Source organism: Vogesella alkaliphila (genome assembly GCF_014652475.1).
GTDB lineage: Bacteria > Pseudomonadota > Gammaproteobacteria > Burkholderiales > Chromobacteriaceae > Vogesella > Vogesella alkaliphila.
The window spans coordinates 112704-167854 of record NZ_BMYW01000002.1 but is presented as its reverse complement, the minus strand read 5'-3'; the positions used below and the strand labels follow the sequence as shown (position 1 = coordinate 167854).

The 55151-nt window shown below is 66.5% G+C and carries 58 protein-coding genes (2 of these 58 cut by a window edge); 41 read left to right on the top strand and 17 right to left on the bottom strand.

All coding sequences use genetic code 11. The features are described 5' to 3' along the window. The 6 genes from hscA to iscR form a co-directional block, all read right to left on the bottom strand. A protein-coding gene (hscA, locus tag IE100_RS03965) for a Fe-S protein assembly chaperone HscA (protein ID WP_189372838.1) crosses the window boundary here: on the bottom strand, positions 1-285 show its 5' portion. It extends 1575 nt beyond the left edge of the window; only the first 285 of its 1860 coding nucleotides appear in the window; its start codon is at positions 283-285; its stop codon lies off the left edge, out of view. Positions 286-352: 67 nt separating this feature from the next. Further along, positions 353-898, bottom strand: coding sequence for a Fe-S protein assembly co-chaperone HscB (gene hscB / locus IE100_RS03960; RefSeq protein ID WP_189372837.1), 546 nt, complete (start codon positions 896-898; stop codon positions 353-355). Positions 899-984: 86 nt separating this feature from the next. After that, positions 985-1308, bottom strand: coding sequence for an iron-sulfur cluster assembly protein IscA (gene iscA / locus IE100_RS03955; RefSeq protein WP_047966865.1), 324 nt, complete (start codon positions 1306-1308; stop codon positions 985-987). Between the two features lie 47 nt (positions 1309-1355). Then, positions 1356-1739, bottom strand: a complete 384-nt coding sequence (gene iscU, locus IE100_RS03950) for a Fe-S cluster assembly scaffold IscU (RefSeq protein WP_047966864.1) — start codon at positions 1737-1739, stop codon at positions 1356-1358. A gap of 58 nt (positions 1740-1797) precedes the next feature. Continuing rightward, positions 1798-3015, bottom strand: coding sequence for an IscS subfamily cysteine desulfurase (locus tag IE100_RS03945; RefSeq protein ID WP_229800215.1), 1218 nt, complete (start codon positions 3013-3015; stop codon positions 1798-1800). A gap of 25 nt (positions 3016-3040) precedes the next feature. After that, a complete protein-coding gene (gene iscR / locus IE100_RS03940; protein WP_047966862.1) occupies positions 3041-3526 on the bottom strand; it encodes a Fe-S cluster assembly transcriptional regulator IscR in 486 nt (161 codons plus the stop codon). A 265-nt stretch (positions 3527-3791) separates the two neighbouring features. Here iscR and IE100_RS03935 point away from each other — a divergent pair, with 265 nt between their 5' ends. Beyond that, on the top strand, positions 3792-4913 hold the full coding sequence (locus IE100_RS03935; RefSeq protein WP_189372836.1) for a beta-ketoacyl-ACP synthase III: 1122 nt from the start codon (positions 3792-3794) through the stop codon (positions 4911-4913). A gap of 62 nt (positions 4914-4975) precedes the next feature. Here the strand turns inward: IE100_RS03935 and IE100_RS03930 are convergent, their stop codons facing one another. Further along, on the bottom strand, positions 4976-5899 hold the full coding sequence (locus tag IE100_RS03930; protein ID WP_189372835.1) for a LysR substrate-binding domain-containing protein: 924 nt from the start codon (positions 5897-5899) through the stop codon (positions 4976-4978). Between the two features lie 382 nt (positions 5900-6281). Between IE100_RS03930 and IE100_RS03925 the strand changes: the two genes are divergently transcribed. The 11 genes from IE100_RS03925 to IE100_RS03875 all read left to right on the top strand — a co-directional run bounded on the left by IE100_RS03925 (position 6282) and on the right by IE100_RS03875 (position 20047). Further along, positions 6282-7874: an ABC transporter substrate-binding protein gene (locus IE100_RS03925; protein WP_189372834.1), complete on the top strand. Its 1593-nt coding sequence runs from the start codon at positions 6282-6284 to the stop codon at positions 7872-7874. A gap of 334 nt (positions 7875-8208) precedes the next feature. Beyond that, positions 8209-9237, top strand: a complete 1029-nt coding sequence (locus IE100_RS03920) for an ABC transporter permease subunit (RefSeq protein ID WP_189372833.1) — start codon at positions 8209-8211, stop codon at positions 9235-9237. 10 nt (positions 9238-9247) lie between these two features. Then, positions 9248-10171, top strand: coding sequence for an ABC transporter permease subunit (locus tag IE100_RS03915; RefSeq protein WP_189372832.1), 924 nt, complete (start codon positions 9248-9250; stop codon positions 10169-10171). A gap of 9 nt (positions 10172-10180) precedes the next feature. Beyond that, positions 10181-11158, top strand: a complete 978-nt coding sequence (locus IE100_RS03910) for an ABC transporter ATP-binding protein (RefSeq protein ID WP_189372831.1) — start codon at positions 10181-10183, stop codon at positions 11156-11158. Next, positions 11155-12129 carry a peptide ABC transporter ATP-binding protein gene (locus tag IE100_RS03905; RefSeq protein ID WP_189352535.1) on the top strand — a complete coding sequence of 325 codons (975 nt, stop codon included), beginning with the start codon at positions 11155-11157 and terminating at the stop codon, positions 12127-12129. The genes IE100_RS03910 and IE100_RS03905 overlap by 4 nt, the downstream gene beginning before the upstream one ends. Positions 12130-12247: 118 nt before the next feature. Further along, positions 12248-12793, top strand: a complete 546-nt coding sequence (gene coaD, locus IE100_RS03900) for a pantetheine-phosphate adenylyltransferase (protein WP_189372830.1) — start codon at positions 12248-12250, stop codon at positions 12791-12793. An 85-nt stretch (positions 12794-12878) separates the two neighbouring features. After that, positions 12879-13826, top strand: a complete 948-nt coding sequence (locus IE100_RS03895; RefSeq protein WP_189372829.1) for a class I SAM-dependent methyltransferase — start codon at positions 12879-12881, stop codon at positions 13824-13826. Between the two features lie 131 nt (positions 13827-13957). After that, positions 13958-14323 carry a thioredoxin gene (trxA, locus tag IE100_RS03890; RefSeq protein WP_189372828.1) on the top strand — a complete coding sequence of 122 codons (366 nt, stop codon included), beginning with the start codon at positions 13958-13960 and terminating at the stop codon, positions 14321-14323. Between the two features lie 187 nt (positions 14324-14510). After that, positions 14511-15773, top strand: coding sequence for a murein transglycosylase A (gene mltA, locus IE100_RS03885; protein WP_189372827.1), 1263 nt, complete (start codon positions 14511-14513; stop codon positions 15771-15773). Between the two features lie 29 nt (positions 15774-15802). Next, on the top strand, positions 15803-16909 hold the full coding sequence (locus IE100_RS03880; RefSeq protein ID WP_189372826.1) for an efflux RND transporter periplasmic adaptor subunit: 1107 nt from the start codon (positions 15803-15805) through the stop codon (positions 16907-16909). A 15-nt stretch (positions 16910-16924) separates the two neighbouring features. Continuing rightward, positions 16925-20047 carry an efflux RND transporter permease subunit gene (locus IE100_RS03875; RefSeq protein ID WP_189372825.1) on the top strand — a complete coding sequence of 1041 codons (3123 nt, stop codon included), beginning with the start codon at positions 16925-16927 and terminating at the stop codon, positions 20045-20047. 81 nt (positions 20048-20128) lie between these two features. Here IE100_RS03875 and IE100_RS03870 read toward each other — a convergent pair whose 3' ends face one another. Next, positions 20129-20947, bottom strand: a complete 819-nt coding sequence (locus IE100_RS03870) for a mechanosensitive ion channel family protein (protein WP_189372824.1) — start codon at positions 20945-20947, stop codon at positions 20129-20131. 189 nt (positions 20948-21136) lie between these two features. Between IE100_RS03870 and hemE the strand changes: the two genes are divergently transcribed. The 7 genes from hemE (at position 21137) to IE100_RS03835 (ending at position 28432) form a co-directional block, all read left to right on the top strand. Further along, a complete protein-coding gene (gene hemE, locus IE100_RS03865; protein ID WP_189372823.1) occupies positions 21137-22201 on the top strand; it encodes a uroporphyrinogen decarboxylase in 1065 nt (354 codons plus the stop codon). A 358-nt stretch (positions 22202-22559) separates the two neighbouring features. Further along, positions 22560-24734 carry a primosomal protein N' gene (locus IE100_RS03860; RefSeq protein WP_229800213.1) on the top strand — a complete coding sequence of 725 codons (2175 nt, stop codon included), beginning with the start codon at positions 22560-22562 and terminating at the stop codon, positions 24732-24734. Next, the gene (gene dacB, locus IE100_RS03855; protein ID WP_229800212.1) at positions 24735-26114 is read left to right on the top strand and encodes a D-alanyl-D-alanine carboxypeptidase/D-alanyl-D-alanine endopeptidase; all 1380 of its coding nucleotides are present in this window, start codon (positions 24735-24737) and stop codon (positions 26112-26114) included. It begins immediately after the preceding gene. Between the two features lie 64 nt (positions 26115-26178). Continuing rightward, positions 26179-26436 carry a glutaredoxin 3 gene (gene grxC / locus IE100_RS03850; RefSeq protein ID WP_189372822.1) on the top strand — a complete coding sequence of 86 codons (258 nt, stop codon included), beginning with the start codon at positions 26179-26181 and terminating at the stop codon, positions 26434-26436. Positions 26437-26520: 84 nt separating this feature from the next. Continuing rightward, positions 26521-26973 (top strand): protein-export chaperone SecB, encoded by a 453-nt coding sequence (gene secB / locus IE100_RS03845; protein ID WP_047966843.1) that lies wholly within the window; start codon positions 26521-26523, stop codon positions 26971-26973. A 5-nt stretch (positions 26974-26978) separates the two neighbouring features. After that, complete coding sequence (locus tag IE100_RS03840; RefSeq protein ID WP_189372821.1) at positions 26979-27422, top strand: SH3 domain-containing protein; 444 nt, start codon at positions 26979-26981, stop codon at positions 27420-27422. Positions 27423-27430: 8 nt separating this feature from the next. Next, positions 27431-28432, top strand: coding sequence for an NAD(P)H-dependent glycerol-3-phosphate dehydrogenase (locus IE100_RS03835; protein WP_189372820.1), 1002 nt, complete (start codon positions 27431-27433; stop codon positions 28430-28432). 85 nt (positions 28433-28517) lie between these two features. Here the strand turns inward: IE100_RS03835 and IE100_RS03830 are convergent, their stop codons facing one another. The 6 genes from IE100_RS03830 to aroQ form a co-directional block, all read right to left on the bottom strand. Beyond that, positions 28518-29051: a redoxin family protein gene (locus IE100_RS03830; RefSeq protein ID WP_189372819.1), complete on the bottom strand. Its 534-nt coding sequence runs from the start codon at positions 29049-29051 to the stop codon at positions 28518-28520. 132 nt (positions 29052-29183) lie between these two features. After that, positions 29184-30377 carry a DUF3426 domain-containing protein gene (locus IE100_RS03825; protein ID WP_189372818.1) on the bottom strand — a complete coding sequence of 398 codons (1194 nt, stop codon included), beginning with the start codon at positions 30375-30377 and terminating at the stop codon, positions 29184-29186. Between the two features lie 4 nt (positions 30378-30381). Further along, entirely contained in the window at positions 30382-31272 is an 891-nt protein-coding gene (prmA, locus tag IE100_RS03820) for a 50S ribosomal protein L11 methyltransferase (protein WP_189372817.1), read from the bottom strand. A 4-nt stretch (positions 31273-31276) separates the two neighbouring features. After that, entirely contained in the window at positions 31277-32632 is a 1356-nt protein-coding gene (gene accC, locus IE100_RS03815; RefSeq protein ID WP_189372816.1) for an acetyl-CoA carboxylase biotin carboxylase subunit, read from the bottom strand. 150 nt (positions 32633-32782) lie between these two features. After that, complete coding sequence (accB, locus tag IE100_RS03810) at positions 32783-33244, bottom strand: acetyl-CoA carboxylase biotin carboxyl carrier protein (RefSeq protein ID WP_189372815.1); 462 nt, start codon at positions 33242-33244, stop codon at positions 32783-32785. Positions 33245-33272: 28 nt separating this feature from the next. Then, positions 33273-33722 (bottom strand): type II 3-dehydroquinate dehydratase, encoded by a 450-nt coding sequence (gene aroQ, locus IE100_RS03805; RefSeq protein WP_189372814.1) that lies wholly within the window; start codon positions 33720-33722, stop codon positions 33273-33275. 278 nt (positions 33723-34000) lie between these two features. On the opposite strand from aroQ, the gene queA reads away from it, so the two are divergent. The 8 genes from queA (at position 34001) to IE100_RS03765 (ending at position 39598) form a co-directional block, all read left to right on the top strand. Further along, positions 34001-35026 carry a tRNA preQ1(34) S-adenosylmethionine ribosyltransferase-isomerase QueA gene (gene queA / locus IE100_RS03800; RefSeq protein ID WP_189372813.1) on the top strand — a complete coding sequence of 342 codons (1026 nt, stop codon included), beginning with the start codon at positions 34001-34003 and terminating at the stop codon, positions 35024-35026. A gap of 4 nt (positions 35027-35030) precedes the next feature. Beyond that, positions 35031-35402, top strand: a complete 372-nt coding sequence (locus tag IE100_RS03795) for a gamma-butyrobetaine hydroxylase family protein (protein ID WP_189372812.1) — start codon at positions 35031-35033, stop codon at positions 35400-35402. Between the two features lie 2 nt (positions 35403-35404). Then, positions 35405-36139: a bifunctional demethylmenaquinone methyltransferase/2-methoxy-6-polyprenyl-1,4-benzoquinol methylase UbiE gene (ubiE, locus tag IE100_RS03790; RefSeq protein ID WP_189372811.1), complete on the top strand. Its 735-nt coding sequence runs from the start codon at positions 35405-35407 to the stop codon at positions 36137-36139. Then, positions 36139-36663 carry a M15 family metallopeptidase gene (locus IE100_RS03785; RefSeq protein ID WP_189372810.1) on the top strand — a complete coding sequence of 175 codons (525 nt, stop codon included), beginning with the start codon at positions 36139-36141 and terminating at the stop codon, positions 36661-36663. The genes ubiE and IE100_RS03785 overlap by 1 nt, the downstream gene beginning before the upstream one ends. Beyond that, positions 36660-36986: a DMT family transporter gene (locus IE100_RS03780; RefSeq protein WP_189372809.1), complete on the top strand. Its 327-nt coding sequence runs from the start codon at positions 36660-36662 to the stop codon at positions 36984-36986. The genes IE100_RS03785 and IE100_RS03780 overlap by 4 nt, the downstream gene beginning before the upstream one ends. Beyond that, positions 36986-37570 carry a ubiquinone biosynthesis accessory factor UbiJ gene (locus IE100_RS03775; RefSeq protein WP_229800211.1) on the top strand — a complete coding sequence of 195 codons (585 nt, stop codon included), beginning with the start codon at positions 36986-36988 and terminating at the stop codon, positions 37568-37570. The genes IE100_RS03780 and IE100_RS03775 overlap by 1 nt, the downstream gene beginning before the upstream one ends. An 11-nt stretch (positions 37571-37581) precedes the next feature. Next, entirely contained in the window at positions 37582-39108 is a 1527-nt protein-coding gene (gene ubiB, locus IE100_RS03770; protein ID WP_189372808.1) for a ubiquinone biosynthesis regulatory protein kinase UbiB, read from the top strand. 136 nt (positions 39109-39244) lie between these two features. Further along, complete coding sequence (locus IE100_RS03765) at positions 39245-39598, top strand: carboxymuconolactone decarboxylase family protein (RefSeq protein ID WP_189372807.1); 354 nt, start codon at positions 39245-39247, stop codon at positions 39596-39598. Between the two features lie 57 nt (positions 39599-39655). Here the strand turns inward: IE100_RS03765 and IE100_RS03760 are convergent, their stop codons facing one another. Both IE100_RS03760 and IE100_RS03755 read right to left on the bottom strand, forming a co-directional pair. Beyond that, positions 39656-39997 (bottom strand): GlpM family protein, encoded by a 342-nt coding sequence (locus IE100_RS03760; RefSeq protein ID WP_189372806.1) that lies wholly within the window; start codon positions 39995-39997, stop codon positions 39656-39658. After that, positions 39997-40365, bottom strand: coding sequence for an Mth938-like domain-containing protein (locus tag IE100_RS03755; RefSeq protein WP_189372805.1), 369 nt, complete (start codon positions 40363-40365; stop codon positions 39997-39999). Before IE100_RS03755 ends, IE100_RS03760 begins: the two co-directional genes overlap by 1 nt. A gap of 141 nt (positions 40366-40506) precedes the next feature. On the opposite strand from IE100_RS03755, the gene IE100_RS03750 reads away from it, so the two are divergent. The 9 genes from IE100_RS03750 (at position 40507) to IE100_RS03710 (ending at position 49166) form a co-directional block, all read left to right on the top strand. Next, on the top strand, positions 40507-41736 hold the full coding sequence (locus IE100_RS03750; protein ID WP_189372804.1) for a pyridoxal phosphate-dependent aminotransferase: 1230 nt from the start codon (positions 40507-40509) through the stop codon (positions 41734-41736). A gap of 128 nt (positions 41737-41864) precedes the next feature. After that, positions 41865-43175: a homoserine dehydrogenase gene (locus IE100_RS03745; protein WP_189352562.1), complete on the top strand. Its 1311-nt coding sequence runs from the start codon at positions 41865-41867 to the stop codon at positions 43173-43175. Next, positions 43168-43512 carry a hypothetical protein gene (locus IE100_RS03740; RefSeq protein ID WP_189372803.1) on the top strand — a complete coding sequence of 115 codons (345 nt, stop codon included), beginning with the start codon at positions 43168-43170 and terminating at the stop codon, positions 43510-43512. The genes IE100_RS03745 and IE100_RS03740 overlap by 8 nt, the downstream gene beginning before the upstream one ends. Positions 43513-43517: 5 nt before the next feature. Continuing rightward, positions 43518-44924 carry a threonine synthase gene (gene thrC / locus IE100_RS03735; RefSeq protein WP_189373100.1) on the top strand — a complete coding sequence of 469 codons (1407 nt, stop codon included), beginning with the start codon at positions 43518-43520 and terminating at the stop codon, positions 44922-44924. A 129-nt stretch (positions 44925-45053) separates the two neighbouring features. Next, a complete protein-coding gene (gene flgA / locus IE100_RS03730) occupies positions 45054-45734 on the top strand; it encodes a flagellar basal body P-ring formation chaperone FlgA (RefSeq protein ID WP_189372802.1) in 681 nt (226 codons plus the stop codon). 75 nt (positions 45735-45809) lie between these two features. Further along, positions 45810-46094 (top strand): flagellar biosynthesis anti-sigma factor FlgM, encoded by a 285-nt coding sequence (flgM, locus tag IE100_RS03725; protein ID WP_189372801.1) that lies wholly within the window; start codon positions 45810-45812, stop codon positions 46092-46094. Positions 46095-46100: 6 nt separating this feature from the next. Further along, a complete protein-coding gene (gene flgN / locus IE100_RS03720) occupies positions 46101-46568 on the top strand; it encodes a flagellar export chaperone FlgN (RefSeq protein WP_189372800.1) in 468 nt (155 codons plus the stop codon). Positions 46569-46631: 63 nt separating this feature from the next. Continuing rightward, positions 46632-47546 carry a CobD/CbiB family protein gene (locus tag IE100_RS03715; protein WP_189372799.1) on the top strand — a complete coding sequence of 305 codons (915 nt, stop codon included), beginning with the start codon at positions 46632-46634 and terminating at the stop codon, positions 47544-47546. Between the two features lie 108 nt (positions 47547-47654). Next, the gene (locus IE100_RS03710) at positions 47655-49166 is read left to right on the top strand and encodes a DEAD/DEAH box helicase (RefSeq protein ID WP_189372798.1); all 1512 of its coding nucleotides are present in this window, start codon (positions 47655-47657) and stop codon (positions 49164-49166) included. A gap of 61 nt (positions 49167-49227) precedes the next feature. On the opposite strand, the gene IE100_RS03705 is transcribed toward IE100_RS03710, so the two are convergent. Next, the gene (locus tag IE100_RS03705; RefSeq protein ID WP_189372797.1) at positions 49228-49938 is read right to left on the bottom strand and encodes an alanyl-tRNA editing protein; all 711 of its coding nucleotides are present in this window, start codon (positions 49936-49938) and stop codon (positions 49228-49230) included. Between the two features lie 118 nt (positions 49939-50056). Between IE100_RS03705 and IE100_RS03700 the strand changes: the two genes are divergently transcribed. The 5 genes from IE100_RS03700 to IE100_RS03680 all read left to right on the top strand — a co-directional run. Continuing rightward, on the top strand, positions 50057-50698 hold the full coding sequence (locus IE100_RS03700; RefSeq protein ID WP_229800210.1) for an RluA family pseudouridine synthase: 642 nt from the start codon (positions 50057-50059) through the stop codon (positions 50696-50698). Between the two features lie 36 nt (positions 50699-50734). Continuing rightward, positions 50735-51328 carry a 3'-5' exonuclease gene (locus tag IE100_RS03695; protein ID WP_189372795.1) on the top strand — a complete coding sequence of 198 codons (594 nt, stop codon included), beginning with the start codon at positions 50735-50737 and terminating at the stop codon, positions 51326-51328. 76 nt (positions 51329-51404) lie between these two features. Further along, positions 51405-52796: an exonuclease domain-containing protein gene (locus IE100_RS03690; protein WP_189372794.1), complete on the top strand. Its 1392-nt coding sequence runs from the start codon at positions 51405-51407 to the stop codon at positions 52794-52796. Between the two features lie 27 nt (positions 52797-52823). Continuing rightward, a complete protein-coding gene (locus IE100_RS03685) occupies positions 52824-53498 on the top strand; it encodes a TIGR01621 family pseudouridine synthase (RefSeq protein ID WP_189372793.1) in 675 nt (224 codons plus the stop codon). A gap of 291 nt (positions 53499-53789) precedes the next feature. Continuing rightward, positions 53790-55151, top strand: partial view of a transglycosylase domain-containing protein gene (locus IE100_RS03680; RefSeq protein ID WP_189372792.1) — the 5' portion only. 1758 nt of this gene lie beyond the right edge of the window; the window shows 1362 of its 3120 coding nt (coding positions 1-1362); it begins with the start codon at positions 53790-53792; the stop codon falls past the right edge of the window.

Sequence of the window (55151 nt, the reverse complement as noted above, 5' to 3'; positions counted from 1 at the left end):
GGCGAGACCGCGGCCCATGAAGCGCTTCACCGACACGATGGTGTTGTTCGGGTCGCGGCTCTGTTCCGCCTGCGCGTCGAAACCGACGATGGTGCGGCCGTCGTCGCGGTAGCGCACCACCGACGGCAGCAGGCTGCGGCCGTGCTCGTCCGGCAGCACGGTGGCGGCACCGCTTTTCACGGTGGCGACCAGCGAGTTGGTGGTGCCAAGGTCGATCCCGACCGCCAGACGGTGCTGGTGCGGGGCGGCGGACAAGCCGGGTTCGGCGATTTGCAGTAGGGCCATGGCTGCTAGCTACTCTTTATTCAATGATCCGGGCTGGCCGCGGTATTGCGGCCAACCTTGGGTATGCTCAAAACAGCAACGCCTCGATGGCGTCGCCGATTTCCTGATCCAGCTTTTCCAGAAAGCGCAGCTTGCGCACCAGGAGCGCGGCGCCGGCGTGGTCGTGCCGTTCGTCCAGCGCGGCGCCCAGTTCGTCTTCCATCGCGCGCACGTCCTGGCGCAGCTGGCGCGACAGGCGCTCCAGCGCGTCGACGTCATGGCCGTGGCGGGCGTCCTCGATCGCCTCGCGCCACTCCATCTGCGCCATCAGGAAGGCCGGCGGCATGCTGGTGTTGGTTTCCTCGGCGGTGTCGATACCGGCCAGCCGCAGCAGGTAGCGCGCACGCGCCAGCGGCGATTTCAGCGTCTGGTAGGCTTCGTTGACGCGGGTGGCGGCCATCAGCGCGACGCGCTTTTCGGTGTCGCCGGCGCTGGCGAAGCGGTCCGGATGCACCTGCGCGGCGGCGGTGCGCCACAGCGTGTCCAGCTCGGCGCCGTCCAGCGCGAAGCGGCGCGGCAGGCCGAACAGGGCAAAGTGGTCCTGCTGGAAGTCGGAGAACAGGTCGGCGGTCATGGAGGCTTTCTGCGGGCAACACCCGGGCGGGGCCGGGACGCGACAGCGGCCCCTGTCAGACAGGGGCCGTCGGCGCGGCAAGGGGATCAGACGTTGAAGCTCTCGCCACAACCGCACTCGTTTTTCACGTTCGGGTTGTTGAACTTGAAGCCTTCGTTGAGGCCTTCCTTGGTGTAGTCCAGCTCGGTGCCGTCAAGGTAGGCGAGGCTCTTGGCGTCGGTGAACACCTTGACGCCGAAGCTCTCGAACGCGATGTCGTCATCGCTGGCGACATCGACGAATTCCAGCTTGTAGGCCATGCCGGAACAGCCGGAAGTCTTGACGCCGAGGCGGACGCCCAGCCCCTTGCCGCGCTTGGCGATGAAGTTGCTGACGTGACGGGCGGCGTTTTCGGAAAGCGTGATAGCCATAGTGCGTTTGCCTTCAGGATTAGGAGGGCGGCCACGGCCGCCCGGAATCATTTAGCGTGCTTTTGCTTGTAGTCGGCGACGGCCGCCTTGATCGCGTCTTCGGCCAGGATCGAGCAGTGGATCTTGACCGGCGGCAGCGCCAGTTCTTCGGCGATCTCGGTGTTCTTCAGCGCCATCGCCTGGTCCAGCGTCTTGCCCTTGACCCATTCGGTCACCAGCGAGCTGGAGGCAATGGCGGAGCCACAGCCGTAGGTCTTGAACTTGGCGTCTTCGATCACGCCCTGTTCGTTGACCTTGATCTGCAGCTTCATCACGTCGCCACAGGCCGGCGCGCCGACCATGCCGGTGCCGACCGATTCGTCGCCCTTGTCGAAAGCCCCCACGTTACGCGGGTTCTCGTAGTGGTCCATTACCTTGTCGCTGTATGCCATGATTTTCTCCTTGTCGATGCGGCCGGCCGGTGCAGGGTTGGCCGCATCATGCCATCTGTTAGTGTGCAGCCCATTCGATGCTGTTGAGGTCGACGCCGTCCTTGAACATCTCCCACAGCGGGGACATCTCGCGCAGCTTGCCGATCTTTTCGTGCAGCAGCTTGATCGTGTAGTCGACATCGGCCTCGGTGGTGAAGCGGCCGATGGAGAAGCGGATCGAGCTGTGCGCCAGTTCGTCGTTGCGGCCCAGTGCGCGCAGCACGTAGGACGGTTCCAGCGAGGCCGAGGTACAGGCCGAGCCGGACGATACCGCCAGGTCCTTGATCGCCATGATCAGGCTCTCGCCTTCGACGAAGTTGAAGCTCACGTTCAGGTTGTGCGGTACGCGGGCGTCGATGTCGCCGTTGAGGTAGACCTCCTCGATGTCCTGCAGACCGGCCCACAGGCGGTCGCGCAGCATGCGGATGCGCTCGTTTTCGGCGTGCATGCTCTCGCGGGCGATGCGGTAGGCCTCACCCATGCCGGCGATCTGGTGCGTGGCCAGGGTGCCGGAGCGGAAGCCACGCTCGTGGCCGCCACCGTGCATTTGCGCCTCCAGGCGCACGCGCGGCTTGCGGCGGATGTACAGCGCGCCGATGCCTTTCGGGCCGTAGGTCTTGTGTGCGGAGAAGCTCATCAGGTCGACCTTGAGCTTGTCGAGGTCGATGTCGATCTTGCCGGTGGCCTGAGCCGAATCCACGTGCAGCAGGATGCCGCGGCTGCGCAGCAGCTCGCCGATGGCCGGGATGTCCTGGATCACGCCGATCTCGTTGTTCACGAACAGCACCGACACCAGGATGGTGTCCGGGCGCAGCGCCGCTTCCAGTGCCGCGAGGTCGAGCAGGCCGTTGTCCTGCACGTCGAGGTAGGTGACCTCGAAGCCCTGGCGTTCCAGCTCGCGCATGGTGTCCAGCGTGGCCTTGTGTTCGGTCTTCAGCGTGATCAGGTGCTTGCCCTTGCTCTTGTAGAACTGGGCGGCGCCCTTCAGCGCGAGGTTGATCGATTCGGTGGCGCCGGAGGTCCACACGATTTCCTTCGGATCGCAGTTCACCAGTGCGGCGACCTGGGCGCGGGCGTTTTCCACCGCTTCCTCGGCGGTCCAGCCGTAGACGTGGCTACGCGATGCCGGGTTGCCGAAGTTCTCGGTCAGGAACGGGATCATTACCTCCGCCACACGCGGGTCGACCGGCGTGGTCGCGGAGTAATCGAGGTAAATGGGGTGTTTCAGCTCGCTCATTACGGGTTCTCCACGAGGTCGACGGTCAGATGGTGCCGGCGAGAGGCTCGCTACAGGTGCCATTACGGCGTTGTGGGCGTTGATCTATTACTACGCAGGTTTCTTTGGCGCGCTGCGCGTCGACCAGGCTGGCCAGGCTGACCTTGGACAGGTAGTCGAAGATGGTCAGGTTCAGGTTGGTCCACAGGTCGTGAGTCATGCAGCGGTGGTTGTCGTGACAGTTCTCGCGGCCGCCGCACTGGGTGGCGTCCACCGATTCGTCGACCGCGACGATGATGTCGGCGACGGAGATTTCCTGCACGGTGCGCGCCAGCGTGTAGCCGCCACCGGGGCCGCGCACGCTGTCCACCAGCTGCGAACGGCGCAGCTTGCCGAATAATTGCTCGAGATACGACAGGGAAATGCCCTGGCGCTCGCTGATGCCGGCCAGCGTCACCGGACCGTTTGCTTCGCGCAGGGCGAGGTCCAGCATGGCTGTTACGGCAAAGCGGCCTTTGGTGGTCAAGCGCATGGTGAAAGGCTCCCTGAATAGTTGTGGCGATTATACCCTAAATCCGAGTAATTTAGTCAACTATTGCGGGTCTTGGTTCCACGGGGCTGTGGTATCGGGAGTGCCGTCCGGCGAAGGTTGGCCGCAAGGGCCGGGAAGGCTGGCGCGTGATTATAACGCGCTTTGCTGCGCGTGGCCGGGATTTTTCCGCGGCGACTGGTGTATGATTCGCACAAACAATTGTTTGAATTTTAGCTGCCCTAGCGCACACGCCGAAGGATTCTCTATGTACAAGGTTGTCATCAGCGGCACCGGCCTGTTTACCCCGCCCCACGCCGTCAGCAACGAGGCCCTGGTGGTGGCCTTCAACCAACACGTTGCCGACTTCAACGCCGCCCACGCGACGCAGATCGCCAGCGGCGAGATCGCGGCGCTGACCGAGTCCAGTGCCGAATTCATCGAGAAGGCCTCTGGCATCAAGCAGCGCTACCTGATGGATGCCGCCGGCGTGCTCGACAGCCGGCGCATGGCGCCATCGCTGCCGGAGCGCGACAACGACGCGCTGTCGGTGCAGGCGGAGATGGCGGTGGCGGCGGCGCGCGAGGCGCTGGTCCGCGCCGGGCGCACGGCGGCGGACATCGACATGGTGATCGTGGCCTGCTCCAATATGCCGCGGCCGTACCCGGCGCTGTCGATCGAGGTGCAGCAGGCACTGGGCATCAGCGGCTACGCCTTCGACATGAACGTCGCCTGCTCGTCGGCCACCTTCGGCATCCAGACCGCGGTTAATGCCATCGCCAGCGGCCAGGCGCGCGCGGTGCTGATGGTGAACCCGGAGATCTGCTCGGCGCACCTGAACTTCCGCGACCGCGACAGCCACTTCATCTTCGGCGACGCCTGCACCGCGGTGCTGCTGGAGCGCGCCGAGCTGGCCACGGCGGCACAGCGCTTCGAGGTGGTGGACTGCAAGCTGGCGACGCTGTTCTCCAACAATATCCGCAACAACTTCGGCTTCCTCAACCGTTGCGACGAGCGCGGCATCGGCGCACTGGACAAGCTGTTCGTGCAGCAGGGGCGCAAGGTATTTAAAGAGGTGTGTCCGATGGTGGGCGAACACATCGTCGCGCACCTGGCCAGCCAGGCCATCCAGCCTGGCGACGTGAAGCGCTTCTGGCTGCACCAGGCCAACCTGAGCATGAACCAGCTGATCGCCCGCCGCGTGCTGGGACGTGACGCCGAGGCCGCCGAGGCGCCGGTGATCCTCGACCGCTACGCCAATACCAGTTCTGCCGGTTCGGTGATCGCGCTGCACCTGCATCACGAGGACATGGCCGCCGGCGAGCTTGGTGTGCTGTCCTCGTTCGGCGCCGGCTACTCGGTGGGCAGCGTGATCCTACGCAAATGCTGAGCGACAAAATTTAAGTGTCACTAAAATGCCACAGTTTCCGGTGGCATTTTTTACGGCTTTTTTTACTGGATGGCGGCATGTTGCCACGGCACCAGCGCCGGGTCCTGGATCACTTTCATGGTGGCAGTGCGGAAGTCATGCACCAAACTGGAGCGGCGGCCGGTACTGGGGTAGGCCAGCACGTAATCGTGGGTGGCCTCGGTCTGGAAAGGCTTTACGACAACGCCATGTTTTTCCCATACCTGGGCGCCGAACGGCTCGACGATGGAGACGCCCAGACCGTGCGCGACCATCGCGTAGCGGGTGTGCGAGGTGTGGGTTCGGATGGGAAATTGAGGTTTTTCAATGGCTTGCGGAAAGTACTTGTCTTCTTGCCCCTGGCTGAGCGGGCGGTTGGGAATCCAGCCGATCACGTTCTCGCCGGCCAGGTCGGCCGGGGTGATCACCGCCCGTTCGCACAGCCGGTGTCCGGCCGGCAGCGCGCACAGCACCTCGGCCTGCAGGATGGGTTCCACCTCGATGCCGGCGATGGCGGGGAAGGCGAGGCTGAGCGCGACGTCCACCTTCAGGTCCTGCAGCCGCACCAGCACCTCGGCGTTGCCGACCGAGTCGATGTTGACCGGCACGTCCGGTTGCATCTTGAAAAACTCTTTTAGAATCAAAGGCAACAGCGTGGTGGATAGCACCGGCATGCAGGCGACGCTCAGCGCCTGGGTCTCGTCCTTGCGGATGGTCTCGGCGGCCTTGCGCAGGCGTTCGAGGCCGAGGAAATTCTCTTCCACCGCCAGCTGGAAGCGCACCGCCGCGGTGGTCGGTTCCATGCGGCCCTTGGTGCGGTTGAACAGGCGGAAGCCGAGGTCGGCCTCCAGGTCGGCGATCAGGCGGCTGACCGCCGGCTGGGTGATGTGCATGCGCCGCGCCGCACCCACCGTGGTGCCGGTGTCCATTAACGAGCGGAATGCCTCAATTTGGCGAAAACGGATCATGGTGCGGCCCTGGAAAAGTGAAAGCAAAAGCCTATAACAAAATCACATTGATGATGATAATAACTTAGTGGATGTGATAGGTTGGCTGTGAAATACTGCGCCGCAGCCGGCAGACTTTGCCCGGTTCGCAGTTTTTTGACTTGGGCTGAGGTGTGCTTTTTCTGATGCTCCGTTGCAGCGATCGGTATAAAGTCAACACGAACATGCTGCTGCCAGCCATCCACGTAGAACGTTATCGGCTTGTTAGTTGTATGTCGTAATCGGGAAGGGCTTTGCTGCGGTCGTCCCCTGGATGACTGCGGAAAATGAGCGGCCCGTCAGCCCGGAACTATGGAGGCGTAACAACGCCGTCATTAAAAACACAATAAGGAATAGAGAAACTATGCGAGTTGCTAAACACCTTTTGCTGGCTGCCGGTCTGACTGCCGCGGCATCCGCCGCCCAGGCTGCAGGGACCCTGATCTACTGCTCGGAAGCCAGCCCTGAAGGCTTTGATTCTGCACAATACACCGGCGGTTCCACCTTTGACGCCGCCGGTCACGCCATGTTCAACCGCCTGATCGAGTTCAAGGCCGGTTCCACCAATATCGAGCCGGGTCTGGCCGAGTCGTGGACTTCGTCGCCGGACGGCCTGACCTACACCTTCAAGCTACGCAAGGGCGTCAAGTTCCACACGACCGAATACTTCACCCCGTCCCGCGATTTCAACGCCGATGACGTGGTGTTCAGCTTCATGCGGATGATCGACAAGAACCATCCGTTCCGCAAAGCGTACAACGTCGAATTCCCGTACGCGTCCGATACCGGCCTGGACAGCAACATCAGCGCCGTCGAGAAGACCGATCCGTACACCGTGGTGTTCAAGCTGAAGGCCCCGGATGCCGACCTGCTGGCCAAGATCGCGATGCCGTTCGCGTCCATCCTGTCCGCCGAGTTCGGCGACAAGCTGATGAAGGAAGGCAAGGCGTCGATGATCAACCAGCAGCCGGTCGGCACTGGTCCGTTCATCCTGAAGCGCTACCAGAAAGACGCGCAGATCCGTTACGCGGCCAACAAGCAATACTGGAAAAAAGGCGACGTCAAGGTCGACAACCTGATCTTCGCGATCACCACCGACCCGTCGGTACGCGCCCAGAAGATGAAGGCCGGCGAATGCCAGATCATGTCCTATCCGAAGCCGCAGGATCTGGCCGGCATGAAGGCCGATCCGGCTCTGAAGATGCTGTCCGCACCGGGCTTCAACATCGGCTACCTCGCCTACAACGTTGAAAAGCCGCAGCTGAAGAAGCTGGAAGTGCGCCAGGCACTGGACATGGCCATCAACCGCAAGGCGATCATCGACGCCGTGTACCAGGGCCAGGGCCAGGAAGCGGCCAACCCGTTCCCGGCGTCCTTGTGGTCGTACAACAAGTCGCTGCGCAACCAGCCGACCGATATCGCCAAGGCCAAGGCCCTGCTGGCCAAGGCCGGCTACCCGAACGGCTTCGAGATCACCCTGTGGGCGATGCCGGTACAGCGTCCGTACAACCCGAACGCCAAGCTGATGGCGGAAATGATCCAGGCCGACTGGGCCAAGATCGGCGTCAAGGCCAAGATCACTTCCTACGAGTGGGGCGAATACCTCAAGCGCATGAAGAACGGCGAGCATGACGCGGGCCTGATCGGCTGGACCGGCGACTACGCCAGCCCGGACAACTTCCTCGGCGTGTTGCTGACCTGCGAAGCCATCGGCGGCTCCAACTACGCGCGCTACTGCAGCAAGGCCTTCGACAAGGAAGTGCTGGGCGCCCGCAAGAGCACCGACCTGAAGCAGCGCACCGCCATGTACGCGAAGGCGCAGGAAATCTTCAAGAAGGACCTGCCGTGGTCGACCATCGCCCACTCGGTGGTGAACCAGCCGATGCGCAAGGAAGTGAACGGCTTCAAGATCAGCCCGTTCGGCGACTATTCCTTCAAGGGTGTTAGCGTCAAGTAAGTTCGCGGTATCGCCCGGCGGGTCCGGGTGAATGGCAAGGAGGGCGCCTTTGGCCCCTCCTTGTTCATTATCAGGCGAACGGTTTATGCAAAAGGAAAGTCGGGGCGCACCAGCGGTGCATTGATGTCCCGTGATTGACCTGTATCAAGGCGGTCACGGTGTGCGATCCGTAAAGTGCGTCTTGCCGTGGCGGCGATGCATCTGGTGTAGGTGGGTGGTCAGATGCAGTTACGTCGCCCGGCACCCCTCCTGCTTTCCTTCCGGCAGTTCCCGTTCCCTGTCTCTTGCAGCAATACGTCACGCCTATCTCTGTGCGTGGACGGGAGACCTTCACATGTTTTTCTTTATCCTGCGTCGTCTTGGCGTGCTGATTCCGACCTTTTTCGGCATCACGCTGATTACCTTCAGCCTGATCCGCATGATCCCGGGCGATCCCATCGAGGTGATGATGGGCGAGCGTTCGCTAGACCCCGCCCTGCACGCGGCGGCGATGAAGCGCCTGGGCCTGGATCAGCCGCTGTATATCCAGTACTTCGACTACATCGGCAACCTGTTCCAGGGCAACCTGGGCGCCTCGCTGAAAACCCAGCAAAGCGTGTGGAGCGAATTCACCACCCTGTTCCCGGCCACGCTGGAGCTGGCGTTGTGCGCACTGGTGTTCGCCACCGTCTGTGGCCTGCTGGCCGGCGTGGTGGCGGCGATCAAGCGCGGCTCCATCTTCGACCACGGCGTGATGGGCATCTCGCTGACCGGCTTCTCGATGCCGATCTTCTGGTGGGGCCTGATCCTGATCATGCTGTTCTCGGTACAGCTGGGCTGGACCCCGGTTTCCGGCCGCCTCGATCTCGCCTTTGACGTGCAGCCGCAGACCGGCTTCATGCTGATCGATGCCTGGCGCGCCGAAATGGCCGATCCCGAATACAACGCCGGCGCCTTCAAGGACGCGGTGATGCACCTGATCCTGCCGGCCATCGTGCTGGGCACCATCCCGCTGGCGGTGATCGCGCGGATGACGCGCTCGTCGATGCTGGAAGTGCTGCGCGAGGACTACGTGCGCACCGCCCGCGCCAAGGGCCTGTCGCCGGCGCGCGTGATCTTCATCCACACCCTGCGCAACGCGCTGATCCCGGTGCTGACCGTGATCGGCCTGCAGGTGGGCACGCTGATGGGCGGCGCGGTGCTGACCGAGACCATCTTCTCCTGGCCGGGCATCGGCAAGTGGCTGATCGACGCCATCGGCCGCCGCGACTACCCGGTGGTGCAGAACGGCATCCTGATCGTGGCCACGCTGGTGATCCTCACCAACTTCATCGTAGACATCCTGTACGGCATCGCGAACCCGCGCATCCGTCATGCCAAGTAAGAGGCGAGCAATGACATCCATTTCTACTGCGCCCACCGCGGCGCCGGTTGAAGAGTTGGCCGCAGGCTATCCTTCGCCGCTCAAGGAGTTCTGGCAGGGCTTCTCCCACAACAAGGGTGCCGTCGCCGGGCTGGTGTTCATGTCCATCGTCGCCTTCTGTGCGCTGTTTGCGCCGTGGATCGCGCCGTACGACCCGATCGAACAGTTCCGCGACTACTTCCTGACGCCGCCGGCCTGGGCCGACGGTGGCAGCAGCCAGTTCTTGCTCGGCACCGACGAGCTGGGCCGCGACATCCTGTCGCGCCTGATCTACGGCGCGCGCCTGTCGCTGCTGATCGGTCTGGTGTCGGTGGTGATGGCGCTGATTCCCGGCGTGGTGATGGGCCTGCTGGCCGCCTTCTTCCCGAAGGCGCTGGGCACCGTGATCATGCGCCTGATGGACGTGATGATGGCCTTGCCGTCGCTGCTGCTGGCGGTGGCGATCATGGCCATCCTCGGGCCCGGCCTGGTCAACGCGATGATCGCCATCGCCGTGGTGTCGCTGCCGGCCTATGTGCGCCTGACGCGCGCCTCGGCGATGACCGAACTGAACCGCGACTACGTGACCGCCTCGCGCGTCGCCGGCGCCGGCCTGCTGCGCCTGATGTTCGTTACCGTGCTGCCCAACTGCATGGCGCCGCTGATCGTGCACGCCACCATGAGCTTCTCCTCCGCCATCCTGGAAATCGCGGCGCTGGGCTTCCTCGGCCTCGGCGTACAGCCGCCGACACCGGAGTGGGGCACCATGCTGGCCTCGGCGCGTGACTACATGGACAGCGCCTGGTGGGTGGTGACCCTGCCGGGTCTGACCATCCTGGTGTCGGTGTTGTCGATCAACCTGATGGGCGACGGCCTGCGCGATGCGCTGGACCCGAAAATGAAGCGCGCGGCGTAAGGGAAAATCATGAGTCTGTTGCAAATCAAGAACCTCTCGGTCGAGTTTGGCTCCGAGAAAAACCCATTCCGCGCCGTGGAAGGGCTGGACCTGTCGGTCGACCAGGGCGAGATCGTCGGCATCGTCGGCGAGTCCGGCTCCGGCAAGTCGGTGACCATGATGGCGATGATGGGCCTCTTGGAAGGGCAGGGTCGCATCGTCGCCGACGAGCTGACCTTCGACGGCAAGAACCTGCTCACCATCAGCGCCAGGGAGCGCCGCAAGATCGTGGGCAAGGACATCGCCATGATCTTCCAGGACCCGATGACCTCGCTGAACCCGAGCTACACCGTCGGCTACCAGATCATGGAGGTGCTGAAGGTGCACCAGGGCCTGCGCGGCGCCGAGCTGCGCGCGCGTGCGCTGGAACTGATGGAGCTGGTGGAGATCCCGGCGGCCAAGACCCGTCTGGAAGCCTATCCGCACCAGCTGTCCGGCGGCATGAGCCAGCGCGTGATGATCGCGGTGGCACTGGCCTGCAACCCCAAGCTGCTGATTGCCGACGAGCCGACCACCGCGCTGGACGTCACCATCCAGGCGCAGATCATGGACCTGCTGGTCAACCTGCAAAAAGAACGCAATATGGCACTGCTGATGATCACCCACGATCTGGCGGTGATTGCCGAGGTGGCGCACCGCGTGGCGGTGATGTACGCCGGCCAGGTGGCGGAAGAGGGCTCCGTGCCGCAGCTGTTCCGTCACCCGGTGCATCCGTATACCCAGGCGCTGCTGTCCTCCATTCCGGAGCACAGCAAGGGCGCACGCCGGCTGGTGACCCTGCCCGGCATCGTGCCCGGCCAGTACGACCGCCCGAGCGGCTGTCTGCTGTCGCCGCGCTGCCCGTACGCGCAGGAACGCTGCCGCAACGAGCGTCCCGGCATTACCGCGCACGAGCATGGTGCCGTGCGTTGCTTCTACCCGCTGTTCGAGAAGAAGGAGGCCCCATGAGCCAGACTGTATTGCAGGCTCGCGACCTGACCCGTCACTACGAGGTGTCGCAGGGCTTCATGAAACCGAAGGCCGTGGTCAAGGCGCTGAACGGTGTGTCGTTTGAACTCAAGGCCGGCAAGACGCTGGCGGTGGTCGGCGAATCCGGCTGCGGCAAGTCCACGCTGGCACGGCAGCTGACGCTGATCGAGGCACCGACCGCCGGTTCGCTGGTGCTGGACGGTGTCGACATCGCCCATGCCGGCAAGGCCGAACTCAAGGCGCTGCGCAGCAAGGTGCAGATGGTGTTCCAGAACCCGTACGCCTCGCTCAACCCGCGGCAGAAGGTCGGCGACCAGCTGGGCGAGCCGCTGCTGATCAACACCAAGCTGACGGCAAAGGAGCGCGAGGACAAGGTCAAGGCGATGATGAAGCGCGTCGGCCTGCGCCCCGAGCACTACTACCGCTACCCGCACATGTTCTCCGGCGGCCAGCGCCAGCGTATCGCCATCGCGCGCGCCATGATGCTGCAGCCGCAGATCGTGATCGCCGACGAGCCGACCTCGGCACTGGACGTGTCGATCCAGGCGCAGGTGCTGAACCTGTTCATGGACCTGCAGGAAGAGTTCAACACCGCCTACGTGTTCATCTCGCACAACCTGGCGGTGGTGGAGCACGTCGCCGACGACCTGATGGTGATGTACCTCGGCCGCGCGGTGGAGGTGGGCAGCAAGGAAACGATCTACGCCAGGCCGCTGCACCCCTACACCCAGGCGCTGCTGTCGGCGACACCGTCGATCTATCCTGAGGATCGCAGCATCAAGATCAAGATCCACGGCGAGCTGCCCAGCCCGCTCAACCCGCCGAGCGGCTGCGCCTTCCACAAGCGCTGCCCCTACGCGACCGAGCTGTGCGGCAGGGAAGTGCCGCAATTGCGCACCCTCGAAGGCCGCGAAGTGGCGTGCCATCATGCGGAAACCATCAACGCCTGATATTCTGCAATAGAGTGCCGCACCGGCGTGATGCGTTACTGCACCGCGCCGGTGCTTTTATTTTTGCAACGCAGCAAAAACTCCTTGTCCACCATCCCCAGCCACGCTACATTCCGCCATGACAAACAGTCGCAAAGGAAAGCATCAATTGAAGCGCGCCGTCTATGCCGGTAGTTTTGACCCGGTGACCAACGGGCATTTGTGGATGATTCGCGAGGCCGTGGAACTGTTTGACGAGGTGGTGGTGGCCATCGGCGTCAATCCGGAAAAACATTGCACCTTCAGCGTGGACGAGCGTCTGGACATGCTGCGTGCCGTCACGCGCGGTTTTTCCAAGCTGCGGGTCGAGGTGTTCGAGAACCAGTTCCTGGTCAACTATGCGCAGAGCATTGAAGCCAACTACATCATTCGCGGCATCCGCACCGCCAGCGACTACGAGTACGAGCGCACCATGCGCTACATCAACTCCGATCTGCACGCCGACATCACCACCATCTTCCTGCTGCCGCCACGCGAGTACGCCGAGGTGTCCTCCACCATGGTCAAGGGCCTGATGGGGCCGCAGGGCTGGGAACAGGTGATCCGCCAGTACGTGCCGGAACCGGTGTACCGACGCCTGGTGGCCTATCATGAACGGCAGCAGGCCGCGCTGAACAACGACTAGCCGTGCGGCCAACCCTGGCCGCAACGCACCGAATATTGGCGCCGGACATGTTCCGGCGCTTGGTTTTTATCGAAAAGGAAGTTGCATGGTTGACGTTTCCGCCTTTGCCAACCGGCTTGCCAAGAACTACAAGCACTACGCCAAATGGGCGCGCCGCAACGGACTGGACGCCTGGCGCGTCTACGACCGCGACGTGCCGCAGTTTCCGCTGATCATCGACCTGTACGGCCAGCGCATCCACCTGCAGGAGTACGACACCGGCTGGCAGATCGAGGAATCCGAGTACGTGGCGTGGATCGCCGCGGTGCAGCAGGCGATCAGCGAGGTCACCGGCGTGCCGCTGTGGAACATCGCGCTGAAGACGCGCCGCCGCCAGAAGGGTGAGAGCCAGTACGAGAAGACCGGCCGCGAGGGCGAGGACTTCGTGGTGGCGGAGCAGGGCCAGCGCTTCTGGGTCAACCTCGACGCCTACCTCGACACCGGCCTGTTCCTCGACCACCGCAACACCCGCAAGCGGGTGCGCGACGAGGCGGCCGGCAAGCGCTTTCTCAACCTGTTCGCCTACACCGGCAGCTTCACCGTGTACGCGGCCGCCGGCGGCGCGGTCAGCAGCGAGACGGTGGACCTCTCCAACACCTACCAGGCGTGGAGCCGGCGCAATTTCGAGCTGAACGGCCTGGATCTGGACAAGCACCAGCTGATCCGCGACGACGTGTTCCAGTACCTGGAAGACGCCGCCTTTGCCGGCAAGCAGTTCGACCTGATCGTGATGGACCCGCCCAGCTTCTCCAACTCCAAGAAGATGGTGGACGAGCTGGACGTGCAGCGCGACCAGGTCAAGCTGGTCGACGGCGCGATGCGGCTGTTGGCGCCGGACGGCGTGCTGTACTTCTCCAACAACCTGCGCAGCTTCACGCTGGACGACAGGTTGGCCGCAGACTACGCGGTGCAGGACATCAGCGCGCAGTCGGTGCCGGAGGACTTCCGCAACAGGAAGATCCACCAGTGCTGGCGCATCCGCCATCGCCACTGATAGCGGTCGCCAATGTGCGGCATCGCGAAATTCAATGGCGGCCATCCCTTGCCTGATCGCTGCATTGCGACAATCTTGAAAAGCAGCAAGCTTGGCCGCAGCGGCCGCCACAACGAACCCAAGGAGCCGTCATGGCCTACGTAAACATCACCGCCGATACCTTTAACGACACCGTAGACCGCGACGGCATGGTGATCCTCGACTTCTGGGCGCCGTGGTGCGGCCCGTGCAAGTCGTTCGGCCCGATCTTCGAGGCGGCGGCGGAAAAACACCCCGACATCGTGTTCGCCAAGATCAACACCGAGGACGAGCAGGAGCTGGCCGCCCACTTCAAGATCCGTTCCATCCCGACGCTGATGGCGCTGAAGGACGGCATCGTGGTGTTCCACCAGGCCGGTGCGATGATGGCGCCGCAGTTCGAGCAGCTGGTGCAGGCGGTACGCGACCTGGACATGGAGCAGGTGCGCGCCGACATGGCCGCCCAGGACCAGGGCTGAGCGGTGACGCACGCATGGCCGGCCGCTGCGGCAACGCGCTGCCGGCCGGATGGCGGACACGGCGGCTGTCGTATTCACGACAGCCGCATTGTTTTTCCGGCCGCCGTTCCAGTACCATCCGAACTTTCCGGTGCCGTGCCGCTCTAGCACCCGTGCCTGTTCCGGGTTTTCCGAGAGTCCTGTTTCCATGCTGAACCGTTTACTGCTGTGCGCCAGCCTGCTGTGGCTGGCCGCCTGTTCCACCGTTTCCACCCCGCCGTCGTCGTCGCCCGCCGACGCCATCCGCTACCAGCCGGCCGCGTTCAGCCAGCTGCCGCAGTGGGACAGCTCGCTGGCCAGCGAGAGCCTGCTGGCGCTGCGCGAAAGCTGCCGCCCGCTGGCCGGCCGTCCGCAGTGGCAGGCGGTCTGCAGCGAGGCCGCGACGCTGGATGCGGCCAACGTTGACGGCATCCGCCGCTTTTACGAGAGCCGTTTCGTGCCGTGGCAGGTCAGTGAGGCCGGAAAGGACAGCGGCCTGATCACCGGCTACTACGAGCCGCTGCTCAGCGGCAGCCGCCAGCGCAGCGTGCAGACGCCGTACCCGGTGTACGGCGTGCCGCAGGACCTGCTGCTGCTGGACATCAGCGCGGAACAGCGCGCGGCCACGCAGCTGGTGGCGCGCCGCAGCGGCGGCAACCGGCTGCAGGTGGTGGCGGGCAAGACCCAGCCCGGCGCCGACGAGCTGCTGGTGAGGCCGGCGGATTTCGTCATCGACAGCCGCACCCGCACGCTGAAGGGCCGCCTCGACGGCAACCGCCTGCTGCCGTACTACAGCCGCGCCGAGATCAACGCCGGCAAGGGCATCAACAGCGCGCCGGTGCTGGCCTGGGTGGAGGACGAAACCGAGCTGTTCTTCCTGCAGGTGCAAGGCTCCGGCCGCATCCAGCTGGAAGACGGCAGCTTTTTGCGGGTGACCTACGCCGAGCAGAACGGCCACCCGTACAAGTCGATCGGCCGCTGGCTGATCGACCAGCAGCAGCTGACGCTGGCCGAGGCCAGCATGCAGGGCATCAAGGGCTGGCTGGAAGCCAATCCGCAGCGCCGCCGCGAGCTGTTCGACGTCAACCCGAGCTACGTGTTCTTCCGCACCCTGAACAGCACGGGCGGCGGCCCGATCGGCGCGCTGGGCGTGCCGCTGACCGACGGCCACAGCCTGGCGGTCGATCCGCGCTACATCCCGCTGGGCGCGCCGGTCTACCTGGCCACCACCTGGCCGCTGGACGGCAGCCCCAAGCCGCTGACCCGGTTGATGCACGCGCAGGACACCGGCGGGGCCATCCGCGGTGCGGTGCGCGGCGACTTCTTTTTCGGCTTCGGCACCGAGGCCGGTATGTACGCCGGCCGCATGAAGCAGCAGGGCAGGTTCTGGCTGCTGCTGCCGCGCGGCATGACCCCGGCCGCGCGCCCCTGAGCCGTCACCATTCCGAGAAACGACCCGTCATGATCCGTCCAACCCTGTTCCGAAGCGCTTGTCTCGCCGCCTGTGTGCTGCTTGCCGCCTGCGGCCAACCTGCCACCAGCGGCAAGGATGCCAGCGCTGGCGCCGCTGCCGCGCCACTGCGCCAGCTGGCGCGCGGCGACGTGCTGCAGGCGACGCAGGCGCCGGTGGCCGCCAGCCTGCCGTTTACCGCCACCCTCAACGCGCTGACCAGCATCGAGGTCGCCGCCGAGATCGACGCCAGCGTGCGCGAGGTGCTGGTGCGCGAGGGCGAAAGCGTGCGCCGCGGCCAGCTCTTGGCGCGGCTGGACGGCGAGACGTTGCAGCAGGCGCTGCTGGAGCAGCAGGCGCAGCTGGCCAACGATGAGGCAAGGCTGCGGCTGGCGCGGCTGAAGCTGGACAAGCAGCGCGAGCTGTACCAGCAGGGCTTCATTTCCAAGCTGGCCTTCGACGAGGTGGACAGCGAGTACCGAATCCGCGAAGGCGACGTCAACGCCCGCCGCAGCCAGCTGGCGCGCGCGCGCAAGAGCCTGGCCGATACCGCGGTGCACTCGCCGATGGACGGCGTGGTCTACGCCCGCCGCATCCAGCCGGGCGAGCAGGTCAGCCGCAACCAGAAGCTGTTCGCCATCGCCGACCTGAGCCAGCTGGAGGCGACCGCCAGCATCCCGGCGCGGCAGGTGGCCCAGCTGCAGCCCGGCCAGCGCGCGCACTTCCGCGTCGAGGGCGCGACCGAGCAGTTCGCCGCGCAGCTGCTGCGCATCAACCCGGTGGCCAATGCCGGCAGCCGCACCTTCAATGCCTATCTGCGCGTCGACAACCGCGCCGGCCGCTTGCAGGCCGGCCAGTTCGTCAGCGGCGAGGTGATCCTGCGCGAGGTCGGCGACGCGGTGCGCCTGCCGCAGGCGGCAGTGCGCGACGCCGACGGCAGCGCGCCGTGGGTGATGCTGCTGGACGGCGACACCCTGCGCCGCCAGCCGGTCAGCGTCGTGCTGCGCAACGACAACGAGCGGGTGCTGGCGGTGCGCGGCATCGAGCTTGGCCGCACGCTGCTGGCGGCGCCGCTGCTGGGGCTGAAGCCCGGCGACCGCGTGGCGCTGCCGCGCTAAGGAGAGGGCGATACCATGTGGTTGACCCGCGTCAGCGTGCAGAACCCCTATCTGGCCGCCGTGATGATGCTGCTGTTGACGGTGCTGGGCCTGTTTGCCTGGAAGCAGCTGCCGGTGGAGGAGTTTCCCGATATCCGTTTCCCGGTGGCGGTGGTGTCGGCGACCTATCCCGGCGCCTCGCCGGAGGTGATCGAGAGCGAGGTCACCCGCCCGCTGGAAGAGGCGGTCAATACCATCAACGGCGTCAAGCACATCCGTTCCTACTCCTCCGAGGGCGTCGCCACGCTGGTGGTGGAGTTCGAGCTGTCCACCGACGCGGCCGCCGGCCTGCAGGAGGTGCGCGACAAGGTCGGCGCCGCACAGGGCCGGCTGCGGCGCGAGGTGAGCACACCGACCATCTCGCAGATGAATCCCAACGACGAGCCGCTGATGTCCTACACCTTCAGCCAGCAGGACGGCTCGCTGCGCGAGCTGAGCAACTGGCTGGACAATGTGCTGAAGAAGCGGCTGCAGACGGTGAGCGGCGTCGGCGAGGTGAAGCTGACCGGCGCCAGCAAGCGCGAGATCCGCATCGAGCTGCAGCCGTACCGGCTGGAGGCGCTGGGGCTGTCGGTCAGCGAGGTGGCCGACGCCATCGCCGCGGCCAACCGTGATTTCCCGGCCGGCCAGGTCAGCAGCCAGCGCGACGAGCTGTCGGTGCGCGTCGCCGGCAAGCTTGCGTCGGTGGACGACTTCCGCGAGCTGGGCATCGCCACGCGCCAGGGCGCGACCATCCGTCTGGCCGACGTGGCCGAGGTGCGCGACAGCGAGGAAGAGAAGAACAGCATCAGCCTGATCGACGGCAAGCCGGCGGTGGGGCTGGACGTGCGCGCCGCGCGCGGCGCCAACGTGGTGGCGGTGGCCGACGCGGTGAAGGCGATCATCGCCGAGCAGCGGGCGCAGCTGCCGGCCGGCAGCGAGGTCAGGCTCACCTACGACAAGTCGGACGAGGTGCGCAAGTCGCTGAGCGGGGTGCAGCAGACGCTGCTGGAGGGCGCGCTGCTGACGGTGCTGATCGTGTTCCTGTTCCTTGGCAGCTGGCGCAGTACGGTGATTACCGGCCTGACGCTGCCGATCGCGCTGCTGGGCACCCTGTTCGCGGTGCAGGCGCTGGGCTTTACCCTCAACGTGATGACGCTGATGGCGCTGTCGCTGTCCATCGGGCTGTTGATCGACGACGCCATCGTGGTGCGCGAGAACATCGTGCGCCACGCCACGCTGGGCAAGGGGCACTACCAGGCGGCGCTGGACGGCACCAACGAGATCGGGCTGGCGGTACTGGCCACCACGCTGACCATCGTCGCGGTGTTCCTGCCGGTCGGCTTCATGGGCGGCATCATCGGCAAGTTCTTCCACCAGTTCGGCCTCGCGGTGACGGTGGCGGTGCTGATCTCGATGTTCGTGTCGTTCACGCTGGACCCGATGCTGTCCTCGGTGTGGCACGATCCGCACCGCCACGGCGACCACCACAAGGGCCCGGTCGGCCGCGCGCTGGACTGGTTCGAGGCCTCGCTCGACCGCCTCGGCGACGGCTACGTGCGGGTGATCCGCTGGGCGCTGGCGCACCGCAAGACGGTGCTGGCCGCGGTGCTGGCGCTGACCGTCGGCAGCTTCATGCTGGTGCCGGTGATCGGCGGCGAATTCCTGCCGCGCGCCGACAACGGCGATTTCCGCCTGTCGTTCAAGACCGCGCCCGGCTCGACGCTGGAGTACACCGCCGCCAAGGCGCGCGAGGTGGAGGCGCAGCTGCGCAGCATTCCGGAGGTGAGCAGCGTCGACAGCAAGATCGGCGGCGGCCGCTTCGGCGCCGGCCGCAACGAGGCGCAGCTGACCGTCGACGTCGGCGACAAGCAGACGCGCCAGCGTGACCTGTTCCAGCTGATGGCAGCGGCGCGCAGCAGCGCGCAGCGCGTGGCCGGCATCGAGCTGGATTCGGTGCAGGAGCTGGGCCAGCACGGCCCCGGCGGCAAGCCGGTCAATATCGGTATCCGCGGCAGCGACCTGCAGGCGCTGCGCCAGGCCACCGACGCGGTGATGACGGCGATCGCGCGCGTCAACGGCGTGCGCGACGTGCAGAGCAGCTTTTCCGACGCCGATCCGGCGCTGGACGTGCGCCTGGACCGCGATGCCGCCGCCTCGCTGGGTGTGGATCTCAACCGCGTCGGCAACACGCTGTCGGTGCTGCTGGCCGGCAGCACGGTGACGACGTGGGAGGCGCCGGACGGCGAAAACTACGACGTGCGGCTGCAGTTGCCGCGCGAGGGGCGCGAGGCGGCGCTGCTGGAGGTGCTGATGGTGCCCGGCACGCGGCGCGACAACGGTGAGGCCAATATGGTGCCGCTGGCGCAGCTGGCGCGCATCGAGCCGGGCAGCAGCCCGCGCCAGATCGAGCGCACCGACCTGATGCGCGAGATCAGCGTCACCGCCAACATCAGCGGCCGCAGCGCCGGCGAGGTGTTTGCCGGCGTCGATGCCGCGCTGAAGCAACTGCGGCTGCCGGCCGGAGTGGTGCTGTCGCAGGAGGGCGAGCGCAAGAGCATGCAGGAGTCGCTGGACTACGCGATACAGGCGCTGGCGATGGGCGTGATCTTCATTTATCTCATCCTCGCCGCGCAGTTCCGCAGCTTCACGCTGCCGGTGACCATCATGATGGCGCTGCCGCTGGCCTTCGTCGGCGTGTTCGCCGCGCTGTGGCTGTTCGGCTCCACGCTGAACATGTTCTCGGTGATCGGCATCATCATGCTGATGGGGCTGGCGGCGAAGAACGGCATCCTGCTGGTCGACTTCATCAACCAGAGCCGCAAGGAGGGCATGGCGCGGCTGGACGCCATCGTCGAGGCCGGCCGCGTGCGGCTGCGCCCGATCATGATGACCAGCCTGGCGATGATCTTCGGCATGCTGCCGCTGGCGCTGGCCAGCGGTGCCGGTTCGGAGACGCAGCGGCCGATGGCGCACGCGATCATCGGCGGCCTGATCACCTCCACCGTGCTGACGCTGATCGTGCTGCCGGTGGTGTACACCTACCTCGACGGCCTGCGCACGCGCATCCGCCGCCTCTTGGCGCGGCTCACCGGCCAGACGGCGGCCTCGCCGCACTGAGCCGCCGCGCACGAATACCCCGGGCCGCTGCCGATGTTCATCGGCCGCGGCCCCGGGCATTGACGGCGCTTGCGGCCAACCTTACTGCTTCACGTACACCACCTGCGCCGGCATCGGCGGCGGGAACGCCTCGCCGCCCAGCGCGTCGCGGATCAGCTGGTTGCTGTCGAAGTACACCTGCCAGTAGTGGTCGTTGTGGCAGAACGGCCGCACCGCCAGCACCGGCCCCACCAGGTTGAATTCCAGGATCGCCACCTCCACCGCCGGCTCGGCCAGCACGTTGGGTATCACCGCCAGCCGTTGCCGCAACAGCGCGATGGCGGCGGCGGGATCGGCGCTGCCGGCCAGCTGCGCCTTCAGCTCCACGCGGCGGAACGGGTTGCTGCTGAAGTTCTGGATGGTGTCGCCCATGATCTTGCCGTTGCCGACCATGGTCAGCACGTTGTCCGGGGTGTTGAGGGCGGTGGTGAACAGGCCGATCTCCTTCACCGTGCCGGTCACGCCGCCGGCGGTGACGAAATCGCCGACCTTCATCGGCCGCAGCACGATCAGGAACACCCCGGCGGCGAAGTTGGACAGCAGGCCGGACCAGGCCATGCCGATGGCGACGCCGGCGGCGGCGAACAGCGCGGCGAAGGTGGTGGTCTGGATGCCGAAGTAGCCGAGGATGCCGACCACCAGGATCACGTTGAGGGTGACGTTGATGGTGGTGCCGAGGTAACGCATGATGGTGGCGTCGACGTGCTGCCGCTCCAGCGTGCGCTGCACCAGACTGCCGACCTGGCCGATCAGCCAGCGGCCGATGATCCAGAAAGCCAGCGCGGCCAGCAGCGTGCCGCCGATACTGAACGCGTAGTCGGTGGCCAGCTGCTGCCAGCGGGAAAGGTCGAGCTGATTCATGGCAACTCCTTGTTCGGGTGGGGGGATTCCCTCTGCAGTTAAGCAGCCGGCATCACCGACAACAAGTTCATTTGCATGAATTGTCGCCGCCGCCGGCCAAAAACATCGGCCGATGCCGCAGTCAGGTCAAGGCAGCGCCGCCGGCGCAGGGTATAATGCGGCCAACTTTTTTCAGCCCCGACAGCCAACATGACCCAGCTCAAGAACGATACCTTCCTGCGTGCGCTGCTGAAGCAGCCGGTTGACTACACCCCGATCTGGATGATGCGCCAGGCCGGCCGCTACCTGCCGGAATACCGCGCCACCCGCGCGCGCGCCGGCAGCTTCATGGGGCTGTGCACCAGCCCGGACTACGCCACCGAGGTCACGCTGCAGCCGCTGGAGCGCTTCCCGCTGGACGCGGCCATCCTGTTCTCCGACATCCTGACGGTGCCGGACGCGATGGGTCTGGGGCTGTCCTTCGCCGAGGGCGAGGGCCCGCGCTTTGCCCGTCCGCTGCGCGACGAGGCGGCGATCAAGGCGCTGCAGGTGGCGCCGCTGGACAAGCTGCAGTACGTGTTCGACGCGGTAAGCAGCATCCGCCGCGCGCTGGACGGCCGCGTGCCGCTGATCGGCTTCTCCGGCAGCCCGTTCACGCTGGCCTGCTACATGATCGAGGGCGCCGGCTCCGCCGACTTCCGCCACGTCAAGGCGATGCTGTACGGCCGTCCGGAGCTGCTGCACCACATTCTGCGCATCACCGCCGACTCGGTGACCGCCTACCTCAACGCGCAGATCGATGCCGGCGCGCAGGCGGTGCAGATTTTCGATACCTGGGGCGGCGCGCTGAGCCACGCCGCGTACCAGGAATTCTCGCTGGCCTACATGCAGCAGATCATCGCCGGCCTCAAGCGCGAGGCCGACGGCCGCCGCGTGCCGGTGATCGTGTTCACCAAGGGGGGCGGCCAGTGGCTGGAGCAGATCGCCGCCATCGGCGCCGACTGCGTGGGTCTGGACTGGACCACCGACATCGGCCAGGCGCGCGCGCGCGTCGGCGACAAGGTGGCGCTGCAGGGCAACTTCGACCCCAACGCGCTGTTCGGCAGCCCGGCGGCGATCGAGCAGGAAGCCGGCCGCATCCTGGCGGCCTACGGCCACGGTTCCGGTCACGTGTTCAACCTCGGCCACGGCATCTCGCAGTTTGCCGACCCGGAGCACGCCAAGGCCCTGGTCGCCGCCGTGCACCGCCTGTCGCGCCCGTACCACGCCGTCTGAGCGTCGCCCTGCCCACAGCCACCGCCAGCCGGCGGTGGCTTTTTTTGACGCATAAACAAAGCTTGCCGGCAAGGCTTGACAGTTGCCGCCGCAGTTGTTCCACGACTTATGCACACCAAAACGGGGCATTTTTCCGGCCTGTCAAGGCTTGTTGCCAAAGAAACGCGAAATTTATATAAGCGTCTGATTTTATTGGATTTAATATTTCAGATTAAAATTTGTGCAATCTAATGGAATGCCCGATTGACGCGCTTTTTGCCAGCCGGTTCGTCAGTTGTTCACAAAGTTATCCACAGTATCTGTGCACAGCTGGCGCCAAGCCGCGCCAGTGCTGGATTAGCGGGGAGTCCGTCCCATCATGACTGCAATGCAGCACATCAGTGTCTGGCTCGACGTGCCCTTGCGTGGTGCATTTACCTACCTGCATCCGCAGCCGCTGCCCAGCGGCCAGCGCGTCCGCGTCGCCTTCGGCAATCGCGAACTGTGCGGCGTGGTCGACAACGACGTGCCGCCGCAGGCGCTGGACGAGGCGCGCTGCAAGCCGATCCTGGCGGTGCTGGACGAGTTGCCGCCGCTGCCGGAGGCGCTGCTGCAGCAAGTGCGCTTCGCCGCGCGCTACTACCTGCATCCGCAGGGGCAGGCGCTGTTCACCGCCTTGCCCACCGCGCTGCGCGAGCCGCGCGCGGTGACGCTGGCCGACCGCCAGTCCTACCGGCTCAATGCCGCCGGCCTCGCCGCCGAGCCGTCGGCGCGCAGCACGGTGCAGCGGCAGCTGTGGCTGGCGCTGCAGCAGCCGCAATCGCGCGACGCGCTGCGCCGCGTGCATCCGCAGGCGATGGCTTTTCTCAAGCAAAGGTTGGCCGCAGGCCACATCGACATCCTGCCGTGGCAGGCACCGCCCTTGCAGGTGGCCGCGGCGCTGACGCTGAACGACGAGCAGCAGGCGGCGCTGGATGCGGTGGCGGCCAAGCTTGGCCGCTTCGGCGCCTTCCTGCTGCACGGCATCACTGGCAGCGGCAAGACCGAGGTCTACCTGCAGCTGATCGCCCGCGTGCTGGCCGCCGGGCAGCAGGCGCTGGTGATCATTCCCGAGATCAACCTCACCCCGCAGCTGATCGAGCGCTTCGCGCAGCGTTTTCCCGCCAGCCACATCGTCTGCCTGCACAGCGGCCTGTCCGACGGCGAGCGGCTGCAGGGCTGGGTCGACGCCTGGCAGGGCGTCGCCGACATCGTGATCGGCACCCGGCTGGCGGTGTTCACGCCGCAGCCGCGCGCCGGGCTGGTGATCGTGGACGAGGAGCACGACGGCTCGTTCAAGCAGCAGGACGGCCTGCGCTACCACGCGCGCGATCTGGCGGTGTGGCGCGCCAGCCAGGCGCAGGTGCCGGTGCTGCTCGGTAGCGCCACCCCCAGCCTGGAGACGGTGGCCAACGTCGAGGCCGGCCGCTACCACAGGCTGGTGTTGTCGGCGCGGGCGCACGGCAGCGCGCGGCTGCCGCGCATCGGCCTGGTCGACACCCGCCGCCTGAAGCTGGTGGACGGCCTGTCCGAGCCGGTGATCGCCGCGCTGCAGCAGCGGCTGGCGCGGCGCGAGATGAGCCTGGTGTTCATCAACCGCCGCGGCTACTCGCCGGTGCTGGCCTGCACCGCCTGCGGCTGGACCTCGGCCTGCCAGCACTGCAGCGCGCGCATGGTGCTGCACCTGTCGGCGCGCCAGCTGCGCTGTCACCACTGCGGCGCGCAGCAGCGGGTGCCGCTGCAGTGCCCGGCCTGCGGCAATCCCGACGTGCAGCCGCTGGGCGAGGGCACGCAGCGGCTTGAGGAGGCGCTGCGCCGGCTGTTGCCGGAGGCGCGCATCCTGCGCATCGATCGCGACAGTACCAGCCACAAGGCGGCGTGGGACGCGGTGTACCAGCGCGTGCACGCCGGCGAGGTGGACATCCTGCTCGGTACCCAGATGCTGGCCAAGGGCCACGACTTCGGCGCGCTGTCGCTGGTGGTGGTGCTGGGCAGCGACGGGGGTCTCTATTCCGCCGACTACCGCGCCAGCGAACGCCTGTTCGCGCAGCTGCTGCAGGTGTCCGGCCGCGCCGGCCGCGCCGAGCTGGCCGGCGACGTCATCGTGCAGACCAACTGGCCGGAGCACCCGCTGTACCTGGCGCTGACGCAGCACGATTTCGACGGCTTTGCCGCCAGCCAGCTACAGGAGCGGCGCGAGGCCGGCTTCCCGCCGGCGGCTAGCCAGGTGATCCTGCGCGCCGACGCGCCGCAGTACCACGAGGCCGAGGCCTTCCTGCAGCAGGTGCTGGCGCTGTGCGGCGAGCTGCCGCCACCGCTGTTCGTGTTCGGCCCGGCGCCGGCGCTGATGGCGCGCCTCGCCGGCCGCGAGCGCGCACAGCTGACCTTCGAGGCGCCACAACGCCCGGCGCTGCACGCCTGGCTGCGCGCGCTGCTGCCGCAACTGGATGCGCTGGCGCGCAAGGCGCCGCGCCACTTACGCTGGTCGCTGGATGTCGACCCGCAGGAGATCTGAGTGAGCTTACGTTTGATGATGGCCATGCTGGCCGTTTCGCCGCTGGCGCTTGCGGCCAACCTTGGCACCTTGCGCGCCGACGAGGTGGCGCTGTGGGCGGCGCCGGTGGAAGGGCGCACGGTGTTCGACGAGCACCGCGCCGACGCCGCGATGAACCCGGCCTCGACCATGAAGCTGGTCACCGCCTGGGCGGCGCTGAACCGGCTGGGGCCGGGCTACCGCTGGCGCAGCGAACTGAAAAGCAATGCCGTGCTGGAAAACGGCGTGCTGCGCGGCGACCTGTACTGGATAGGTCGCGGCGATCCGCGCTTCGATTCCGCGCGCCTGACCGAGCTGCTGCGCCAGCTGCGCCTGCGCGGCGTGCAGCGCATCGACGGCCAGCTGCTGCTGGACAAGCGCGCCTTCAGCCGCATCAGCAGCGCCGACGGCTTCGACGGCGACGCCGAGCGCGTGTTCTCGGTGCCGCCGGACACCCACCTGTCCAACCTGAAGGTGGCCTGGCTGCGCTACTTCTACGAGCAGGGCCGGCCGCAGGTGGTGCTGGACCCGCCGCTGCCGGGCTTCCGCCTCGACAACCGGCTGCAGCCGGGCGTCGCCGCCAGCTGCGGCGACGTGCGCGAGTTCGCCGAGGTCAGCGTCAGCGGCAACGGCATCCGCGTCAGCGGCAAGCTGCCGCCGGCCTGCGACGGTGCGGCCAGCTACGTCAACGTGCTGGATAACGACGGCTACGCCGCGCAGAGCTTCACCGCCATCTGGCAGATGCTGGGCGGCGAGGGGCCGCGCGGCATCGCGCAGGGCAGCACCCCGCCCGACGCGCGCCAGCTGGTGCGCCTGGATTCCGAGCCGCTGCCGCAGGCGCTGAACGACATCAACAAGTACAGCAACAACACCATGGCGCGCAGCGTGTGGCTGACGCTGGGCGCGGAAAACCCGCACAGCGGCGATACCGTGACCGACGCGCAGCTGGCGGTGCGCTCGCTGCTGCTGGAGCGCGGCATCGCCGCCGAGCCACTGCAGCTGGAAAACGGCGCCGGCCTGTCGCGGCGCGAGCGCATCAGCGCGCGCCAGCTGGGCGCGATCCTGCTCGATGCCGCACGCGGGCCGTACGCGGCGGAATTCATCGCCAGCCTGCCGCTGGCCAGCGAGGACGGCACCCTGCGCCGCCGCTTCGCCGGGCTGGGGCCGCGCTTGCGGCTGAAGACCGGCACCCTCGGCGACACCCGCGCGCTGGCCGGCTACTGGCAGGCGCCGTCCGGGCAGCGGCTGGCGATCGTGGCGCTGCTCAATTCCGCGCGCGCGGCGCAGCAGCAGGGCGCGCTGGACGCGCTGGTCGGCGAGGTGGTCGAGCGTTACGCGGCGCAGCTGCAACGGCAGCCCTGAGCCTTGCCTTGGGCGCGGTAACTGGCCTTATAATCACCGTTTGTTCTAGCTTAAGGTCGTCACCATGCAACCCGTTACCATGTACACCTCGGCCTACTGCCCGTACTGCATCCGCGCCAAGCAGGTGCTGGCCCAGAACGGCGTGACCGACATCGAAGAAGTCCGCATCGATCTTGACCCGCAGGCGCGCGACACCATGATGTCGCTGACCGGGCGCCGCACCGTGCCGCAGATCTTCATCGGCGACGTGCACGTCGGCGGCTGTGACGACCTGGTGGCGCTGCATTCGGCCGGCAAGCTGGATGTGCTGCTGGCCGGTTGACGCGCACAGCTGTCATCATTTTCGTGCGATGATCCGCACTTGATTCCAACCCCGCGCCCGACGGCGCTACCGAGATCCAACACCATGAGCGAACAACAAGAGCTGCAACCGGTATTCTCCATCGAAAAAATCTACGTCAAAGACCTGTCGCTGGAAATCCCGAACGCACCCGCCATCTTCCTGGAGCAGGAACAGCCGGAAATCGACATGCAGCTGGCTTCCGAAGGCCGCCAGCTGGAAGACGGCTTCTTCGAAGTGTCGCTGACCGTGACCGTGACCGCCAAGCTGCCGGAAAAAACCATGTTCCTGTGCGAAGTGGCGCAGGCCGGCATCTTCCAGATCCAGAACATCCCTGCCGAAGACATCGACCCGATCCTCGGCGTGGCCTGCCCGAACATCCTGTTCCCGTACGCCCGCGAAACCGTGTCCAGCCTGGTTGGCCGCGCCGGCTTCCCGCCGGTGCTGCTGGCACCGATCAACTTCGAAGCCCTGTACATGCAGCAACGCGCCGCCCAGGCCGAAGCCGGTACAGCCTGATCGCGATGAAACCGACTCGCATTGTGTTTGCCGCCGTACTGGCCCTGCTGGCCAGTACGGTTTTTGCATTGGAATTCCGTTCGGTGAAGGAAACCGGCGTCGCGCTGTACGAGGCGCCCAACCTTGCCGCCAAAAAACTGTTCGTGGTCAGCCGCTACTACCCGGTGGAGGTGCTGGTGACGCAGAAGGACTGGGCGCGGGTGCGTGACGCCACCGGCGGCATCGCCTGGATCCCGGCGGCGGCGCTGTCGACGCGGCAGATGCTGCTGGTCACCGCCGAGCAGCTGCCGGTGCGTGCCGCGCCGGCGGAAACGGCCGCCGTGCTGTACCAGGCCGGCAAGGATCTGGCGCTGGAGCTGCTGGAACCGCCGCAAAGCGGCTGGGTCAAGGTACGTCATCGCGACAATACCGTGGGCTATGCCCGCATCGCCGGCCTGTGGGGGCTGTAAGGAACACGATGAAAATAGCCGTACTTGGTGCCGGTGCCTGGGGCACGGCGCTGGCCTTCGCATTCTGCCGCCAGCATCATGTCACGCTGTGGGGCCGCAACGCCGAGCAGATGATAGACATGCAGGCCACGCGCCAGAACCGGCGCTACCTGCCGGAGTGCCCGTTCCCGGCCGATCTGCACCTGTCCGCCGACCTGTCCGAGGCGGTGCTCGGGGTCGACCTGGTGCTGGTGGTGACACCGATCGCCGGCCTGCGGCCAACCTTGCGCGAGCTGGCGCGGCTGAAGGTGGATGCGCCGCTGCTGTGGGCGTGCAAGGGCTTCGAGGCCGGCTCCAGCCTGCTGCCGCACCAGGTGGTGGCCGAGGAGTTCCCCCATCTCAAGAGCGTCGGCGTGCTGTCCGGCCCGAGCTTTGCCCGCGAGGTGGCGCAGGGGCTGCCGGCGGCGGTGACGCTAGCGTCGGAAAACTACGCGTTTGCCCGCGACTACGCGCGCGAGCTGCACAGCCCGCTGCTGCGCATCTACGCCAATGACGATCTGGTGGGGGTGGAAGTCGGCGGCGCGGTGAAAAACGTGATGGCGATCGCCACCGGCGTCGCCGACGGTCTCGGCTTCGGCATGAACGCGCGCGCGGCGCTGATCACCCGCGGCCTCGCCGAAATCACCCGCCTCGCGGTGGCGCTCGGTGGCAGCCAGCAGAGCATGATGGGCCTGTCCGGCGTCGGCGACCTGCTGCTGACCTGCACCGGTGCGCTGTCGCGCAACCGCCAGGTCGGCCTCAAGCTGGCGGAGGGCAAGTCGCTGGACACCATCCTCGCCGAGCTGGGCCACGTCGCCGAGGGCGTGCCGACGGCGCGCGAGGTGCTGAAGATGGCGGAGCGGCTGCAGGTGGACATGCCGATCACCGCGGCGGTGTGCGAGCTGCTGTACCACCAGGCCACGCCGCAGCACGTGGTGGAGCGCCTGCTCGGACGCTCGCCCAAGCCGGAGTTCCATGCGCCCGGCGCCTGAAGCGTTTCCGCGCATCATTTTCGCGCATCACCCCGACCGGCAGCCTGGCGCTGCCGGTTTTCACGTCCGCACTGGTGGCAATGCCCTAGCGCGGCAGGGTGGCGTAGCGTGCCACCAGCTGCTGCCGCAGCTCGGCGAAGTCGAAGTCCTCGTCTTCGCTCTGCAGCCGCTGTGCGTAGCCGATGCGGTCGTCGCCATCCACCAGCCACAGCGCCGGGCAGGTCATGCCGGCCAGCGGCACGTCCCGGATCAGCACGCCGAAGTGCTTGTGGAAGTCGCGCCCGCGCAGGGTGGAGAGCAGCACCGCATAGGGCAGGCCGTGCGCCTGGCGCGCGCGGGCGAGGCTGAACGGCGAGTCGACGGTGATCACGATCAGCTGCAGCTGCGGCCACGGCTCCAGTTGTCGGCGCAATGCCTGCAGCAGCGCCAGGCCGGCCTTGGGCGCGTCCAGCGACAACAGGGTCACCACCAGCTTGTCGTGGCCGAGAAAGCGTTCCAGCGACATGTCGCGCAGCTGTTCGTCGACCAGCATGAAGCTGGGCAGGGTCTCGCCCGCCTGCGGGAAGTGGCCTTCTACCATCAGCCAGTCGTCGGCATAGCGGAAATGGGAATGGGTCATGGTCTGCTCCTGGTGGTTTCTTCATGGTGGAACAGAACATGCGAAAAGCAAGCGCCGGGCGGCTGGCTTATGAAAAAAGCCGGCGACCGGCAGCGTGGGGGCTGCGGGCACCGGCTTTAGCGGCTGGCGCTATCAGGGGTAGTAGAAGTGCAGGCTGTAGCCCAGCGCCTTGGCGTCGCGGACTTCCATGCGGGTGACGATCTTCAGTTCGCTGTTGGCGTTGAAGCGCCCCAGCTTGAGGTCGTCGGCGGACAGGTACTGTTCCGGCTTCAGCGTCTTGCGGATCAACACGCGATCCTCGCCGTCCTTCAGCGACACCTCCATCAGCGGGAAGGCCTGCGGATAGGGCGCCAGGTTCTTCAGCGTGGCATCCAGCTGGATCAGATGCTCGTGCTGCGGCACGAACGACAGCTCGGACCACTCGGTGCGGATCAGCTGGCGCTGGGTCGGCAGCGGCACCTCGCAGCCGAGCGACTGGCACAGCGATTCGAAGGCGGGGCGCAGTTCCGGCAGCTCGGCGCTGACCGCGGTGCGGTTGATGAAGGCCAGCTGCAGCAGCAGCACCAGCACGCCGATGACGCCGAGCAGGCCGAAGGCGGTGGCGCGCAGCCAGTTGCCGTCGCCGCTGCTGGCGGTGTCGCTTGCCTCCGCGTCGCTGTCGGCCGGTGCGGGGACGTCGTCGTCCAGGTCGGCGGCGGAAATCGGCGGCAGCGGGCTGTCCGCGCTATCGGCTGTGTCGTACTGTGCGGCCAACCTTTGCTGGCGATTGGGTGCCGGCGCAGCGGCGGCTGGCGGTTCGTCCACCAGTGCCACCGGCTCGCTCGCGCGGCTGGCCGGTGTCTGCAGCGCCTCGGCCAGCGCGCGCTGGAAGGCGGCGATGTCCTGCTGCGGCTCGGCGGGCGGGGTGTCGTCCTGCCGGGGTGGGGTATCCAGGTCCTGCCACGACAGCGGTTGCTCCGGTTCCAGCAACAGGTCGAAGTCGGGCAGGTCCAGTGCCGTCTCAGGCTCGGGGGGCGCGGCTACCGCTGCCGCGCGCGGTTCGGCCGCGGGGGCAAGGTTGGCCGCATCCCGTTCCGGATGAAAGTCCGGCAGCTCCAGCTCGAAGTCGTCGTCGGGCGCCGTTTCGATTCGGGAGGCGGCCGCACCGGCCTGCGTGGTGATGACCGGCGGCGCCTCGACTATCGCCGGCGCCTGCTCGAAATGGCTGGGTGCGTGGAAGACATGGCTACAGCGTCCGCAGCGCACCATGCCGGAAGCAAGGGCGAGGTGGGCATCGGAGACCTTGAAGCGGGTCTGGCAGGCGGGGCACTGTGTGGTGTAGCTCATGTCGTCAGCCGCGTTTCACGCCGGAAAGACGGGTCCAGCCTTCGTCGAACACCGGCGCGTCCATGTCGAACCATTGGCCGTAGATGGCCGCCAGTTCTTCCACCTGTTCCTGCAGGATGCCGGACAGCACGATGCGGCCACCGGCGCGCACATGGCCGGCCAGCAGGCCGCCCAGCAGGCGCAGCGGATTGGCGAGGATGTTGGCGACGACGACGTCGTACTCGCCCGGCAGCAGGCTGTCGGGCAGGCCGAAGTCGGCGCTGACGCCATTCTGCTCCGCGTTGTCGATGCTGGCGCGCACCGCCTGGGCGTCGATGTCGATGCCGCGGGTGGCGCCGGCGCCCAGCTTCAGCGCGGCGATGGCAAGGATGCCGGAGCCGCAACCGTAGTCGAGTACCGTTTCGCCGCCCTTGATCTCTTCGTCCAGCCATTGCAGGCACAGACGGGTCGTCGGGTGGCTGCCGGTGCCGAAGGCGAGGCCCGGGTCCAGCTGCAGGTTGATCGCCGCCGGGTCCGGCGACTGGTGCCAGGTCGGGGTGATCCACAGCCGCGACGAGATGCGGATCGGGTCGAACTGGCTCTGCGTCAGGCGCACCCAGTCCTGTTCCTCGACACGGCCAAGCTCGTACTGCGGCAGCGGCAGGCCGCACTTGAGCGCGGCCAGCGCGATCATGGCGGCGACGTCGGCGTCCTCGGCAAACAGGCAGTTGATCAGGCTGTGTTGCCACATCTGGTCAACCGGCTCGCCCGGTTCGCCGAAAATCGGCTGCTCTTCGGCGGTGCCGGCCAGCGCGTCCTCGATGGTGGCGGACAGGGCGCCGACGTCCATTAGCACGTCGGCGAAGCGCTCGGCCACCGCCGAGTCTGCTTGAATGGTGGCTTGCAGCCATGCCATAGAATTAACTGCCTTTCTTCAACTGCGCCAGACGTTCTTCCAGGTAGTGAATGCTGGTGCTGCCTTTCTGGAAGGCGGCATCGAGGAACAGCTCCTGGTGCAGCGGGATATTGGTCTTGATGCCGGTGATGGCCATTTCCGACAGCGCGACGCGCATGCGCGCCATCGCCTGGTCGCGGGTATCGCCGTAGGCAATCAGTTTACCCACCATCGAATCGTAGTGCGATGGCACGGTATAGCCTTGGTAGATGTGCGAATCGATACGGATGCCCGGGCCGCCGGCCGGATGGTAGCTCTCGATCTTGCCCGGCGACGGCACGAAGGTGAACGGGTCTTCGGCGTTGATGCGGCACTCCATCGCGTGGCCGCGGAAGTGGATGTCCTTCTGCTTGAAGCGCAGCGGCAGGCCGGCGGCGATGCGGATCTGCTCCTGCACGATGTCGATGCCGGTGATCAGCTCGGAGACCGGATGCTCCACCTGCACGCGGGTGTTCATCTCGATGAAGTAGAACTCGCCGTTCTCGTACAGGAATTCAAAGGTGCCGGCGCCGCGGTAGCCGATGCGGCGGCAGGCGTCGGCGCAGGCTTCGCCGATCTTCTTGCGCTGCTCGGCGGTGATGCCCGGTGCCGGCGCTTCTTCGATGATCTTCTGGTGGCGGCGCTGCATCGAGCAGTCGCGCTCGCCCAGATGCACGGCGTTGCCGTGCTGGTCGGACAGCACCTGGATCTCGATGTGGCGCGGCTGCTCCAGGAACTTTTCCATGTACACGGTCGGGTTGCCGAAGGCGGCACCGGCTTCGGTACGGGTCATGTTCACCGAGTTGATCAGCGCGGCTTCGGTGTGCACCACGCGCATGCCGCGGCCGCCACCGCCGCCGGAGGCCTTGATGATTACCGGGAAGCCGATCTTGCGGGCGATCTTGGTGATCTCGGCCGGATCGTCCGGCAGCGCGCCGGCGACACCGGGTACCGTCGGCACGCCGGCTTCGATCATCGCCTGCTTGGCGGACACCTTGTCGCCCATCAGGCGGATGGTTTCCGAGCGCGGGCCGATGAACACGAAGCCGGACTGCTCCACGCGTTCGGCGAAGTCGGCGTTTTCCGACAGGAAACCGTAGCCGGGGTGTATCGCCTGGGCGTCGGTGACTTCGGCGGCGGCGATCAGGGCCGGTACGTTCAGGTAGCTGAGGGTGGAGGAGGCCGGGCCGATGCAGACCGATTCGTCGGCCAGCTTCACGTATTTGGCTTCGCGGTCGGCCTCGGAGTGCACCACCACGGTCTTGATGCCCATTTCGCGGCAGGCGCGCTGGATGCGCAGGGCGATTTCGCCGCGGTTTGCAATCAGGATCTTTTCAAACATGTATTTCTCCACTGCAGGGCGCGCGCCGGTGTGCGATGTGGACCGGGCGCCGTGCGCAGGCTGGGGTTTTCCCGTAAACGGTGCGTCAAACAACAAGGGCACTGACCAGACTGGCGTGCCCTGTGTTCAGCATGTCGTGCGGCAGGCTGCTTATTCGATGATGAACATCGGCTCGCCGAACTCGACCGGCTGGCCTTCTTCGATCAGGATGGCTTTCACCACGCCGGCGCGCTCGGCCTCGATCTCGTTCATCAGCTTCATCGCTTCGATGATGCACAGCGTGTCGCCGACATTGACCTGCTGGCCCACTTCGACAAACGGGGTCGACTGCGGGCTAGGACGACGGTAGAAGGTGCCGACCATCGGCGACTTGACGGTGCCGGGATTGTTGGCTGCCGATACCGCGACCGGCGCTTCGGCGGCGGCCGGTGCGGCGGCTGCTGGCGCGGCGTGCTGCGGCACCTGCATGGTCATCGGCTGGGCGTAGTGCACGGTGCTGTTCGGGGAAACGCGGGTGATGCGGACTTTTTCTTCGCCTTCGGTCACTTCCAGTTCGGCAATGCCGGACTCTTCGACCAGATCAATCAGCTTTTTCAGTTTGCGCAGGTCCATGGTTTTCCTTCTTTAGGTATTCGGGTGTTTATGCCGGCTGTGCCAGACGCTTGATCGCGTGGGCCAGGGCCAGCTCGTAGCCGTGGGCGCCCAGACCGCAAATGACGCCGATCGCCAGATCCGAGAAATAGGAGTGGTGGCGGAAGGCTTCACGGGCGTGGACGTTCGACAGGTGAACTTCGATGAACGGTACCTTGACACCGGCCAGCGCATCGCGCAGGGCGACGCTGGTGTGGGTGAATGCGGCCGGATTGATGATGACCAGATCGGTGCCGTCACCAAGACAGGCGTGGATGCGGTCGATCAGCACGGACTCGGCGTTGCTTTGCAGCGAATCCAGTTCAATACCGGCCGCAGTGGCCTGTTCCTGCAGACGACGGTTGATGTCGTCCAGTGTGTCCCGGCCATAGTGCTGTGGCTCGCGCAGTCCGAGGAGATTCAGATTGGGGCCGTGCAGCACAAGGATTTTTCGGGTCAAGGTAGCAGTCTCGGTTTCGATATGGGCGCGAGTTTGCCGCAATTGTCAGCACGATGTCCAGTATTTGCAGTATTTCAAACGCGCGTTTGCTTTTTGCGGTGACGAAAAATCGTGGGGGTTTGGAGTAAAAACCCCAGTGCCGGTTCCCGCGACACGGCAGCTTGCCGCCTTGGCGCCGGCGATGACTTGATCTGGGGCAAGTGATGCCACCGGCGGAACGCTGTGCGGCAAACGCGCTCGAAAGGTATAATCCGCCGGTTTCCCAGAAGATGCCTGTCATGCTTGTTTCCGATTTCGATTACCACCTGCCCGAACACCTGATTGCCCAGCATCCGCCGGCCGAACGCGGCGGCAGCCGTCTGCTGCGCGTCAACGGACGGCTGTTGCAGGATGATCACTTTGCCGCCATTGCCGACGCCCTCGACGCCGGCGACGTGCTGGTCTTCAACGATACCCGCGTGATCAAGGCGCGCCTGTTCGGCGAAAAGGCCAGCGGCGGCAAGATCGAGGCGCTGGTGGAGCGGGTGCTGAACGAGCACGAGGTGCTGGCGCACGTGCGCGCCAGCAAGTCGCCGAAGCCGGGCACGCGGCTGGTGTTTGCCGGCCGCTGGCAGGCGGAGATGGTCGAGCGCGCCGGCGAGCTGTTCAAGCTGCGCTTCCTGGATGCGGCCAACGTGTTCGACATCCTCGATGCCTCCGGCAAGCTGCCGCTGCCGCCTTATATCGAACGCGATACCGACGGCGACGATGACGAGCGCTACCAGACGGTGTACGCGCGGGAGAAGGGCGCGGTGGCGGCGCCGACCGCCGGCCTGCACTTCACCGACGCCATGCTGCAGACGCTGCGCGACAAGGGCGTGATCCTCGCCAGCGTGACGCTGCACGTCGGCGCCGGCACCTTTCAGCCGGTACGGGTGGAGCACATCGCCGAGCACAAGATGCACAGCGAGATCTATGACATCCCGCAGGCGACGGTGGACGCCATCGACGCCGCACACAAGGTTGGCCGCAAGGTGCTGGCGGTGGGCACCACCAGCATGCGCGCACTGGAGTCGGCGGCACGGCCGGACGGCGTGCTGCGCGCCGGCCGCGGCGAGACCGACATCTTCATCACCCCCGGCTACCGCTTCAACGTGGTGGACAGGCTGCTGACCAATTTCCACCTGCCCAAGTCGACGCTGCTGATGCTGGTGTCGGCGTTCGCCGGCTACGAGGAAATGCGTGCCGCCTACGCCCACGCGGTGGCGCAGGAATACCGTTTCTTCAGCTATGGCGATGCCATGCTGCTGACCCGCAAGGAGTGAGACCATGAGCGGACTGAGCCCGGACAGCGCGCGCCCGGTGGAGATCAAGCTGCACAGCGTGTCGAAAAAGCTGGAGATCAGCTTCGACGACGGCGCCAGCTTCCAGCTGCCGGCCGAGTACCTGCGCGTCTACTCGCCGTCGGCGGAAGTGCGCGGCCACGGCGTCGGCAACGAAACGCTGCAGACCGGCAAGATGCACGTGGCCATCACCGCGCTGGAGCCGGTCGGCCACTACGCGCTGAAGATCACCTTTGACGACGGCCACGACAGCGGGCTGTACAGCTGGGCCTACTTATACGAGCTGGGCGTCAAGCACGACCAGTACTGGCAGGATTATCTGAATCGGCTCGCCGCTGCCGGCGCGCTCAGGGAGTAAACATGGACAAGCAGACGCACTTTGGTTTCAAGACCGTCGACGAGAGCGAAAAGGCGGGCAAGGTCGCCGAGGTGTTCCACTCGGTGGCACAGAAGTACGACGTGATGAACGACCTGATGTCCGGTGGCCTGCACCGGGTGTGGAAGCACTTCACGCTGACCACCTCCGGCGTGCGCGCCGGTGATAAGGTGCTGGACATCGCCGGCGGCACCGGCGACCTCGCGCGCGGCTGGGCCAAGCGCGTCGGCAAGAGCGGCGAAGTGTGGCTCACCGACATCAACAGCTCGATGCTGACCGTCGGCCGCGACCGGCTGCTGGACGAGGGCCTGATCCTGCCGGTGTCGCTGGCCGACGCCGAGAAGCTGCCCTTCCCGGACAACTACTTCAACGCGGTGTCGGTGGCCTTCGGCCTGCGCAACATGACGCACAAGGACGCGGCGCTGAAGGAGATGTGCCGCGTGCTGAAGCCGGGCGGCAAGTTGTTCGTGCTGGAATTCTCCAAGGTGTGGAAGCCGCTGTCGCCGTTCTACGACTTCTACTCCTTCAAGGCGCTGCCGGTGATGGGCAAGCTGGTGGCCGGCGACGCCGACAGCTACCAGTACCTGGCCGAATCCATCCGCATGCACCCGGACCAGGAAACGCTGAAACAGATGATGCTGGACGCCGGTTTCGGCCGCGTCGACTACCACAACATGACCGGCGGCGTGGTCGCGCTGCACAAGGGCGTCAAGTTCTGATGACGGACGAGCTGGCCGCGCTCAACGCCACACTCGGCATCGACGTGCAAACGTTGGCCGCACGCGGCCTGACGCCGTTCGCCGAGGCGACGACGCTGGTGCTGGCGGAGCGCAACGCCAGCGGTCGCGAGTTCGAGCTGACGCCGTCCGCGGCCGCGGCGTGGCTGGCGATGCGCGACGCCGCGGCCGCGGACGGGGTGACGCTGCAGCTGGTGTCGGCCTTTCGCAGCATCGCGCGCCAGCACGAGATCGTCGCCGCCAAGCTGGCGCGCGGCCAGAGCCTGGACGCGATCCTGCAGGTCAGCGCCGCGCCCGGCTTCAGCGAGCACCACACCGGCCGTGCCGTCGATATCGGCACCCCGGACTCGCCGGCGCTGGAAGAAGCATTCGAGCAGACGCCGGCCTTCGCCTGGCTGCAGGCCAATGCCGCCCGCTTCGGCTTCGTGCTGAGCTTCCCGCGCGGCAACGCCTGCGGCTACCTGTACGAACCGTGGCACTGGTGCTACCGACAGGAGACGGCATGAACCCGTGGCTGATGCTGGCGCTGGCGATCGTCACCGAGGTGATCGCCACCAGTTCGCTGAAGCTGGCCGCCGGTTTCACCAAACCGCTGCCGTCGCTGCTGGTGGTGCTCGGCTACATCGCCTCGTTCTGGCTGCTGTCGCAGGTGCTGCTCAGGCTCGATCTCGGCGTGGTGTACGCCATCTGGTGCGGGGTCGGCATCGCGGTGGTGGCGACGGTGGGCGTGCTGCTGTTCGGCGAGAGCCTGTCGCCACTGCGCATCGCCGGGCTGCTGGCGATCATGATCGGCACCATCTTGTTGAGTTTGTCGGGCAAAGGACCTTAATGATGCGTATCCGCGTGGCGGCTTTCAATCATCTGCTGAACCAGCATCCGGCGCAGCGCGCCGAGCTCGCGCAGTTCGCCGGGCGCCGCATCGGCATCGTGCTGCCGCCGCTGGACGTGCACGGCGTGGTCACCGAGGAGGGCTGGCTGGCGGTGTGCGAGGGCGGGGCCGAGGCCACGCTGCGCTTGAAGCACGGTGTGGCACTGGCGCAGCTGTCCGGCCGCGCGCCGGACCTGGCCGACGTGCTGCTGGAAGGCGATACCGAACTGGCGGCCAACGTTGGCCGCATCGTGCGCCAGCTGAAGTGGGACGCCACCGAAGACCTGTCGCGCGTGGTCGGCGACATCGCCGCGCAGCGGCTGCAGGGCTTTGCCCGCGGCCTGTTCGGCATCAAGGGCGAGATCGGCGGCCGCCTGCTGGAAAACTGGCTGGAGCACCTGCGCGAGGAAAGCCCGCTGCTGGCGCGCAAGGACAGCGTTCAGCAGTTCGTGCGCGCGGTGGATACCCTGCGCGACGACGCCGAACGCCTGGAAAAACGCCTCGCCCATCTCGAAGCCCTGGCGCAAGCCAGCAACCGGAACTGACTTCCCCCATCATGCGGATTGCCCGTTTTAGCAAAATCGTTGCCACGTTTTACCGTTTCGGTCTCGACGAATTCCTTGCCGGTCGCGCGCGCGTCGGCTTCATCCACCGCCTGTGCCAGCTGACGCCGCTGCCGCGCGACCTGTCGGCGCCGTTGCCGCAGCGCGTGCGGCTGGCGCTGGAGGCGCTGGGGCCGATCTTCGTCAAGTTCGGCCAGGTGCTGTCCACCCGCCGCGACCTGCTGCCGGAGGCGTACGCCGACGCGCTGGCCCACCTGCAGGACAATGTGCAGGCCTTCGACGGCGCCATCTCGCACCAGGTGATCGCACGCAATCTGGGGCGGCCGGTGGCGGAACTGTACGCCGAGTTCGACGACGTGCCGGTGGCCAGCGCCTCGGTGGCGCAGGTGCACCGCGCGCGGCTGCACGGTCGTGACGGCCAGCCGGGGCGCGCGGTGGCGGTGAAGGTGCTGCGCCCGGGCATCCTGCCGGTGATCGAGCAGGACCTGGCGCTGATGCGGCTGCTGGCGCGGCTGGTGGAGCGCTTCCTGCCGGACGGCAAGCGGCTGAAGCCGCAGGAGGTGGTGGCCGAGTTCGACCGCCATCTGCACGACGAGCTGGACCTGATGCACGAGGCCGGCAACGCCAGCCAGCTGCGCCGCAACTTCACCGGCTCCGACATGCTGCTGGTGCCGGAAGTGTTCTACGACTACTCGGCGCGCGAGGTGCTGACGCTGGAGTGGATGGACGGCATTCCGGTGGGGCAGATCGAGCGCCTGCGCGAGGCCGGTGTCGACCTGAAGAAACTCAGCCGCTTCGGCGTCGAGATCTTCTTCACCCAGGTGTTCCGCCACGGCTTCTTCCACGCCGACATGCACCCGGGCAACATCTTCGTCGCCGCCGACGGCCGCTACATCGCGCTCGACTTCGGCATCGTCGGCAGCCTCACCGAGTCCGACAAGCACTACCTGGCGGTGAACTTCCTCGCCTTCTTCAACCGCGACTACCACCGCGTTGCCACCGCGCACATCGAATCCGGCTGGGTGCCGAAAGACACCCGCGCCGAGGAGCTGGAAGCGGCGGTGCGCACGGTGTGCGAGCCGATCTTCGACAAGCCGCTGTCGCAGATCTCCTTCGGCCTGGTGCTGCTGCGCCTGTTCGAGACCAGCCGCCGCTTCAACGTCGAAATCCAGCCGCAGCTGGTGCTGCTGCAGAAGACGCTGCTCAATATCGAGGGCCTCGGCCGTCAGCTCGATCCCGATCTCGACCTGTGGGACACCGCCAAGCCCTTCCTGACCAAGTGGATGAACGAGCAGATCGGCTGGCGCGGCCTGCTGCGCACGCTGAAGCACGAGGCGCCGGAGTGGGCGACCACGCTGCCGGCGATCCCGCGCAAGCTGAACGAGGCGCTGTCCGGCAAGAGCACGGAGCTGGTGGTGCAGGGCTACATCCAGCTGATGCGCGAACAGAAAACGCAAAACTTCCTGCTGAAGCTGATCGCGCTGTTGCTTGGCGCTCTGCTGCTGCGCGACCTGCTGTAACGCGCACCGATCCCGCTCCATCCACAAGCCGCCCACGGGCGGCTTTTTTGCGGCCAAGGTTGGCCGCCGGCTTGACCTTGCGAATTAAATATATAAATATATATAACGTAAATTATTTAACTGTCAGGGGAAGAGCATGAGCCACAACTATCAGGAACTGACCGCCGCGCTATCGGCCAAGCTGGCCGAATTCCGCAAGGAAATGCCGGACACCATGCGCGGCTTCGGCCAGATGAGCCGCAGCGCGCACAGCGACGGCGCGCTGGACAACAAGACCAAGGAGCTGATCGCGCTGGCCATCGGCATCGCCGGCCGCTGCCAGGGCTGCCTCGCCTTTCACGGCAAGGCACTGGTGGAACTGGGCTGCACGCGCGCGGAATTCATGGAGATGCTGCAGGTGGCGGTGTACATGGGCGGCGGACCGTCGCTGATGACGGCGGCGGAGGCACTGCTGGCCTACGAGAGCTTCGGCGGTGAGCGTGCCGGCTAGCAGTAGTGCGGGGGCTGGCGGGCGTGATCGGCTGGCTTGCGGCCAACCCTGGCGGCCTCAGCCCGTCAGCCGCGCCCAGCCCCACAGCAGCAGCGCGGCGGCCAAAAGCCAGGCGAGGGTGGCCAGCAGCAGCGTCGGCAGCAGCGCGGTGCGGGTGCTGAGCCAGTACACCGCCAGCAGGTACAGCGCGTAGGGCAGCAGCGACCACAGCCCGAACAGCGCGGTGCTGCGCAGGGCCTGCGCGTCGCGCTCGCTGCCGACGATGTAGTGCGCGATCAGCGCGAAGGTGGGAAACAGCGGCACCAGTCCGGCGATGTAAAAGGCGCGCGACTGCGACAGCAGCGCGATCAGCAGTACCGCCAGCGCGCCGAGGCTGCACTTGGCGAACAGCGCCAGCATCAGTCCTGCAGCAGCGCGGCGACCACGCCGCGGCCTTCGGCCAGCAGGATGTTATAGGTGCGGCACAGCGCGGCGGTGTCCATCACCTCGACGCCGATGCCGGCATTGGTCAGCGCCGCGTAAAGCCTCGGGTGCGGAAAGCGCAGCTTGCGGCCGGTGCCCAGCAGCACCAGTTCCGGCTGCAGCGCCAGCACCGCAGCGAAGTCGGCGTCGCTGAAATCCTCGAAACGGGCCGGGCGCCACGGCGTGATGCTGTCGGCGGTGACGATCAGGCTGCCCTCGTGGCGTACCTTGTTGATCTCGACATGGCCGGCGCCGGAGGCGGTGAACAGGTTGGATCCGGCGGTGTCGGCTTCGTGAAGTTTCATGATGTCATCCTGGCGTGAGAAGCTGGTGCAGTGCACCACGTATTGGGATAGGATTATACCTTGCCCGCAAGCGGTGCATGCCCTGCATTGCGCTTGCGACATATCGTGAACCGACACCCCCAGCCAGTGGTAACAGTGCCCATGCAGCCTATCCAGAAATCACAAAAACTCGCCAACGTCTGCTACGACATTCGTGGCCCGGTACTCGAACACGCCAAGCGCATGGAAGAGGAAGGCCACCGCATCATCAAGCTCAATATCGGCAACCCGGCGCCATTCGGCTTTTTCGCCCCGGACGAGATCATCGAAGACGTGATCGCCAATCTGCAGAATGCGTCCGGTTATTGTGATTCCAAGGGCCTGTTCGCCGCGCGCAAGGCGATCATGCACTACGCGCAGCAAAAGCACATTCCCAACGTCGGCATGGAAGACATCTACATCGGCAACGGCGTGTCCGAGCTGATCGTGATGGCGATGCAGGCGCTGCTGGACAACGGCGACGAGGTGCTGGTGCCGGCGCCGGACTATCCGCTGTGGACCGCAGCGGTGAGCCTGGCCGGCGGCCGCCCGGTGCACTACCTGTGCGACGAGGCCGAGGGCTGGATGCCGTCCATCGCCGACATCCGCGCCAAGATCACGCCGCGCACCAAGGCGCTGGTGGTGATCAACCCCAACAACCCGACCGGCGCGCTGTACCCGGACCACGTGCTGCAGCAACTGGTCGAGGTCGCCCGCGAGTTCGGCCTGATCCTCTACGCCGACGAAATCTACGACAAGGTGCTGTACGACGGCGCCACCCACACCTCCATCGCCTCGCTGGCGCCGGACCTGCTGGTGTGCACCTTCAACGGCCTGTCGAAGAACTACCGCGCCTGCGGCTACCGCGCCGGCTGGATGATCCTCGCCGGCGAAAAGCGCCACGCCAAGGACTACATCGAGGGCCTGAACATGCTGGCCTCGATGCGCCTGTGCGCCAACGTGCCGGCGCAGTACGCGATCCAGACCGCGCTGGGCGGCTACCAGAGCATCGACGACCTGGTGGCGCCGGGCGGACGCCTGGCGCGGCAGCGCGATCTGGCCTGGGAGCTGCTGACCGCCATTCCCGGCGTGAGCTGCGTCAAGCCGCAGGGCGCGCTGTACCTGTTCCCGCGCCTGGACCCGGCCATCTATCCGATCGAGGACGACCAGCAGTTCATCCTGGAGCTGCTGCAGCAGGAGCGCGTGCTGCTGGTGCAGGGCAGCGGCTTCAACTGGGTGGCCCCCGATCACTTCCGCGTCGTGTTCCTGCCTAATAGCGACGACCTGATCGAAGCCATTGGCCGTATCGCACGTTTTCTGGAAAACTACCGCAAACAGCACGGTACCGCCTGATCGTGATGCAAAGGGGAGCCGCGGGCTCCCCTTTTTGCGCGCGGCAGGACGCCCAGTACGGCTAATCAAGGTTGGCCGCACTGGACGCCTTGCGCCAGGGACAAATCAATAACACTTTGGAGTTCAGCATGAAACCGATCAACATTGGTCTGATGGGAGTGGGGACAGTCGGTGGCGGTACCGCCACCGTATTGAAGCGCAACGCGGAAGAGATCAGCCGCCGGGCCGGACGCGAGATCCGCCTGTTCATGGCCGCCAACCGCGATCTGGCGCGCGCGCGCGAAGTCGTCGGCGACGGCGTGCCGCTGGTCGACGACGCCTTCCAGGTGGTCAACCATCCGGAAGTCGACATCGTGGTCGAGCTGATCGGCGGCGACACCATCGCCAAGGAGCTGGTGCTCAAGGCCATCGACAACGGCAAGCACGTGGTCACCGCCAACAAGAAGCTGCTGGCGATGCACGGCAACGAGATCTTCGCCCGCGCGCAGGAAAAGGGCGTGATGGTGGCGTTCGAGGCCGCGGTAGCCGGCGGCATCCCCATCATCAAGGCGTTGCGCGAAGGCCTGTCCGCCAACCGCATCGAGTGGCTGGCCGGCATCATCAACGGCACGTCCAACTTCATCCTGTCGGAAATGCGCGAAAAAGGCGCCGACTTCGCCGACGTGCTGAAAGAGGCGCAGCGTCTGGGCTACGCCGAAGCCGACCCGACCTTCGACGTGGAAGGCCACGACGCCGGCCACAAGCTGACCATCATGGCGGCGATCGCGTTCGGCATCCCGATGAACTTCGACAACTGCTACCTGGAAGGCATCAGCCAGCTGGAAGGCAAGGACATCCAGTACGCGGAAGAGCTGGGCTACCGCGTCAAGCTCTTGGGCCTGACCCGCCGCACCGACAAGGGCGTCGAGCTGCGCGTGCACCCGACGCTGATCCCGGAAGACCAGCTGATCGCCAACGTCAACGGCGTGATGAACGCGGTACTGGTGCGTGGCGACGCTATCGGCCAGGCGCTGTTCAACGGCCCGGGCGCCGGTGCGCTGCCGACCGCGTCGGCGGTGGTGGCCGACATCGTCGATGTCGCACGCCTGCTGACCTCCGATCCGGAACACCGCGTGCCGCATCTGGCGTTCCAGCCGGACCGGCTGCAGAACCTGCCCATCCTGCCGATGGGCGAGGTGGTCAGCAGCTACTACCTGCGCATCCAGGCCGCCGACCGCGCCGGGGTGATGGCCGACATCACCCGCCTGCTGGCGGAAAACAACATCTCGATCGAGGCGCTGATCCAGAAGGGCTCCGCCACCGACGGTTCCGCCGAGATCGTGATCCTGACCCACCGCGTGGTGGAGAAGTCCGCCAACAAGGCGATCGCCGCCATCGAGGCGCTGGACAGCGTCGCCGGCAAGGTGGTGCGCCTGCGCATGGAAGAGCTGAATGGCTAAGGGTGGCTGGCTGCTGTTGCTGCTGCCGGCGCTGGCTTGTGCCGGCAACGTCGCCAGTGATGGTGCTGGCGCGATTCCGCGCCAGCCGGTGATACAACTGCTGACCGCCGCCTGTCTGGCCAAGGCCGGGCAGGAACCGCTGCTGAAAAGTCTGCTCAGCAGCCCGGCGGCGGCCAGCGCCTACTGCGGCTGCGCCGGCGAGCGCATCGTCGGCGGCCTCAGCGACGGCGAATTGATGGATGCAGTCAGCAAGGGCAAGGGCGTGGCGCAGGATCCGGTATGGAAACGGCGCCTGCTCAATGTCGGACTGCAATGTCTGGATCAACTGGTTAAATGAACAACATGCGATACATCAGCACCCGTGGCGGCATGGCGCCGCTTGAATTCTCCGACACCATCCTGATGGGCCTGGCTCCGGACGGCGGTCTGGCGCTGCCGGAAAGCTACCCGCAGATCACGCGCGCGCAGCTGGACGCCTGGCGCGGCCTGTCCTACGCCGATCTCGCCTTCGAGATCGTCAGCCTGTTCGCCACCGACATCCCGGCGGCCGACCTCAAGGACATCCTCGACCGCACCTACACCGCCGAGGTGTACGGCAGCGCAGCCATCACCCCGGTGAAGCGCTTGCACGACGGCCTGGTGATCCTGGAGCTGTCCAACGGCCCGACGCTGGCGTTCAAGGACATGGCGATGCAGTTCCTCGGCAACCTGTTCGAGTACGTGCTGGCGAAGAAGGGCGAGCAGCTCAACATCGTCGGCGCCACCTCCGGCGATACCGGCTCGGCGGCCGAATACGCGATGCGCGGCAAGCAGAACATCAACGTGTTCATGATGAGCCCGGACGGGTTGATGAGTACGTTCCAGCGCGCGCAGATGTACAGCCTGCAGGATGCCAACATCCACAACATCGCCATCCGCGGCATGTTCGACGATTGTCAGGACATCGTGAAGGCGGTGCAGAACGATCACGCCTTCAAGGCCAAGTACAAGGTCGGCACCGTCAACTCCATCAACTGGGCGCGCATCGTGGCGCAGGTGGTGTACTACTTCAAGGGCTACTTCAACGCGACGCAAAGCAATGACGAACAGGTCAGCTTCTGCGTGCCGTCCGGTAACTTCGGCAACGTCTGCGCCGGTCACATCGCGCGCCAGATGGGGCTGCCGGTGCAGCGCCTGATCGTGGCCACCAACGAGAACGACGTGCTGGACGAGTTCTTCAAGAGCGGCAAGTACGCGCCGCGCGGCACCGCCAATACCTGGGTCACCTCCAGCCCGTCGATGGACATCTCCAAGGCGTCCAACTTCGAGCGCTTCATCTTCGACCTGGTCGGTCGCGACGGCGACAAGGTCAAGGCGCTGTGGGCCGAGGTCGATAGCGGCAAGGGCTTCGACCTTGCGGCCAACCTTGGCGCGGTGCGCGAGCGCTTCGGCTTCGTGTCCGGCAAGAGCACGCACGCCGACCGGCTGGCCACCATCCGCACGGTGGATGCCGAGGACGGCATGGTGGTGGACACCCACACCGCCGACGGCATCAAGGTGGCGCGCGAAGTGCGCCTGCCGGGTGAAACCATCGTCTGCCTGGAAACGGCGCTGCCAGCCAAGTTCGCCGACACCATCCGCGAGGCGCTGAACCGCGACGCGCCACGCCCGGCCGGCTTCGACGGCCTGGAAGACCTGCCGCAACGGGTGACGGTATTCGATGCCGATGCCGCCGCGGTGAAGGCCTATATCGAACGGGCGCTGAACTGAGCCTGTCCGCTCCTGTCGCCTCCCGGCCCCTGCCCAATGGCAGGGGCTTTTTGTTGCCCATGGAGCGGTGCGGCAGCGTAGGGCGGCAAGCGTTTTTGCAAGGCAGGATGACGCGGGTACAATGGGCGGATGATGCGAAACCCATTGTTGTACGGCCTGTTGCTGCTCAGCCAGTTCGCCAGTGCCGCCGGCGTGCAGGACCTGCGCCAGCTGGAGCAGGTGGCCAGGGCGTTTGCCGAGTCGGACGCCGGGGGCGACGGCTTCCGCTACCAGGCTGGCAAGGCCGATCCGCGCTTGCGCCTGCCGGCCTGTGCGCAGCCGCCTGTGGCCGCCTGGCCGGGCGGGCAGAAACCGCCGTTCACGGCACTGGAGTTGGCCTGTGCTGGGCAGGGCTGGCGCATCCTGTTGCCGGTGACGGCCAGCCAGCTCAGCGTCGGCTACGTCACCACGCGGCAGCTGCGCGCCGGCGAGGTGCTGCAGGAGACGGATATCAAGCTGGCCCCGGTCAGCAACCGCGCGCTGGCGCTGCAGGCGGTGCGCGATCCGGCGCTGCTCGTGGGCAAGGCGCTGCGCAGCACCCTGCCGGCCGGCAGCCTGTTGCGCGAAAGCCAGCTGCGCCTGCCGCTGGTGATCAAGACCAACCAGCCGGTGCGGGTGCTGGTGCAGGGCAGCGGCTTCACCATCGGCAGCGACGCGGTGGCGCTGGGCAATGCCGCCGTCGGCGAACGGCTGAATGTGCGGGTGCCGTCCGGCAAGGTGATCTCGGGCGTGGTACAGGAAGATCTGAGTGTGCTGATCGCGGCGCCCTGAAAAAATAGTCAAGTTTTTGGATTTTCAGGCGATAATGACTTCAGATTACAAAACTTTTTGTCGGGCGGGTGACATATGAAAATCGACAATTCGGGCAAGGTGGCTGCGGCCTACGGCGCGCCGGTGCGTGCTGCCAAGAAGGAAGACGTCGCCACCAAGGCGTCGGGTGCCGCGTCGCACAGCGAAAGCGTGGCGATCAGCTCGCAGGGTCTCGCCAAGGCGGCGCAAACGGCCGAGGCTTTCGATGCGGACAAGGTTGCCGCCATCAAGGCCGCCATTGCCGCCGGCGAATTCAAGATCAATCCGGAAGCCATCGCCGACAGCCTGATCGCCAGCACGCGCGAGCTGCTGGCCGGCTGATAGCGGATGATGCCAAACGAACTGTTTTTACAGCAGTGCCAGCAGGAAACGGCGGCACTGCATGCGCTATTGTCGCTGCTGGAAGAAGAGCAGCGCGCGATCGTGCGTTTTGACGCGCTGAAACTGGATGCCTGCGCCGTCAGCAAGCAGCAGCAACTGCAGCTGCTGCAGGACAGCAAGGCGAAGCGCCTGGCGCTGCTGGCCGCGCACCAGCTGGACGGCAAGACCGCCTTCCTCTCGTGGCTGTCTGCCGCCGAGCCGGCGTTGCAGCAGGCCTGGATGGCGCTGGAGCACGAGCTGGCCAAGGTGCAGGCGCTGAACGACAGCAATGCCGCGATGGCGGCGGAACGCATGACCTTTGCTACCGAGACGCTGACCGCGCTGCGCGAGGAAGCCAAGGCCATCGACGGCTACGGCCGCGACGGCAACTTCGCCACCACGCTGGCCGCGTCGCGCCGTCTGGGTTCTGCCTGACAGCGTTTGTTGTTTTTGTGTTATCTTCCCTCGCGAGTTCATCTCTTGCGTCTGCGTTAATTCATGACCCTGATCTCCCTTATCGTTGCACTGGCACTGGAACAATTGCGCCCCCTGGGTAACCGTAACCGGGTATGGCGCGTGTTTACCCGTTACGCCAACCATCTGGAACGCACGCTGAATGCCGGCTACAACCGGCACGGCGTACTGGCCTGGGTGGTCGCGGTGCTGCCGGTGGTGGCGGTGGTGATGGCGGTGTACTACGCGCTGTACCAGGCCAGCCCGCTGTTTGCCCTGCTGTGGAACATCCTGGTGCTGTACCTGACCATGGGCTTCCGCCATTTCTCGGGTTCGTTCTCCGAAATCGCGCTGGCACTGGGCGAGGGGCGGGATTTTGACGCACGCAAGGAGCTGGCACGCTGGACCAACCAGCCGACCTCCGAGCTGTCGATCGAGGAAGTCTCGCGACTGGCGATCGAGCAGGGTGTGCTGGACAGCTACCGCCACGTGTTCGGCACCATGTTCTGGTTCGTGCTGCTGCCCGGTCCGGCCGGTGCCGTGCTGTACCGTACCACGCAGATGCTGGCGCAGAAGTGGGGCGCCCGCGACGACGACCTGTTCGGCCGTTTCTCGCGCCGTGCCGGCGAGTGGCTGGACTGGATACCGGTGCGCCTGACCGCGGCCAGCTTTGCGGTGATGGGCGACTTCGAGGACGCGGTGTACTGCTGGCGCTCGCAGGCCAAGACCTGGGGCAACTACGCGACCGGCATCCTGCTGGCCTCGGCGGCCGGCGCACTGGGCGTCAAGCTCGGCGATCCGCTGCGTCAGGACTACACCGTGAAATACCGCCCGGAACTGGGTGTCGGCGACGATGCCGATCCCAACTACCTGAAGAGCGCCGTCGGTCTGGTATGGCGGACCGTGCTGCTGTGGCTGTTCGTGGTGTTGCTGATCAGCGTGATCTCATTCTTTGGCTGAACCCAGCCTGTTGCTGCGCCGCCAGTGTTGGCGGCGCTTCGCTTTTTAATTGATTATTGAACGGGGCCGGGGCGCAGTAGCGGCGCCAGCCCTGATGGAGTTCCCGACATGTCTTTTGCCGAACTGGGTCTATCGCCCGAAATCCTGCGGGCCGTAGATGAACTGGGGTACAGCGAAGCCACCCCGATCCAGGCCAAGGCGATTCCGCTGGTGTTGTCCGGCCGTGACCTGTTGGCCGCGGCGCAGACGGGTACCGGCAAGACGGCGGCCTTCCTGCTGCCTATCCTGGAGCGTCTGAAAAAATTTGCCAATCCCAGCGTGTCGCCGGCGATGCACCCGGTGCGCGCGCTGATCCTGTCGCCGACGCGCGAGCTGGCCGACCAGATCGGCGTCAACGCCAAGGCCTACACCAAGCACCTGCCGCTGCGCAGCACCACCATCTACGGCGGCGTGAACATGGATCCGCAGACGGCGGAACTGCGTCGCGGCATCGAGATCGTGATCGCCACGCCGGGCCGCCTGCTCGACCACATCCAGCAGAAGACCATCCAGCTGAACAAGGTCGACGTGCTGGTGCTGGACGAGGCCGACCGCATGCTGGACATGGGCTTCATCCAGGACATCCGCAAGATCATGTCCCTGCTGCCCAAGCAGCGCCAGACCCTGCTGTTCTCCGCCACCTTCGCGCCGGAGATCAAAAGGTTGGCCGCAGACTTCATGCACGACCCGCAAACGGTGGAGGTGGCGCGCCAGAACTCCACCAATGCCCAGGTCGAGCAGCTGGTGTATGCCGTCGACAGCGGCCGCAAGCGCGCGCTGCTGTCGCACCTGATCCGCGAACGCGAGATGAGCCAGGTGATCGTGTTCTGCAAGACCAAGATTTCCGCCGACCAGCTGTCGCGCGACCTGAAGCGCGACGGCCACGCCGCCGAGGCCATCCACGGCGACAAGGCGCAGAGCGCGCGCCTGGAAACGCTGAACAGCTTCAAGAGCGGCGAGGTGAAGGTGCTGGTGGCCACCGACGTGGCCGCGCGCGGTCTCGACATCTCCGAGCTGCCCTTCGTGGTCAACTACGAAATGCCGAATTCGCCGGAAGACTACGTGCACCGCATCGGCCGTACCGGTCGTGCCGGCGCCTCCGGGGTGGCGATCTCGCTGATGTCGCCGGACGAGGTCAAGCAGCACGAAGCCATCGAGAAGCTGACCCGGCAGACGCTGCCGCCGCAGACCGTCAGCGGTTTCGAGCGCCGCGAGTCGTCCGCCGCCGACAGCGGCTTCGGCAGCCGCAATGCCGGCCGCGAGCGCAGCGACGCGCGGCCAGTGCGCGAGCCGCGCGCCGAGCGCAGTGAGCGTCCCGAGCGCAGCGAACGCCCGGAACGCAGCGAGCGTCCCGAGCGCAGCGAACGCCCGGAACGCAGCGAGCGTCCCGAGCGCAGCGAGCGTGCGCCGCGCGACAATCCGCACCGCGACAGCAGCCGCCAGCGCGAGCAGCGCGATCCGCAGGAAGGCCTGAAAGTGGCGCGCGCCGGCGTGATCGGCGGCCGCGTCCTGCCGCAGCGGCAGCGTGAGGTGCCGGCACTGCTGCTGCCGCCGCGTTACAAGGTGAACCAGGAGCGCTAAGCCCCGCGGTTCCGTCCCCACCCGCGCAAGCCGTTTGCGCGGGTTTGTTTTTCCGGCGTGCCTAGTCGGCGAGGGCGATCACCACCCGCTTGTTGCGCGCGCCCTTGCTTTCGATCTTTTTCACCAGCACGCGGCCGATTTCGCCGGTGCGGGCGACGTGGGTGCCGCCACAGGGTTGCAGGTCGACGCCGTCGATCTCGATCAGGCGGATTTCCGGCAGGTGCAGCGGCGGCGTCACCGACATGGTCTTGATCAGCTCGGGCTGTGCCTGCAGCGCGGCGCCGCTGGTCATTTTCACGCTGACCGGCAGATCGCGCGCGATCAGCTCGTTGAGCGCCTGCTCGATGGCCTGCGGCTCCAGTTGCATGCCTTCCGGCAGGTCGAAGTCGAGGCGGCCGCCGTCGGCGCTGAGGTTGCCGCCGGTGACGCCGGCCTTGATCACCACCGATAGCAGGTGCAGGCAGGTGTGCACCCGCATGTGGCGGTAGCGGCGCGCCCAGTCCAGCGTCAGCGTCAGCGGCGTGCCGGGCGCCAGCAGCGGCGCGTCGGCGTCGAACTGGTGCACGATGCGGCGGCTTTCCTTGTCGCGGCGGGTGTCGTGGACGGCCAGCTGGCGGCCGTCGGCCAGCGTCAGCGTGGCGCGGTCGCCGGGCTGGCCGCCGCCCAGCGGGTAGCACAGGGTGTCGGCCAGCACCAGGCCGTGGGCGTCGTGCTGCAGTACCTGGGTGTCCAGCGTGCGCTGGTAGGCGTCGAGATTGAATTGTTCGGACATGGTTTCCCCCGGGTGTCGTGTCGCCGTTGCCGCGCACGAGCGGTATGGTTATAGGCAAAGGCTGGCCGCAAGCGGTCAGCGAATAGAATAGATGAAGACGTTGTCGCCACAATCAAGCGTGCATACGCTGGATGATTACTCGCCGCCGCAGGAGGCGGTCGCGGTGCTGCACGCCGACGCCCAGCTGCTGGTGGTGGCCAAGCCGGCCGGCCTGCTGGCGGTGCCGGGGCGGCTGCCGGAGATGCAGGACTGCCTGATCCACCGCGTGCAGCAGCAGTATCCGGACGCGCTGGTGGTGCACCGCCTGGACATGGCGACCTCCGGGCTGATGGTGCTGGCGCGCAGCCTGGCGGCGCAGCGCGCGCTGAGCGAGGCCTTTGCCCGCCGCGCGGTGAGCAAGCAGTACGTCGCGCTGCTGGACGGCCAGCTGCCGGACGCGGCCGGGACGGTGGACTTGCCGCTGATGAGCGACTGGCTGCGGCGGCCGCGGCAGAAGGTGGACGCCGCCGGCAAGCCGGCGCTGACCGAATACCGGCTGTTGCAGCGGCAGGCCGACGGCTGCCGCGTGCTGCTGACGCCGGTCACCGGCCGCACCCACCAGTTGCGGGTACACATGCTGGCGCTGGGCTGTCCGATCGTCGGCGACGCGCTGTACGGCGGCCGTGCCGCGCCGCGGCTGATGCTGCACGCGCAGTCGCTGGCGCTGCGTCATCCACATAGCGACGCCTTGCTGCAGTGGCAGCTGGCGGCGCCGTTCTGAACGGCCGCCAAACCGAAAACCGAGGAAATGAGGCGCATGAGCCAGACCAGACAGTTGTCCCGAGACGAGATCAAGACCCTGCCGCTGTTCCCGGCGCTGGGGCCGGCGCAGATCACCGTGGTCGATCGCGCCGCCTTGCCGGGGGCGCTGGCGGCGCTGCGCGCGGCGCGGGTGGCCGGCTTCGATACCGAGTCGCGGCCAACCTTTCGCAAGGGCGAAGAGGCCACCGGCCCGCACCTGATCCAGCTGGCCACCAGCGACCACGCCTACCTGTTCCCGGTGTCCGATGCCGAGGTGCTGGCGGCGCTGGGCGCGCTCCTGGCCAGCGGCGAGGTGCTGGTGGTCGGCTTCGACCTGCGCTCCGACAAGCGCCACCTGCGCGACCGCTTCGGCATCGAGTGCAAGGCGCTGCTGGATGTCGGCAGCCTGTTCCAGAGCGATTCGCCGACCATCACCGTCGGTGCGGTGCAGGCGGTGGCGCGGGTGTTCGGCCAGTACTTCCGCAAGTCGAAAAGACTGTCCACCTCCAACTGGGGCGCCAAAGTGCTGAGCGAAGCGCAGCAGGTGTACGCCGCCAACGACGCCTGGGTGGCGCTGCGCATCTACCAGGCGCTGCGCCCGGCGCTGTGATGCGGCCAATGTTGGCCGCAAGCCGGCCTCATGCGGCAGCGCGCTGCCGAGATCGATCGATTGACTAGGGGTAAGCATGCTGTTTGATCGGCCTTGTGCCATTGTCGACCTGGAAACCACCGGCGGCCACATCAGCCGCGACCGGGTGACCGAGGTCGGCGTCATCCTGATTGACGGCGAGTGCGTCGAGCGCTTCGACATGCTGGTCAATCCCGGGCAACCGATCCCGCCCTTTATCGAGCAGATCACCGGCATCAGCGACGCGATGGTGGCCGACGCGTCGCCGTTCGCCGACATCGCTGCCCGGCTGCTGGACAAGCTGCGCGGCCGGCTGCTGATCGCGCACAACGTGCGCTTCGACTACGGCTTCCTGAAGAACGAATTCAAGCGCCTCAACCTGCCGTTCCGCAGCGAGGTGCTGTGTACCGTCAAGCTGTCGCGGCTGCTGTATCCGCAGCACTTCAAGCACAGCCTGGACAGCATCATCGCGCGCCACGGCATCGTGCAGGCCGAGCGCCACCGCGCGCTGGCCGACGCCGACGCGCTGTACCAGTTCCTGCAGCAGGCGATCGCCGAGCACGGTCAGCAACAGGTCGAGACGCAGGCTGCGCTGCTGATGGCGGCGCCGGCCGCGCCGCCGGGCATCGATCCGGAGGTGGTGGAGCAGCTGCCGGACGTGCCGGGGGTGTACTCCTTCTACGGCGACGACGGCCAGGCGCTGTATGTCGGCCGCAGCGACAACCTGCGCCGCCGCGTGCTGGCGCACTTCGGCGCCGAGCCGCGCCCGCACAAGGACGTGCGCATCGGCGAGCCGATCAAGCGCATCGAGTGGCAGGAGACGGTCGGCGACTTCGGCGCGCAGCTGCAGGAGTTGCAGCTGATCCGCGCCTTGCAGCCGTTGCACAATCTGCGCGGCCGCCTGTCGCAGGAGCTGTGCTCGCTGCAGCTGGCGCCGCTGGACAACGGCTTCCTGACGCCGCGCATCGTGCTGGCCAGTGAGGTCGACTTCTCGCGGCTGGACACGCTGTACGGCCTGTTCCGCAGCCAGAAGGAGGCGAAGAAGGCGCTGGCCGATCTGTGCGCCGGCAACGGTCTGTGCCAGACCTGCCTCGCGCTGGAAAAACGCGGCGCGCGCAAGGGCGCCTGCTCCGCCTTCGCGCTGGGCCGCTGCAAGGGGGCCTGCATCGGGCGCGAGGACGCGGACAGCCACAACCGGCGCCTGCAGCAGGCGCTGTCACGGCTGAAGCTGCAAAGCTGGCCCTATCCCGGCGCGGTGGCGGTGCGCGAGACCGATCCGGTGTCCGGCCAGTGGCAGGAGCACCTGTTCGAGCGCTGGTGCTACCTCGGCTCGCGCCGCGAGGAGGCGGCCGCGCCGCAGGGCACGCCGACCTTCGACGCCGATACCTACAAGCTGCTGGCCGCCTTCCTGCGCAAGCCGCAGCCCGATGCCGAATTGCGCGTGCTGTGACGCGCGCGCCAGCCACGAGCGAGAGCCATGTTTGATCTGCTGCACACCGATCCGCGTTTTTACGTCATCGCCAAGCATCCCGGCGTCAGCTTCCACGCCGACGGCGAGGAGGCCGGGCTGATGAGCGCACTGCGCGCCGGGCTGGACGACGACGCGCTGTGGCCGGTGCACCGCCTCGACCGCGTCACCTCCGGCCTGCTGCTGATCGCGCGCAGCCAGCAGGTTGCGGCCAACCTTGGCGCCGCCTTTGCCGGGCGCGAGGTGGAGAAGTACTACCTGGCGCTGTCCGACGCCAAGCCGGCGAAGAAGCAGGGCCTGATCCGCGGCGACATGGAAAAGGGGCGCGGCGGCGCGTGGAAGCTGTGCCAGAGCCAGCTCAATCCGGCGGTGACGCAGTTCTTCAGCCACTCGCTGGCGCCGGGGCGGCGCCTGTTCCTGCTGCGGCCGCGCACCGGCAAGACCCACCAGCTGCGGGTGGCGATGAAGTCGCTGGGCGCGCCCATCCTCGGTGACACGCTGTACGGCGGCAGCGCCGCCGACCGCACCTATCTGCACGCCTATGCACTGGCGCTGACGCTGGACGGCGAGGCGCTGCGTTTCGTCTGCCCGCCGGCACAGGGCGAGGAGTTCGCCGTGCCGGCGCTGGCCGACTACCTGCAGCAACAGCCGCCGTGGACGCTGCCCTGGCCGCAACGCGGCTAGCCGCGGCAGCGGCCACCGATACGGCAACTGGATATGCTGCAGAGTGTGGCTGCGGCAGCTATGCTTTTAAGGGAAAGTGCCTTGCGCGCCGTTTTCATTACGGCGCCATGGCGGGCAGGGGGCGATGCAGGCGGCAAGCTGCGCCGCTCGCCTGCCTGGCTGCCGGCACCGGGGGCGCCGGTTTTGCCCCGGTACCCGCGGCGGTGTGGCGGCCTGTGCGGCCGTGGTCGCAGCAGCCGCGTTGATTGAATAAAACATTGTGGTCGACATTCCCGCTGGTGAAGCGACGCCATGGATAATCCGGACATCAAATTCGAAAGGGGTAACGGCCGCGGCTGCCGTTATGCGCTGTGGTTCGTACTCATCCTGTTGCTGCTGCTGTTTGGCGGCCTGCTGTATCTGTTGCTGGACGAGCTGCAGCACTCGCGGCAGCAGGCGCGTTTCTTCAGCGATGCGGCGCGCGAGGCCAGCTATCGGGTCAAGCCGGGGCCGAGCAAGGCGATCCGCTTCCCGACGAGTGGCGGCCCCTACGACCTGCGCCTGGGCTACGCCGCCATGCCCGCCTACCTGCAGCGGCTGCAGACGCGCGGCTACGCCATCGCCAGCCAGGCCGAGCTGTCCGACGGCATGGTCGCGCTGGCCGATCGCGGCGTGACGGCGCCGGTTCTGCCGCTGGGCCTGTTCCTGCCGTATCACGAGAAAGACCAGGCCGGCCTCAGCCTGTACGACGGCTACGGCCAGAGCCTCTACCAGTCGCGCACGCCGCAGCGCGTGTACGCCGATTTCAAGGCCTTGCCGACCTTGCTGGTCAATGGCCTGCTCTACATCGAGAACCGTACCCTGCTCGACGCCGACACGCCCAAGCGCAACCCGGCGGTGGACTGGTCGCGTTTCAGCAAGGCGCTGCTCGACAAGACGCTGCACCTGTTCGACTCCGGCTACCGCGCCGCCGGCGCCAGCACGCTGGCCACCCAGATCGAGAAGTACCGCCATTCGCCGGCCGGGCGCACCAGCTCGGAGCAGGAAAAGCTGCGTCAGATGCTGTCGGCCTCGGTACGCGCCTATCTCGATGGCGAGGACACCATGGCCGCGCGCCGCCAGCTGGTGGTCAGATACCTGAACACGGTGCCGCTGGCGGCGCGTGCCGGCTTCGGCGAGGTGTCCGGCATCGGCGACGGCATGTGGGCGTGGTACGGGCGCGACTTCGCGCAGGTCAACCGGGCGCTGACCGATGCCAGCGTGCCGGTGGCGGAACGCGCGGTGGTGTTCAAGGAGGCGTTGAGCCTGATGATCTCGCAGCGCAGTCCGTCCGTGTTCCTGAACGGCGACATGAAGGTGCTGCAGTCGATGACCGACGCCTACCTGCGCATGATGGCCAGGGACCAGCTGATTAGCCCGGCGCTGCGCGACGCGGCGTTGCGGGTGTCGCTGCGGCAGCAGCGCGAACGGGTGCGGCTGCCGGCGGTGGCGCCGGTCGCGCAGAAGGGCGCCAATGCGGTGCGCATCAAGCTGGCCGCCCTGCTGGGCGTGCCGCGCATGTACGATCTGGACCGGCTGGACCTCGCCGCCAGCAGCACGCTGGACCTGACGCTGCAGCGGCAGGTCACCGCCGAGCTGCTCCGGCTGCGCGATCCGGAGTACGCGCGTGCGGCC

Coding starts and splice junctions, on each gene's coding strand:
- IE100_RS03750 (WP_189372804.1), top strand. CDS start 40,507: ATGCAGCCTATCCAGAAATCACAAAAACTCGCCAACGTCTGCTACGAC.
- IE100_RS03705 (WP_189372797.1), bottom strand. CDS start 49,938: ATGTCCGAACAATTCAATCTCGACGCCTACCAGCGCACGCTGGACACC.
- prmA (WP_189372817.1), bottom strand. CDS start 31,272: ATGGCATGGCTGCAAGCCACCATTCAAGCAGACTCGGCGGTGGCCGAG.
- hemE (WP_189372823.1), top strand. CDS start 21,137: ATGACCCAGCTCAAGAACGATACCTTCCTGCGTGCGCTGCTGAAGCAG.
- ubiB (WP_189372808.1), top strand. CDS start 37,582: ATGCGGATTGCCCGTTTTAGCAAAATCGTTGCCACGTTTTACCGTTTC.
- ubiE (WP_189372811.1), top strand. CDS start 35,405: ATGGACAAGCAGACGCACTTTGGTTTCAAGACCGTCGACGAGAGCGAA.
- IE100_RS03795 (WP_189372812.1), top strand. CDS start 35,031: ATGAGCGGACTGAGCCCGGACAGCGCGCGCCCGGTGGAGATCAAGCTG.
- iscU (WP_047966864.1), bottom strand. CDS start 1,739: ATGGCATACAGCGACAAGGTAATGGACCACTACGAGAACCCGCGTAAC.
- IE100_RS03765 (WP_189372807.1), top strand. CDS start 39,245: ATGAGCCACAACTATCAGGAACTGACCGCCGCGCTATCGGCCAAGCTG.
- IE100_RS03835 (WP_189372820.1), top strand. CDS start 27,431: ATGAAAATAGCCGTACTTGGTGCCGGTGCCTGGGGCACGGCGCTGGCC.
- IE100_RS03695 (WP_189372795.1), top strand. CDS start 50,735: ATGAGCCAGACCAGACAGTTGTCCCGAGACGAGATCAAGACCCTGCCG.
- IE100_RS03690 (WP_189372794.1), top strand. CDS start 51,405: ATGCTGTTTGATCGGCCTTGTGCCATTGTCGACCTGGAAACCACCGGC.
- IE100_RS03910 (WP_189372831.1), top strand. CDS start 10,181: ATGAGTCTGTTGCAAATCAAGAACCTCTCGGTCGAGTTTGGCTCCGAG.
- accB (WP_189372815.1), bottom strand. CDS start 33,244: ATGGACCTGCGCAAACTGAAAAAGCTGATTGATCTGGTCGAAGAGTCC.
- IE100_RS03775 (WP_229800211.1), top strand. CDS start 36,986: ATGATGCGTATCCGCGTGGCGGCTTTCAATCATCTGCTGAACCAGCAT.
- IE100_RS03715 (WP_189372799.1), top strand. CDS start 46,632: ATGACCCTGATCTCCCTTATCGTTGCACTGGCACTGGAACAATTGCGC.
- grxC (WP_189372822.1), top strand. CDS start 26,179: ATGCAACCCGTTACCATGTACACCTCGGCCTACTGCCCGTACTGCATC.
- IE100_RS03935 (WP_189372836.1), top strand. CDS start 3,792: ATGTACAAGGTTGTCATCAGCGGCACCGGCCTGTTTACCCCGCCCCAC.
- IE100_RS03840 (WP_189372821.1), top strand. CDS start 26,979: ATGAAACCGACTCGCATTGTGTTTGCCGCCGTACTGGCCCTGCTGGCC.
- flgA (WP_189372802.1), top strand. CDS start 45,054: ATGATGCGAAACCCATTGTTGTACGGCCTGTTGCTGCTCAGCCAGTTC.
- IE100_RS03920 (WP_189372833.1), top strand. CDS start 8,209: ATGTTTTTCTTTATCCTGCGTCGTCTTGGCGTGCTGATTCCGACCTTT.
- coaD (WP_189372830.1), top strand. CDS start 12,248: ATGACAAACAGTCGCAAAGGAAAGCATCAATTGAAGCGCGCCGTCTAT.
- IE100_RS03930 (WP_189372835.1), bottom strand. CDS start 5,899: ATGATCCGTTTTCGCCAAATTGAGGCATTCCGCTCGTTAATGGACACC.
- accC (WP_189372816.1), bottom strand. CDS start 32,632: ATGTTTGAAAAGATCCTGATTGCAAACCGCGGCGAAATCGCCCTGCGC.
- IE100_RS03825 (WP_189372818.1), bottom strand. CDS start 30,377: ATGAGCTACACCACACAGTGCCCCGCCTGCCAGACCCGCTTCAAGGTC.
- secB (WP_047966843.1), top strand. CDS start 26,521: ATGAGCGAACAACAAGAGCTGCAACCGGTATTCTCCATCGAAAAAATC.
- IE100_RS03870 (WP_189372824.1), bottom strand. CDS start 20,947: ATGAATCAGCTCGACCTTTCCCGCTGGCAGCAGCTGGCCACCGACTAC.
- IE100_RS03880 (WP_189372826.1), top strand. CDS start 15,803: ATGATCCGTCCAACCCTGTTCCGAAGCGCTTGTCTCGCCGCCTGTGTG.
- IE100_RS03895 (WP_189372829.1), top strand. CDS start 12,879: ATGGTTGACGTTTCCGCCTTTGCCAACCGGCTTGCCAAGAACTACAAG.
- IE100_RS03875 (WP_189372825.1), top strand. CDS start 16,925: ATGTGGTTGACCCGCGTCAGCGTGCAGAACCCCTATCTGGCCGCCGTG.
- thrC (WP_189373100.1), top strand. CDS start 43,518: ATGCGATACATCAGCACCCGTGGCGGCATGGCGCCGCTTGAATTCTCC.
- IE100_RS03905 (WP_189352535.1), top strand. CDS start 11,155: ATGAGCCAGACTGTATTGCAGGCTCGCGACCTGACCCGTCACTACGAG.
- IE100_RS03945 (WP_229800215.1), bottom strand. CDS start 3,015: ATGAGCGAGCTGAAACACCCCATTTACCTCGATTACTCCGCGACCACG.
- queA (WP_189372813.1), top strand. CDS start 34,001: ATGCTTGTTTCCGATTTCGATTACCACCTGCCCGAACACCTGATTGCC.
- hscB (WP_189372837.1), bottom strand. CDS start 898: ATGACCGCCGACCTGTTCTCCGACTTCCAGCAGGACCACTTTGCCCTG.
- IE100_RS03915 (WP_189372832.1), top strand. CDS start 9,248: ATGACATCCATTTCTACTGCGCCCACCGCGGCGCCGGTTGAAGAGTTG.
- IE100_RS03860 (WP_229800213.1), top strand. CDS start 22,560: ATGACTGCAATGCAGCACATCAGTGTCTGGCTCGACGTGCCCTTGCGT.
- IE100_RS03780 (WP_189372809.1), top strand. CDS start 36,660: ATGAACCCGTGGCTGATGCTGGCGCTGGCGATCGTCACCGAGGTGATC.
- IE100_RS03830 (WP_189372819.1), bottom strand. CDS start 29,051: ATGACCCATTCCCATTTCCGCTATGCCGACGACTGGCTGATGGTAGAA.
- mltA (WP_189372827.1), top strand. CDS start 14,511: ATGCTGAACCGTTTACTGCTGTGCGCCAGCCTGCTGTGGCTGGCCGCC.
- IE100_RS03685 (WP_189372793.1), top strand. CDS start 52,824: ATGTTTGATCTGCTGCACACCGATCCGCGTTTTTACGTCATCGCCAAG.
- IE100_RS03740 (WP_189372803.1), top strand. CDS start 43,168: ATGGCTAAGGGTGGCTGGCTGCTGTTGCTGCTGCCGGCGCTGGCTTGT.
- IE100_RS03755 (WP_189372805.1), bottom strand. CDS start 40,365: ATGAAACTTCACGAAGCCGACACCGCCGGATCCAACCTGTTCACCGCC.
- IE100_RS03760 (WP_189372806.1), bottom strand. CDS start 39,997: ATGCTGGCGCTGTTCGCCAAGTGCAGCCTCGGCGCGCTGGCGGTACTG.
- IE100_RS03925 (WP_189372834.1), top strand. CDS start 6,282: ATGCGAGTTGCTAAACACCTTTTGCTGGCTGCCGGTCTGACTGCCGCG.
- flgM (WP_189372801.1), top strand. CDS start 45,810: ATGAAAATCGACAATTCGGGCAAGGTGGCTGCGGCCTACGGCGCGCCG.
- IE100_RS03710 (WP_189372798.1), top strand. CDS start 47,655: ATGTCTTTTGCCGAACTGGGTCTATCGCCCGAAATCCTGCGGGCCGTA.
- trxA (WP_189372828.1), top strand. CDS start 13,958: ATGGCCTACGTAAACATCACCGCCGATACCTTTAACGACACCGTAGAC.
- flgN (WP_189372800.1), top strand. CDS start 46,101: ATGATGCCAAACGAACTGTTTTTACAGCAGTGCCAGCAGGAAACGGCG.
- IE100_RS03785 (WP_189372810.1), top strand. CDS start 36,139: ATGACGGACGAGCTGGCCGCGCTCAACGCCACACTCGGCATCGACGTG.
- iscA (WP_047966865.1), bottom strand. CDS start 1,308: ATGGCTATCACGCTTTCCGAAAACGCCGCCCGTCACGTCAGCAACTTC.
- IE100_RS03745 (WP_189352562.1), top strand. CDS start 41,865: ATGAAACCGATCAACATTGGTCTGATGGGAGTGGGGACAGTCGGTGGC.
- iscR (WP_047966862.1), bottom strand. CDS start 3,526: ATGCGCTTGACCACCAAAGGCCGCTTTGCCGTAACAGCCATGCTGGAC.